Here is a 57,671-nt window from a genome sequence, read left to right on the forward strand (position 1 = left end):
CTCACGGCGCTCAAACAGAAACTCGCCCGCAATCGTCTGACTCACCCGTTATTCGATACGCCGTTGTTCACGCGCCACCTTGAGACGGCTTACCTCGCCATGTGGCAACGGCAGCAACAGGGGGCGGCGGCGGAGCATATTGCGGTTGCAGACTTATATCGGGAGGGTGAAAATCAATCGTAGGGGCGATTCATGAATCGCCCCTACATGAATGAGTATTTGCTGCGATGCGCATCGCAGCGCAGTGTGTTTTCATAGTGACCAAAAAATCCAGGGAGGGCATATGGCGAAGCCAAGTACAGTAAGAGGTCAATCGAGCCGATCACGCGTTATTGCAACGTTAAGTGAAGGTGCACAGGGCGCGGATGTCATCAAACTACAAAAACAGTTGAAGGTATTGGGGTTTAACCCTGGTGCTGCCGATGGCGATTTTGGTCCGGCGACGACGGCGGCGTTGATTGCATTCCAGAAGAGTGAAGGTTTACTGGCCGATGGTATTGCTGGTCCCAGGACGTTAGCGGCGCTTGGATTAAGCAAGGACGATGCCTTGCCGTCGGCCATTCCGAATGTGACGCCGCTGATTGTTTCGAAAATGTTTCCGGCAACACCCGTCGATAACATCAAGGCCAATTTGCCGTTTGTGCTGGATGCGCTCGTGGATCAGGATTTGGCTGATAAACCGATGGTGCTGATGGCGCTGGCGAGTATTCGTGCCGAGACCGAGAGTTTTGAACCGATCAGTGAGGGCCGATCCAAATTCAATACGTCACCCGGTGGACATCCGTTTGACCTTTACGACAACCGCCGCGATCTGGGCAATCAGGGGCAGGGCGATGGCGACCGTTACAAGGGGCGCGGTTTCATTCAATTAACCGGGCGTGCCAACTATCAGAAGTATGGCAAGGCGATTGGTCTTGGTAATCAGCTTATCAACAAGCCGGAGCTTGCCAATGAGCCTGAAATCGCAGCGGCGCTGCTGGTGAGTTTTTTGAAGGACAAGGAGCGGGCGATCAAGGAAGCGCTGCTGGAACATGATCTGCGGTTGGCCCGGCGCCTGGTTAACGGCGGCAGTCATGGCCTGGATCGGTTTAGCGATACCTATGAAAAAGGGGATCGACTAATCGCGTAGTGCGAGGTTGGGGTAGGGTATAATTGCCGTTTTCAACGGCAGTCTCCTCACCTTATGTCAATTCTTACTTTTCGGGATATTACGCTCGGTTTCGGTCACGTGCCATTGTTGGATCACGTCAGCTTTCAAATTGAACGTGGCGAGCGGCTGTGTCTGGTCGGCCGTAACGGTGCCGGTAAATCCACGCTCTTGAAACTGGTGTCGGGAGAAATTCTACCGGATACCGGTGAGATTGTGCGTGCACAAAATTTGCGCGTGGCACAGCTGGCACAGGAAGTGCCGCAAGGCGTTGACGGGACGATTTATCACGTCGTTGCTGAAGGTTTGGGCAACGTGGGTACGCTGGTCGAACGCTATCATCGCCTGACGCTGGATCTGGCGGCCGGTGATTACTCCAAGCTTGATGATCTGGAGCGTTGCCAGCATGAGTTGGAAGCAGCAAATGGCTGGGTGTTGCAGCAGCGTGTTGAAGCGACGTTATCACGGCTAAATCTGAATCCTGATTTGGAACTGGCGAGCCTCTCCGGTGGTATGAAACGGCGCGTGATGTTGGCGCGTGCACTGGTGGTCGAGCCGGACCTGTTGTTGCTCGACGAGCCCACCAATCATCTTGATATCGATGCCATTCAATGGTTGGAAGAATTTTTACTCGGCTGGAATGGTAGTTTGCTGTTTATTACCCATGACCGTGCGTTTTTACAACGGTTAGCGACACGCATCATCGAGCTGGATCGCGGTCATCTCACCGATTTTCCCGGCGATTATCAGACCTATCTGGCGCGTAAAGAAGCATTGCTGGCCGCAGAAGAAACTCAAAATGCGCTGTTCGATAAAAAACTGGCGCAGGAAGAAGTCTGGATTCGGCAAGGCATCAAGGCTCGCCGCACGCGCAATGAAGGCCGCGTTCGTGCCTTGGAACGCCTGCGCGTGGAGCGCTCAGATCGGCGTGAGCGTACCGGACAGGCGCGTATCACCACGCAGGAAGCGCAACGCTCGGGCAAGATTGTGGTTGAGGCTGAGCACGTGAGTTTTAATTACGATGGCAAGACCGTTATCCGTGATTTGACGACGACGATACTGCGTGGTGACAAAGTCGGCATCATCGGCCCCAATGGCGCGGGCAAGACTACCTTGTTGCGATTGTTGCTGGGCCAGCTTGTGCCCACCAGCGGCCAGATCAAACATGGCACTAATCTCGAAATTGCTTACTTCGATCAATATCGCGCCGTGCTTGATGAGGAAAAAACGGTACAGGAAAATCTCGATCATGGTCGTGACATGATCACCATCGGTGATGGTCAGCGTCATGTATTGAGTTATTTGCAGGATTTTCTTTTTGCACCGGAACGGGCGCGGCAGCCGGTGAAGGCCCTTTCCGGTGGCGAACGCAACCGCCTGTTACTGGCGCGCCTGTTTATCAAGCCCGCCAATGTGCTGGTGCTGGATGAACCGACCAATGATCTTGATGCCGATACCTTGGAATTGCTCGAACAACGGGTCATTGAATACAACGGTACCGTATTGCTGGTCAGCCATGATCGTGCCTTTCTCGATAATGTAGCGACCAGCACCCTGGTCTTTGAGGGGGATGGTGTGGTGAACGAATATGTGGGTGGGTATGAGGATTGGCTGCGCCAACGGCGGCAATCGACAGTAACGCCTGTGGTAGAAACAAAATCGCCGGTTGTTGATACATCTGTTAAAGAAAAATCGAAGAAACTTTCCTACAAAGAACAGCGCGAGCTTGAAACCTTGCCGGTAACGATTGAGACGCTGGAGCAGGAACGGGAACATTTGCAGGCGAGTATGGCTAGCGTCGATTTTTATCAACAGGACAAAACTAAAATTGCGCAGGTACAAACGCGTCTTGAGCAACTCGACCAGTTACTTGCCGGCGCCTATGCCAAGTGGGAAGCATTGGAATCCAAGCGCGGATAGTTGACGGATTCGTTCAGCAGACATTCATTTCCAGGGGTAGAGACTGTACTTAAGGGTGAATAACACCCATTTATGGAAAGAAGGGGAGAATGTCATGAACAAGCACGTTATCTCTTTGGCTTTATTGGGGGGGATGCTAACGACGCCCGCCTTTGCCGCCAGCGATGCCGAGCGCGCCATGATGGGCGCAATTATCGGTGGTGCCTTTGGGGCAGTGATTGGTGATGCCGCCGGTGGGCGAGATGGCGCCATTATGGGGAGTGCCATCGGTGCCGCGACGGGTACCGCCATTATTACCCGTGACAGTCGTGCTTCGGCGCCAGCACCAGTCTATGTGGCGCGCAATGAGCCGGTCATTGTGTATCAAGAGTATAGATACCGTCATGAACATGTGTATTCTTATTACGAAGACTACGAAGAGCATCATGATCACGGCTGGCATCATGGGCATCGAAAACATCGCCATCACCACGATGATGATTGAACGTTAGTTTAAGGCGCCTCTGGTTAATTCGCTAAAGCAACGTCTGCGGCATGCGCTTCGTATAATCCCATGGGGGCGGAGCAGTTCTTGAAAGCGGTCTCCAAAAGCATCGCTGCTTGAGATGATTTTATAACACATTGATAAACAATAATAATATTTATGTTATTGGTGTCAAGCATAGAAAATAAACGCTATTCCGCGGGTCAAAATATTTCGTTTTTTACTGGAATTAGGCTATAGTGCCAGCGTTGGCTGAAGTTGGCTGGCGGCGGTGGTTACTGGATATCCTCCGGTAATACTCCCCATGATGACTTCCTGTTGACGCTACGTTCAATTTTTTGAGGAATACTTTTGTGAGCATCGGTACTGTTAAATGGTTTAATGAATCCAAGGGCTTTGGTTTTATCTCTCCTAAAGATGGCGGTGACGACCTGTTCGTCCACTTCAGCGCCATCACCGGCGACGGTTTCAAAAAGTTGGCCGAAGGCCAAGTGGTGAGCTATGAAGTCGAGCGTGGCCCTAAGGGGCTGCAAGCTACCCGCGTAACTCCGCAAAGCTAAGGGTTCAGTAGAACCATTTAGACAAAAACCCCGCCTATATGGCGGGGTTTTTTGTTTTTGGTGCTTAGTTTGTTAAAACCATGCACCACAGAGTACACAGAGAAATATTAGCGCCTAATCCAGGTCTTCGTATTCTCTGTGCCTCTGTAGTGATTACTTTAGTCCTGCTTCGAACGCCGTTTTTCTTTACCTTTATCACTGGCGCTGTGTTTATCCTTGCCGCCAAACTTCGGTTTACCAACAAACTTCGGTTTGCCACCAAACTTGGGTTTGTCGCCAAATTTAGGTTTATCGCCGGATTTTGGCTTGTCACCGAGTTTGAGTTTGGCACGTGGCGCAGCTTCGTTCTGATCAAGGCGAGTAAGGTTGAGTGGACGGCCAACGACCCGGGCGTTTTTCAAGGTTTGGAAAACATCACGCGGCATGTCTTGTGGCAGATCGACAGTGCTGTAATCATCATGAATCTCGATGCGACCGATAAATTCAGAGTCGATACCGGCTTCATTGGCAATCGCGCCGACGATGTTGCCAGGCGTGACCTTGTGGCGCAGGCCAACATCAAGGCGGTAACGCTCCATGCCTTCGTCAGACGGGCGCTGGCTGCGCTTGGCGCCTGGTTTTTTGTTGTCCTTGCCAGGGCGATCACCACGTTCGAAGCGTCCTTGACGCTCGCGTTCCTGTCCTTGGCGCGGCGGCGGTGCTTTATCAATACGCGGCCTTGCAGCTTCTGCGGTCAGCAATAATGGTTCATCACCTTGCAGTAACTTGGCCAGCGCGGCGCCGATTTCCAGCGCCGGGATGTTATGTTCCTGCTGATATTGTTCCAGCAACTGAGAATACAGTCCCAAACCATCTTCTTGTGCCAGCGTATCGGTAATGCGTTGCTTGAAGCGGGCGATGCGGATGTCGTTGATCATTTCCGTCGACGGCATTTCCATCAAGGCAATGGTTTGCTTTGTTGCACGTTCGATGGTGCGCAGCATGTTGCGCTCGCGCGGTTCGACCAGCAGGATCGCTTCACCGCTGCGGCCAGCACGGCCGGTGCGGCCGATACGATGGACGTAAGGTTCGGTGTCGGAGGGAATGTCGTAATTAATGACGTGACTAATGCGTTCCACATCCAGACCACGCGCCGCAACGTCGGTGGCGACCAGTATGTCGAACTTGCCGGCTTTAAGATCTTCTACCGTGCGTTCACGCTGTTTCTGTGGGATGTCGCCATTGAGCGCAGTGGCGGAGTAACCGCGTGCCTCCAGTTTTTCCGCGAGCTCGATCGTCGCCGTCTTGGTGCGAACGAAGATGATCATGCCGTCAAAGGTTTCGGCTTCGAGGATGCGGGTCAGGGCATCGAGTTTGTGCTGTGCACTGACGAGCCAGTAACGCTGGCGGATGGTCTCGGCAGTCGTGGTGCGGACCTTGATGGTGATTTCCTGCGGATCGCGCAAATGTTTCTGGGCGATGCGGCGCACCACCGAAGGCATGGTGGCTGAGAATAAAGCGATCTGCCGTTCTGACGGAGTTTGTTCCAGGATCCACTCCACGTCATCGATAAAGCCCATGCGCAACATCTCGTCGGCCTCGTCCAGCACCAGGCAACGCAGGTCCTTGAGGTCCAGCGTGCCGCGGCGCATGTGGTCCATGACCCGGCCGGGGGTGCCGACCACGACATGGACGCCGCGCTTGAGGGCGCGAATCTGGCTGCTGTATTCCTGGCCGCCGTAAATCGGCAGCACATGGAAGCCCGGCAGATGGGTTGCGTAGCGCTGCATGGCCTCGGCCACTTGCAGGGCCAGCTCACGGGTTGGCGCTAGCACCAGTGCCTGGGGCCGGGTCAGTTTCAGGTCAATACGGGCCAGCACGGGCAAGGCGAAGGCCGCCGTCTTGCCGGTGCCGGTCTGGGCCTGGCCGAGTACGTCACGGCCATTCAGCAGCGGCGGGATGGTCAGGGCTTGGATGGGGGACGGAGTTTCATAGCCAACGTCGTTCAGTGCCTTAAGTAACGGCGCGGGCAGGCCAAGGTCGCCAAACGTGGCGGTGGCGGTGGTATCAGTGGATGGCATTAAAGATGTACCTTTGGTAGATCTGACCGGCGGGGGGCGGGTCAGGGGAATTAAAACGCAAGTAATCTTATCAGATTTAAGGCTTTTTGGCGAGGTGGCCGTCCGAGGCGTGGAGCAGGGCCCCCGCGTCAGCGGGGATGCGACCCTCGGTGGGGCAGCAAACGTGAAGAAATGACGGAACAACGGAAGTCAGCTCAGCGTTGGTGCTCAGACAGCTGCTTAATTCGTTGCAGGTAGATGGCCTCGTCCGGCGCCTTGCCGTCACGTTGGGCTTGCCACAGGGTTTCGCCCAGGCAGTCCATGATCAGGTGCTCGGTTTGATGGGCGTCCTGGGTGCGGTGCAGGAGCTTTTGGTAGGCCTGACGAATGCCTGTGGGCCGGTCGGCGCCGAGCTGTTCATGGATGGCGATGTGCAGCCCCATGTGGAGGAAAGGATTGGTCTGTCCCATCTCCGGCGTGTAGTCCTTGTCCAGACCCTGTGCTTCATCTGCCAGCAGGGCGTGATATTCAGGATGCAGCGCCACGACGTCGGCGATCATGCGCTCCAAAGGCTCCATCGGTTGTTGTTGCAACTGTTTTTGCCAGCTCTGGAAATAGAAGCGGCGCAGTTGCTGGCGGTCTTGTCCGAAAAACATATTGGGTCTCAATCTTCTGTCTTGTGCTTATATTCGCACAAATCTTCAATCACGCAGGCACTGCATTTTGGTTTCCGTGCCTGGCAGATGTAGCGCCCGTGGAGGATTAGCCAATGATGGGCATCGTGCTTGAACTCATCCGGTACTACTTTGAGCAAGGCCTGCTCGACGGCGAGCGGTGTTTTGCCGGGTGCGAGGCCAATGCGGTTGGCGACGCGGAAGATATGGGTATCGACAGCAATGGTCGGTTCGCCGAAGGCGGTGTTGAGCACGACGTTCGCAGTCTTGCGGCCCACCCCGGGCAGGGCTTCGAGTTCAGCCCGAGTGCGTGGCACTTCGCCGTGATGTTGATCGAGTAATAACTTGCAAGTCTTGATGATGTTGGTGGCCTTGCTGTTAAAGAGGCCGATGGTCTGGATGTATTTCTTTAATGTTGCTTCACCCAAATCGTAAATGGCCTGCGCGGTATTGGCGACGGGAAACAATTTGTCAGTGGCTTTGTTGACGCTTTTGTCCGTCGCTTGCGCCGAGAGCATGACCGCAATCAATAATTCAAACGGTGTGTTGTAGTTTAGTTCGGTGGTCGGCTTTGGATTTTCGGCACGCAGGCGAGCAAAGATTTCACGTCGCTTTTTCGCGTTCATAGCCGAATTAGTTAATGCGCGCCTTGAGCGCTGCCGGGCAGCTCCGCAGTTTTTGTCACAACGCCAGCTTTGCGTTGCACAGAAGCATCAATGATGTTTTTAACCGCGATCAACAGGCCAAGACCGATGAAGGCGCCTGGCGGCAAAATGGCCAGCAAAAATCCACGGTAGTCTTCAATCACGGTCACCGTTAACCAACTGGCGGCATCACCAAACATGGTGCTGGCGTGGGCGAATAAGGTGCCGTGGCCAATCAGTTCGCGCAACGTGGCGAGGAAGATAAGTGCCGCGCCAAAACCTGCGCTCATGGTGAGGCCGTCGAGCATGGCGCGGCCAACGCTGGTTTTGGAGGCAAACGCCTCGGCGCGGCCGAGGACGATGCAGTTGGTGACGATCAGAGCGACAAAGATTCCCAGGATGGTGTAAAGCTCATGGAAGAAGGCATTCATCGCCATTTCGATGGCAGTGACGATGGAGGCGATGACCATGACGAACACAGGTATCCGGGTTTCGGGTTTGACGAAGTCGCGAATCAGTGAGATCGCGCCGTTGGTGAGGATCAGCGCCAGCATAGTGGCGGCGGCCATGCCGATGGCATTGACCATGGTGGTGCTGACGGCCAACACCGGACACATGCCCAGAATTTGTACCAGGGCGGGGTTGTTGCTCCACAGCCCGTCACGAGTGATTTCAGCGTAAGTTTTATCCGCCATTTTGGATCTCCTGGCTGATGGCAGGCGCAAACAAGGCCTGCTTATTTGTCTCAAAATATCTTAACGTGTTATTAACCGCTTTGACTACCGCACGCGGAGTAATGGTGGCACCGGTAAATTGATCGAAGATACCGCCATCTTTGCGCACATGCCAGCCGTGAGCGTCAGGATTGGACGGGCTTTTTCCGCGAAAGTTATTTATCCAATCCGATTTTCCGACTTCAATAAGGTCGCCGAGACCGGGAGTTTCTTTATGTTCCGTGACGCGAACGCCAGCGATGCGGCCATCGTAATAAATGGCAACCAGTAGGTTAATCGAACCGCTGTAACCATCGGGCGCAACGCTGGCGAGGATGGCGGCGACCGGCATGCCATGTTTGCGGGCGCGATAGACAGTGACCGGTTTGGCGGTGCCGAGCAGTTCTTTGGATTGCACCGTGATGGTGTCACTGTAGAGATCGTTGTCGTGTTGTTCTGGCGCAATCAGTTCGTGGAGTGATGCAATCAGTGCCGCCCGGTGATTGGCAGCGATTTGTTGCTTGGTGTTGTCATAGGTGACTGCGACCAATCCGGCGCTGGTGATGGCGAAGACACCCAGGATAGCGGCAGCGAGCATCATATTTTTAGTCGCCATCGTGCTTACTCCTGATGCCCGAAGACGCGCGGTTGGGTGTAGTGATCAATGGTGGGGGCGGCCATATTCATCAACAACACCGCAAAGGCAACGGCATCGGGATAGCCGCCCCAGGTGCGAATGATATAGGTCAGCAGCCCAACACCGGTACCAAATATCAGTCGGCCCTTGAGTGTGGCGGCACCGCTGACGGGGTCGGTGGCAATAAAAAAGGCGCCGAGGATGGCGGCACCGCTGGCGACATGAAATAGCGGCGAGGCATAGAGTTTTGGATCGATGATAAAAAATACCAGCGCAATCAGCGCCAGGCTGCCGAGCGTGGCGACGGGGACATGCCAGGAGATAATTTTTTTATACATCAACCACAGGCCACCGCCGAGAAAAGCAAGATTGACCCATTCCCAGCCTTTGCCGCCGATTGCGCCGAAGATGGGGCTGGCGCTCATGATTTGATCTACCGAGTGGTTGAGGTGGAGTTGGGTTTTGAGGGTGTCGAGCGGCGTTGCTGCGGTAAGGGCGTCAATGTGCAATCCATGCGGTAATGCGCCACTGAAAACCAGGGCCAGAGTTTGCGTGAAATTGAGTGTTTGATGATCGGCAGTGAGCGGTGCCGCCCAGGACGTCATTTCACGCGGAAACGAGACCAGCACCACAACATAGCCAATCATTGCCGGGTTGAAGGGATTAAATCCCAACCCGCCATAAATATGTTTGGCAAATACCATCGCGAAAGCGGTGCCCAACACTGGCAACCACCACGGCGCCAACGGTGGTAATGCCAGCCCGATCAATAAAGCGGTGACCAGGGCACTGTTGTCGCTGAGGAATATGGCAATCGGGCGTTGGCGTAATGCCAACATCAAGGCTTCACTGATGTAAGCAGTGGCGATACAAAGTCCAATGTTGAAAATAACGCCCCAGCCGAATAGCCAGCTATAGAGCGCGGCACCAGGAATCAGTGCCAGTACCACGCGCAGCATCACGATGCTGACGGGCGTCATGCCATGGTAATGGGGTGAACTAGGTGCAAAAAGGCTCATTATTATTGATTATTCATTGTTGGTTGGCGGTGGTGTGGCCTGTGCAAGTCTGCGGCGTCGAGCTTCCGCTTCTTCAATTTGTTGTAACTGGGCCGGTGTCAGGTTCTCGATATTTTTTGGTGCTGTAAACTGCAGTTCTTTTTTCTCTTTTGCACGATTGAGCGCCGCCTGAATTTCAGCCTGCTTCTCTTTCTCGTTATTGTAGCGGCCGCCTTGTTGCCACATTTGTTCGGCTTTTCCTCGTTGCTGGTCGCGTCTGGATTTTGCACGTTCAATCGCAGCTTGCACTTCTGCCTGCCGCTCGGCGGCGATGGCCGAGGCTTTGCCTTCGGCTGCGGCGGCCTTTTTCTGTGCTGCGCGCGCTTCGCGCTCCTGCTTTTCGCGTTCGATGCGAGCGAGGCGGGCTTCATGGCGCTGACGGGCAAGATTGGCCTTTTCTTTTTCCCGTTCCTGCGCCCAGATTTCAGTCTTGGCGAAACGATAATAATGCACCAGCGGGATGTTGCTGGGGCAAACATAGGCGCAGCAGCCGCATTCAATGCAATCGAATAGTTTGTAATCCTGAATTTTGTCGAATTCCTTGGCGCGTGCGTGCCAGTACATCTGTTGGGGCAAAAGGCTCACTGGACAGGCTGCTGCGCACTCGCCGCAGCGGATGCAAGGCATCACCGGACTGGGGGGTGACACATCTTTTTGCGCGGCAGCAATGACACAGTTGGTGGTTTTGACCACTGGGACGCTCGGTGTGTGCAGCGCAAATCCCATCATCGGGCCGCCGACGATGATGCGATCCGGATTGTCTTTCCATCCGCACTGTTCAATCAGTTCATTGACCGGTGTGCCGAGCAAAACTTCGAGATTGGCAGGCTGCTGGGTCGCCGAGCCGGTGACTGTCACAATGCGTGAGATTAATGGTTCGCCCAGATTAATGGCGCGATGGACCGCAGCCGCTGTAGCCACATTGTGGACGACGATACCGATCTGGAACGGCAGGCCATCACTAGGACATTCCTTACCGGTGAGTACCCAGATCAACTGTTTTTCACCGCCCTGCGGGTACTTGGTAGGCACGGCAATCACTTCAATATCTGTGCCACGGGTCGCAATCTTCATCGCTTCCAGGGCTTGCGGTTTGTTGTCTTCAATCGCGATGATGACGTGATCGGCGTGCAGGGCATGACGCATGATTTGCGCGCCGGAAATAATCTCGTCGGCGCGTTCCCGCATCAGCATGTCATCGCAGGTGATGTAGGGCTCACACTCCACACCGTTGATGATCAGTGTGTCGATCACTTTGCCGGGGGTGGGGTTGAGCTTGATAAACGTCGGAAAACCCGCGCCACCTAAACCGACAATCCCCGCGTTACGTATCAGATTGCGCAAGTGACTAGGAGGTGTGTATTGATATTCTGCTTGCGGAACACGTTGACACCATTCATCTAAACCATCGCTATCGATCACAATGCAAGGCGCGCTCAATCCTGAGGGATGAGGGATGGGGAAGATGTCAATGGCATGGATGATGCCGGAAGTGGGTGCGTGCACGGGCGCGCTGACATAGCCATCTGCCTTGGCGATCATTTGACCTTTGAGAACACGTTCACCGATGGTGACAATGGGTTTCGCTGCTTCGCCGATATGTTGATGCAACGGTAATACCAAGCGTTTAGGCAGAATCGCCGCTCGCAAGGATTGCTTGGTTGATTCTTCCTTGTGTTGCGGTGGGTGCAGTCCGCCGGGGAATTTAAAAAGCTTGCGCATCATGGTGTGCCCTGTTCAGCCTCGGGTTGCGGATAAGGCCAGCGCCAATGATGAATATCCTGTTTGATCGGAATCATGGTGATGCAATCCACCGGGCAGGGGGCGATGCAGAGTTCGCAGCCGGTGCATTCCGATTCAATGATGGTATGCATTTGCTTGGCGGCACCCAAAATGGCATCGACCGGGCAGGCCTGAATGCAGAGCGTGCAGCCGATGCAGGTGTTTTCATCGATCACGGCCACCATTTTCGGTTTTTCCACACCGCGTTCCGCGTCCAGGGGCTTGGGATCGCGGCCGAGCAGATCGGCGAGTGAAATAATCGTGGTTTGACCACCGGGAGGGCAACGATTGATATCGGCCTCACCCTTGGCAATCGCTTCGGCATAGGGATGACAGCCAGGGAAACCGCATTGGCCACATTGCGTCTGTGGCAGCAAGGCATCAATCTTTTCGACGAGCGGATCTTCCTCGACCTTGAAGCGGGTTGCGGCATACCCCAGGATCAGACCGAAGACGACCGCCATTGCAGTGATGACCAACACCGCCGTGATCATGGATTATCCCTTCACTAGACCGGAGAAGCCCATGAAGGCGATCGACATCAGGCCCGCAGTGATCAGGGCAATGGCCGGACCGCGAAAGGCGACGGGAACATCGGCAACCAGAATGCGTTCACGCATCGCAGCGAATAACACCAAAACCATTGAAAAGCCCGCTGCGGCACCGAAACCATAAACTGCGGATTCGATGAAGCCGAACTCCTGCTTGACATTCAACAAAGCCACGCCGAGCACGGCGCAATTGGTGGTGATCAGGGGGAGAAAGATGCCGAGCAGGTTGTACAGCACGGGGCTGGTTTTGCGGATCACCATTTCAGTGAATTGCACGACAACGGCAATGACGAGGATGAAGGAAATGGTGCGCAGGTATGTGAGTTCAAACGGCGCCAATAAATAGTGATCGACGAGATAGGCGCAGACAGAGGACAGCGTAAGCACGAAGGCCGTGGCCAATCCCATCCCGGTCGCAGTCTCCAATTTCTTGGAGACACCCAAAAATGGACACAGCCCCAGGAATTTGACCAGGACAAAATTATTGACCAGCACGGTGCTGATCAGGATGAGGACTAATTCGGTCATCACTATCAAGCCTAGCTTACTTCAGGCCTGGAGCCTCCATATTTAACTGCGCTAAACAAATAGACAACGTGAACACCCCAATGTTAGAGATGCCTTATTATTAAATCAACATTGGAAACGTATATCTTATACGGATTTGTTATAAGGGGCTACTTTACCTTCATCCCCGGCTGCGCTCCGGCATGGGGTTCCAGGATCCATAATTCCTGACCACCGGACCCTGCGGCCAGTACCATACCTTCGGAGACGCCAAAGCGCATTTTGCGCGGTGTCAGGTTGGCGACCATTACCGTCAGTTTGCCTTCCAGTTGCTCGGGGGTGTAGGCAGAACGGATACCTGCAAAGACATTACGGGTATTGGCCTCGCCGATATCCAGGGTCAGCCGCAGGAGCTTGTCGGCGCCTTCCACCGTTTCGGCCTTGACGATGCGGGCGATACGCAAATCGACCTTGGCGAAGTCGTCATAACTAATGTGTTCCACTGCTTCCTCCGTGATTTTGGTTTGCTGCGACTCGCCGTGACGTACTGGCGAGTACTGCTGCGGTTTGAGCGTGGCAGCGCTCTCCGCCAGCAGGGCTTCAATCTGTGCTGGCTCAATCCGCTTGAGCAGATGTTGATAGGGATTGATGCGATGGTTGGTCAGTATGTGAGTGCTGTCAGACCATTGCAGTGCCTCGATATTCAAGAATGCTTCCACCTGTTGCGCCAGTTGCGGTAACACCGGCTTGAGATAAAGCGTCAGCAGGCGGAAGACATTGAGGATCGCGCTACAGATTTGTTGCAACTGTTGTTCAGTACCCGCATGTTTGGCAAGTTCCCAAATTTTGGTGGCATCGACATATTCATTGGCGATGTCTGCCAGTGCCATGATCTCGCGCATCGCCTCGCTGAATTGGCGATTCTCATAATAAGCGGCAATTTCATTGGCCTGGCCCTGAATCTGTTTCACCAAGGCATGTCCTGCATGATCAAACTCGGCGCTCAACATACCGTCAAAACGCTTGCTGAGGAATCCCGCCGAGCGTGAAGCTATGTTGATGTATTTGCCGACCAGATTGCTGTTCACGCGCTGTGTGAAATCTTCAAGGTTAAGATCAATGTCTTCGATACGTTCATTGAGCTTGGCGGCGAAATAATAGCGCAGATATTCCGGATTCAAATGATTCAGATAAGTACGCGCCATAATGAAAGTGCCGCGTGATTTCGACATCTTCTGACCATTGACCGTCAAAAAGCCATGAACGCAGATCTTGTTCGGTGTGCGATAACCGGCGAACTTCAGTGTTGCCGGCCAGAACAAGGCATGGAAATAGAGAATGTCTTTGCCGATGAAATGGTAGACCTCGGCCTTGCTGTCAGGTTTCCAGTAGGCATCGAAATCGAGACCTTTGCGATCGCAAAGATGCTTGAAACTGGCCATGTAACCGATCGGCGCGTCGAGCCAAACATAGAGATATTTTCCGGGTGCGCCGGGAATTTCAAAACCAAAATAAGGCGCATCGCGCGAGATGTCCCAATCCTTCAGCCCTGATTCAAACCATTCGCCGATCTTGTTGGCGGCCTCGGTTTGCAGCGGGCCGCCCTCGGCGCCGCCCTTCAACCAGCCGCGCAGGAACTCTTCGCAGGCGCCAAGTTTGAAGAAATGATGTTCCGAGCTGCGCAATTCAGGTTTGGCGCCAGAGACGGCGGAATAGGGATCGATCAATTCCGTAGGGCTGTAAGTTGCGCCGCAGGATTCGCAGGAATCGCCGTATTGATCTGCGGTTTTGCAACGCGGGCACGTGCCTTTGATAAAACGATCCGGCAGGAACATTTGTTTCTGCGGGTCATACAGTTGTTCGATGGTGCGACGTTCGATCAGACCGGCAGCATCGAGTTTGCGGTAGATGTCTTCTGAGAGTGTCTTGTTTTCGGCCGAATTGGTCGAGTGATAGTTGTCGAAGTTAATCAGAAAAGCGGCAAAGTCCCGTGAATGTTCAGCATGAACGCGTTCGATCAGGGTTTCCGGGGTGATGCCTTCCTGCTGGGCCCGCAACATGACCGGAGTGCCGTGGGTGTCGTCAGCGCAGACATAGTGGCATTCATGCCCCCGCATTTTCTGGAAGCGGACCCAGATATCGGTCTGAATATATTCCACCAAGTGGCCGAGGTGGATCGAGCCGTTGGCGTAGGGCAGGGCGCTGGTGACAAGGATCTGGCGTGATGCGTGGCTCATGGGATAAATCAATAGGTTGCGATCGTTGGCATGGGGCCGAAATTATAACCCATGACGATTGCGAGTAACGAACTTTAGTCGAGAGCGGCTGAAAATGACGCCTGACTATTTATTGGGGATGTTGGTGGTATTGGAGTATGGGAACCAGTCGGTCAGGTACGGATCGAATCCGCCCTCGAGATACTGGAATGTGCCGAAGCTATCGCCTACGCCCAACCCCGGCGCAAAGGTAAAACGCCCCCCCGTCAGCTTGGAAGATCGAAGGTTGCTGACGACATCGAAGTCGAGGAAGGGAGAGGGTTGCCCGACATTGAATAGAACAATGCGGTTAGTCATGACACCGGTGGTATTCGGATCGCGGTAAGTCGAATTGCTCATATCAAAACTAAACAAGGACTGTATCTCGGGGGTGATCAATGTTTGGGTGATTGCAGGTTTGTTGAGGAAGCTCAGTTTACGGGTTTCCTGGTTAAAATCCTTGTCTTGAACGACTTGGCGGAAAATGACCCGCTCGGGGTTGCCGGTGCCACTGCCGGATAACGTGGCAGCGGAGAGTGGATCGGCCCAGCCTTTAAATGCCGGAGCCAGATCCGCGCCACCATTAAAAACACCGCTGCTGGAAGAGAAGGGGGCGCCGTTGGGCCAGCAGCAGTTTATGCCGCCGCCAGGGAGCGTGGCAACGGCGATGTAGTATTCCTGCGCAAATGCGCTGCTCGGGTCGCCGATCATGACATGGTAATAACTTAAGCCTTGGTCGGTGACGAGCTCCTGGTAGAACGGGGTTTTGTCAGGATCGGTAAACGAGCTGCCGCGAACACAGCCCCCGGAAGTTGGGGTGGTGCAGTCGATGTTGGTGATATTGGGAACCCGCTGATTGATCGGGACGGGTAAAAAATTCAACGTCAAACCCGCCATCGCCGTGGATGGCATGGCGGCGTAAAAAACGAATACTAATGTGGCCATTGCGAATAGCCATGCCCGTGGTCGCGTATTTGTTATCATGCGGCGCCCCCTTGCAAGCCGGCGTTTATATTCTTACGCGTTGTTTATATTTCTTTAGCATGAAATCTTTAGTGCAGCAATGAGTATTTGCTTAAGCCCTGCAAATCATGTGTATTGTGTTGCACGCGCTATAAAACACTAAAATCTAGAAATATATTTAATATCCGGAACCTACTACAATAAACCGATATTCTAGCGCCCAGAAACCAGAAATAGAATGAGGAGTGGTTTGTTGTATGACAGATGTTATGCGCCGTCGTATTGAAGAGGCATTGAAACAGGTTGTGGATGTCTACCTGGGGATTGACCTTGTTTCCGCCAAGGTGGTGAAGCAGATAACCGTTGAAAATAATGCCGCGCAGGTCAAGCTGGTATTTGGCTATCCGGCGGGGGGGTACGCCTCTATTGTGGCGGAACAGGTCCGGTCGGCGGTGGCACAAATCCCTGGCGTGACTTCCGTAGGCGTGAATGTGACGACGGAAGTCGTGGCGCATTCCGTGCAGCGCGGGGTCAAGCTGTTACAGAATGTGAAAAACATTATTGCTGTTGCTTCCGGCAAGGGCGGTGTGGGCAAGTCGACGACGGCGGTTAATCTGGCGCTGGCGTTGGCCCAGCAGGGGGGGCGGGTTGGGATTCTGGACGCGGATATTTATGGCCCCAGTCAGCCGCGCATGTTGGGCATCGAAGGCAAGCCGGAATCAAAAGACGGCAAGACCATGGAGCCGTTGCTGGCGTATGGTGTGCAGGCGATGTCGATCGGGTTTCTGATCGACGAGGAAACCCCCATGATCTGGCGCGGCCCGATGGTGACTCAGGCCCTGGAGCAGTTGCTGCGCGAGACCAACTGGCAGAATCTGGATTATCTGGTGATCGACCTGCCGCCGGGTACCGGTGACATTCAGCTGACCCTGTCGCAGAAGATACCGGTGTCGGGCGCGGTGATCGTCACCACGCCACAAGACATAGCCCTGCTCGATGCCCGCAAGGGTTTGAAGATGTTCGAGAAGGTGGAAGTGCCGGTATTGGGGATCATCGAGAACATGAGTACCCATATCTGTAGCCAATGTGGCCACGAGGAACACATCTTCGGTGAAGGCGGTGGCCAGCGTATGGCGCAACAATATGGGATCGAACTGCTGGGTTCGTTGCCGCTGGATATCCGCATCCGGGAAGATGCCGATGGCGGCCGGCCGAGCGTGGTGGCGGAACCGGAGGGGACAATTGCCCAGGCATATTCCGAGATCGCGCGTAAAATCGCGGCCAAGTTATCGTTGCGGGCCAAGGATTTTACTTCGAAATTTCCCAATATCGTGATTCAGCAGACCTGAAGGTTTGATTTAACCACGGAGACACAGAGGGCACAGAGCGGAGTGCTTAGCCAATTCTCCATGTTCTCTGTGCCTCTGTGGTGAATAACTATTAAAGCTGTGGTGAGTCTTGGGTATAATCCCGGTTCCTTTCCTGTTGGGTGGTGCCTTAGATTTATGAGTATTAAGTCGGACAAGTGGATCCGCCGGATGGCGGCAGAGGGGATGATCGAGCCGTTTGAGCCAGGGCAGGTGCGTGAAACGAAGAGCCAGGGCCGCATCATTTCCTATGGCACATCGAGTTATGGTTATGATGTGCGTTGCGCCAATGAGTTTAAAGTGTTTACCAATATCAACGCCGTCATCGTTGATCCGAAAAACTTCGATGAGAACAGTTTTGTTTCCATGGAATCTGACGTTTGTATCATCCCGCCAAATTCTTTTGCACTGGCGCGGACGGTGGAATATTTTCGTATCCCGCGTAGTGTGTTGACGGTGTGTCTGGGTAAGTCTACGTATGCCCGCTGCGGCATCATTGTTAACGTCACGCCGTTGGAACCCGAGTGGGAAGGGCATGTGACGCTGGAGTTTTCCAACACCACACCGTTGCCAGCGAAGATTTATGCCAATGAAGGCGTCGCGCAGATGTTGTTCTTTGAATCTGATGAAGTGTGCGAGACCTCATATCGCGATCGCGGCGGCAAGTATCAGGGACAGCGGGGCGTTACGCTTCCCAAGACGTAATTAACTGAGGTAAACCTCCGGCTTTGCCGGAGGACTTATCAAGGTTTGACCGATGCGGCGGTTGATGTTTTGGTTTTTATCCCCTCCTCCTTTAGGAGGAGGGGATAAAGAGTTGTGTTACTGACCATTTTAAGATGGCCCACGGTGTTAACACGCCTTTGAGGCGCTCGCCCAATAAGCCACCGGCTTTGCCGGTGGTCATTTAACTCTGCGTAGGGGCGATTCATGAATCGCCCCTATCTTAGCGTTTCGCTTTTGCAGTTTCGCTTTCAGTATGCTTGGTGGTTTTTGAAGCGGCGGGTTCGGTTGGAATTGCCACCGTGATCTGCGGGATGCGCGACAACGACTTGATGGTCATGGTCAGACCGTCTTGTTCCAGTTTCACCGGTATATATCCCAGTTGCGGCGCGCACCAGAGGATGGTTTGATGGTTGCCGCTGCGTTCCAGCTTCAGCGTCTTGAAAGTACCCAATTCGGTGGTCACGGTTTCATCGCCGGCGACGGTAAATAGGTGATTTTTGATCGCGCCGCTGTCGGCGATCAAGTAAGTCAGTTCCTGGCGGCCCTGTTGCAAGTCATGAATGAGTGCCAGGTGAAAGAGCAATTTGTCCAGAATTCCAGGTTGAACGGCGGTTTCCCACGATTCGGCGCCCGAGCTCGTCGCCGTTAATTTTTGCCAATCGAAATTGATTTTGAACTGGCGAGGATCTTTGTCGCCACGGCGATCATAGAGGTAACTGAGCGGGCGTAATTGGCCTTCGACATAAATCCATTCACTCATTTCAGTGATCGTCGATTTGGTAAACAGTTTAACGATCCCCAGCGGCTTGGCTTCGGAAAGAAAAACATAAGTATCGTTTGCGGTGCGATAAACGCGGCGCGTCAAGTCGGCGAGTTCAAGCGCTCCTTTGCTGAGGACATAGTTGGCGGTGAATTCGGGTGAGGGTGGAGCGGGTGTATCAGCGGCGAGAATGACGGTCTGGTGGACGAAAGCGACAGCGCCGAGCAGGCCGATGATCCAGCGTCGTATCCCCAGTAATGTTGTCATTAATAGTGTTTCTCCAGTTGTGCTACCGGTTGGCCATCGAGCAGTGCCTGATGATCGTCCAGTCGTAATCTTCCTTGCGCAAACCACTTGACCGCTTCCGGGTAGATTCGGTGTTCCTCGATCAACACCCGGGCCGCCAGTGTTTGCGCGTCATCCCCTGAGTGTATCGGCACTTGAGCGCGAATGACCACCGGGCCGCCATCGAGATCAGGAGTGACGAAATGGATGCTGGCGCCATGCACTGCTGCACCGCTGTCCAATGCACGCCGATGGGTATTGAGTCCGGTGAAATTAGGCAACAACGAGGGGTGAATGTTCAGCATTCTGCCCAGATAATGGTTTACAAAATCGGGTGTCAGGATGCGCATGAAGCCGGCAAGGGCAACCAAGCCGGGTTGATAACTGTCGATGCTCTTTTCCAGCGCCAGTTCAAAACTGCGCCGATCCGGGAATTGACGATGATCGATCACGTGGCTGGGGATCCCAGCCCGTTTCGCGCGCACCAATCCCCCCGCCTCAGGCCGATTGCTAATCACCGCGCAGATGCGGGCCGGATAATCCGCCGCGGCGGTGGCATCGATCAGCGCTTGCAAATTGCTGCCGCTGCCGGAGATCAGGACGACCACCGGCAGGCGTTGGGCTGACGCTGTTGTCATGCTCAGGGGAGAATAATGACCTGTTCGGCCGGAGCGGTGGCGGCTTCGATGGTGCCGATCGGCCACGCCTGCTCGCCCGCCTGGCGCAGATGCGTCAGGGTCTTTTCGGCGTCGTGGGCTGAGACGATTACGATCATGCCGATGCCGCAGTTGAAGGTACGGTACATCTCTTTGTCTTCGACCTGGCCCTTGTCCTGCAGCCAGTTAAAGATGGCCGGGCGGGCCCAGCTGTGAGCATCAATGACGGCCTCGCTGTGCTCGGGCATGACGCGCGGAATATTTTCCAGCAGGCCGCCACCGGTGATGTGGGCCAAGGCGTGGACATCCACCTTCTCCAGCAAGCTGAGCAGTGGCTTGATATAAATGCGTGTTGGGGCCAGCAAGGTTTCGCCAAGTGTGCTGCCTGCGAAACTTTGATCGAGGCGGGCGCCGGAAACCTGGAGGATTTTGCGAATCAGCGAATAGCCATTCGAGTGCGGCCCGGAGGAGGCGATGCCGATGATGACGTCTCCCGCCTGTACCTTGCTGCCGTCGATGATCTTGTCTTTTTCCACCACACCGACGCAAAATCCGGCGAGATCATAATCTTCGCCGTGATACATGCCGGGCATTTCGGCAGTTTCGCCACCGACCAGGGCGCAACCGGCTTGCTCGCAACCGATGCCGATGCCGTTGATCACAGCAGCGGCAGTCGCAACATCCAATTTGCCGGTGGCGTAATAATCGAGGAAGAAGAGTGGCTCGGCGCCTTGGACGACCAGGTCGTTGGCGCACATGGCGACCAGATCGATGCCGATAGTGTCATGCTTGCCGATATCCATCGCCAGCCGCAGCTTGGTCCCGACGCCGTCTGTGCCGGAGACCAGCACCGGATTGCGGTAGCGGTCGAGCGGCAGTTCGAACAAGGCGCCGAAGCCGCCGAGTCCGGCCAGCACGCCGGGGCGGCGGGTGCGTTTGGCAATGGGTTTGATGGCTTCGACCAAACGGTTGCCGGCGTCGATATCGACCCCTGCATCACGGTAGCTAAGTCCTTTGTCAGTGGGGTTCTGCGGCGAATTGGCCATGGCGGTTGTACTCTTTAAGTTATCCGACGGGATGAGAGAAGGTGTATCATTTTAAAGGAACTTTTCACAATCAGCGACCGGGATTTTGAGCGGGACGAACAGGATACGGATATGCGTTGGATAAAGATCATTCAAACCGGGATGCTGGGGTTATTGCTGTGGGCCGGGTTGGCGGGGAATCTGTGGGCGGCGCGGGCCGAAGGTGTCTACGAGGCGCAGATCCCGGTGAAGTCGATGGAGCAGTCAGAGCGGCTGGAAGGCTATACCCAGGGCTTACGGCAGGTGGTCGTGAAAGTGACCGGAGATCGCCGTGCCGTCGACAATCCGGTCGTGGCGGAGATGATGAAACGTGCTAGCCAATGGGTGTTGCAATACCGCTACCGCGATTTGCCGGACGTTCAGGCGGCGGCACTCAAGGCTGCGAGCTTTAACCGGATGCTGGTGGTCGAGTTTGATGGTGGTGCAGTGACCAGCGCCCTGGCAAAGGCGAATCTGCCGTTGTGGGGACGCACGCGGCCCCAATTCCTGCTCTGGCTGGCGGTGGATGAACGCACGAATCGTTATTTGGCCGGTGCCAATAGCGGGCTAGAGGTTGAGTATTACGTGAATAATGCGGCCTGGATGCGTGGTCTGCCCGTCATCTTGCCGCTGCAGGACTTGGAGGATCAGTCCAAACTGCGTTTCGCCGACGTGTGGGGTGATTTTCAGCAATCGATTGTTGATGCCTCAGCACGTTATGGCGCCGATGGCATATTGGTCGGGCGTTTGAATCGCCTTGATAGTGGTGCCTGGCAAGGACGTTGGTCGTCGTATCAAAGGGGGGAAACTTTGCGCTGGTCAAACCAGGGGGGGAGCGCGGCGGAAGTCGTGACGGCGGGTATCGATGCCGTCGCCGATAATGTCGGGCGACGTATGGCTCAGGTCTCTGATCCTGGTGCTGGGCGTCAATTGCGAGTCACCGTTAATGATGTGAATAGTCTGGCCGGTTACGCACGGGTAAGGCGCTATCTGGAATCGCTGGATGCTGTTGAGAAGGTGTATGTCGAGCAGGTGACTTATGATTCGCTGGTCATGGCGCTTGACATGCGTGCTGATGGTGCTGTGCTACGGCAAGTGATTGCCTTGGGCAGTACGCTGGCAGCCATTGATGCAGCTGCGGGCGCCGCTAATGATGAAAGGATGATTTTCCGCTTGCTGCCATGATGTTTAAATCTCGCGATATACCCAACATAATCAGTGTTGCGCGCATCCTGCTCAGTTTTCCGCTGGCGTATTTGTTGTTAGAGGAACGCTATGGTGAGGCGATAGGGTTGTATTTTATCGCGGGTGTTTCCGATGCGCTGGATGGTTATCTTGCCAAGAGCCGAGGTTGGTATAGCCGCCTGGGATCGATTCTTGATCCGCTGGCAGATAAGGTGTTGCTACTGACAACATACATCGTGCTGGGTTGGAGTGGCGTATTGCCTTTGTGGCTGGTGTCGATGGTGGTTGGGCGCGATGTGGTCATTGTATCCGGTGCGCTGGCGTATCACGTCTTGATCGGCAGTTACGATATGGCACCCACCTGGATCAGCAAGGCCAATACGACATTGCAGATAATCTTGGGATTGGCGGTGGTCGTGTCACTGGGTTTGATGGCATTGCCCGCAGCGATGCTGACGGGATTGGAATATGCCGTTGGCATTGTTACAGCGCTAAGTGGTCTGGATTATGTCTGGACCTGGAGTAGAAAGGCACGGTTTGCTTACGCTGCTAATAAACGTCACTAAACATAATAATGATGACCGACTCGCAAAAATGGTGGTGGTTAATTTCAGCGGCGGCGCTGATGTTGCTGCTATATCTATTGGCTCCGGTGTTGACGCCGTTTTTTGCTGCGGCGTTGTTAGCCTATTTGGGCGATCCTGTCGTGGATCGGCTGGAAACGCGAGGTATGCAGCGCACCACGGCCGTGGTGTTGGTGTTTTTGAGTTTGCTATTACTGATCGTGGTATTGGTGGCTGTGGTCGTGCCGCTGTTGCAGCAGGAATTGGTGTCATTCGCGCGGCGCCTGCCTGAATACATCGCTTGGTTGCAGGATGTAGTATTACCGTGGATTCAAAAATTATTCCCGCCAGATTGGGTAGTCTTGGATGTTGAGCATTTGAAACTGGTCGTGGACGAACACTGGCGCCAGGCGGGAGGCGCTGCGGCGGAATTTGCCGGTGGTATATTGCAATCGGGCATGACCTTGTTCGGCTGGCTGGCCAATCTGGTCTTGATCCCGGTGCTGACATTTTATTTGCTGCGCGACTGGGATGTGTTGATGGCGCGGTTACTGGAGTTGATTCCACGGCGCCATGAAGCATTGGCGGTGCGCCTGGGGCAGGAGTGCGACCAAGTACTGGGTGCATTTGTGCGCGGACAATTGGCGGTGATGCTGGCGTTGAGTGTGGTGTATGCGCTTGGTTTGTTGCTGGTGGGGATCGAGGGCGCCTTGCTGATTGGCGTGACCGCAGGCTTGTTGAGTTTTGTGCCGTATCTGGGGTTTTCGCTAGGCATAATTATTGCCGGAGTGACAGCGCTGGTGCAATTTCAGGATCTGCTCCACATCTTGCTGGTGCTGGCCGTGTTTGGATTTGGCCAGATGCTGGAATCGGCGGTGTTAACGCCCTATCTGTTGGGTGATCGCATCGGTCTGCATCCAGTGGCAGTGATCTTTGCAGTAATGGCCGGTGGTCAGCTCTTCGGTTTTGTCGGCATCCTGCTGGCATTGCCGACGGCGGCGGTAATGGTGGTATTGCTGCGGTATGCACATACACGTTATCGCGACAGCCAGCTTTATGCGGGTGGGGGTCAAGGTTAGCATGGCAGTAAATTCCCCCGCCGTTCGCCAGCTGGCGCTGCAAATGTGGCTGCGCGATGCGAATACCTTTGATAATTTTGTGAGCGGCGACAATCAGCAGTTGGTAAGCCTTTTGCGAGAAACGGGGAGTGAGGACCGTTTCATCCTGATGTGGGGCGGTGATGGCGTTGGCAAGACGCATCTACTGCAAGCCTTATGTCATCAGTCGGCAGCGCGTGGCGAGGCCAGTGCCTATCTGCCGTTAACGGAACGGGATCAGTTGGCGCCAGAAATGCTGGAAGGTCTTGAGTCGCTATCCTTGGTCACGATTGATGATATCAATGCGATTGCCGGCGATGCAGCGTGGGAACGAGCGCTGTTTAATCTTTATAACGCCGTGCGTGAAGCGCCAGGTTGCCGCTTGGTGTTATCGGCAAATGTACCGTTCGCAAGTCTTGATATGCGGTTACCAGATTTGAAATCCCGCCTCGGTTGGGGCTTGATATTCCAGGTGCAGCCATTAAGCGACGAGCAAAAGATCGCCGCCTTGATGCAGCGCGCACAGCGGCGCGGGTTCGATTTGTCCGAAGAGATTGGACGCTATCTGTTGCGCCACTGCCGGCGCGATATGGCGGGTTTGTTTGAATTGTTAGAACAACTGGATCACGCCTCGCTGGCAGTGCAGCGGCGACTGACTATTCCATTTGTGAAACAAGTCATTGATAGCGGCAAGGTGGGCAGATGACATTACCTTCAAGTATCGTGAATGTCGTGCGTTATGCCTTACAGGAAGATATTGGTAGTGGCGATTTGACCGCAGCGCTGATTCCTGTCGATGCGGTGAGTTCGGCCTGGGTGATTACGCGCGAACCGGCGGTGATCGCAGGGCGGCCTTGGTTTGAAGAGGTATTCCATCAGCTCGATGCACGCGTCAAGATAGAATGGTTGGTGGCAGAGGGTGACCGGGTTGCTGCCAATCAACGTTTGTGTAACCTGCACGGCCCAGCACGAGCCTTGTTGACGGGCGAGCGTACCGCGCTTAATTTTTTGCAAACGCTTTCCGCCACCGCCACCGAAGCGCGTCGCTATGCCGATTGTGTGGCGGATAGTGGCGTGAAAATTCTCGATACCCGCAAGACTTTGCCGGGACTGCGCGATGCGCAGAAGTACGCTGTGCGTTGTGGTGGGTGCCACAATCATCGCCACGGCCTCTATGACGGCGTATTGATCAAGGAAAATCACATCCTGGCCGCAGGTTCGATCACGCGGGCGATCACTCAGGTGCGGCCTTATGGCCAGGGTAAGGCGGTGGAAGTCGAGGTTGAAACCCTGGCCGAGTTACAGGAGGCCCTGGCTGCGGGCGCGGATATCATCATGCTCGATAACTTCACTCTGGAGCAGATTCGCGAGGCAGTGATGATCACCGCCGGGCGCGCCAAGTTGGAGGTTTCCGGTGGTGTGTCTTTTGAGCAATTGCCGGTGCTGGCGGCGACAGGTGTCGATTTCATTTCTATAGGCGGCCTGACCAAGCATGTTCGGGCCATCGATTTATCCATGCGCTTCGATACTGGCCAGGGTTAAGCCTGGCCGGGTAGAATCGCAACTTTTACAATTCAAGAAAGAAGTACACCATGCGCACATCACATTATTTATTGGCCACCCTTCGCGAGACGCCGGCGGATGCCGAGGTCATCAGTCACCAGTTGATGATGCGGGCAGGTATGATCCGCAAGCTTGCCGCCGGATTGTATAGCTGGATGCCTCTGGGTTTGCGCGTGTTGCGCAAGGTTGAGCGCATCGTGCGCGAGGAGATGGACCGTTCCGGCGCGCAAGAAGTGTTAATGCCCGCCGTGCAGCCAGCCGAGTTGTGGCAGGAATCCGGCCGCTGGGATCAAATGGGTGAAGAGATGCTGCGCCTGAAGGATCGCCATCAACGTGACTTCTGCATTGGCCCCACTCATGAAGAAGTGATCACCGATATCATCCGCAACGAAATTCGCAGCTATAAACAGCTGCCCGCCAATTTCTATCAGATTCAAACAAAATTCCGTGATGAGCGTCGTCCACGTTTCGGTGTGATGCGTGCCCGTGAATTTTTGATGAAGGATGCCTATTCCTTTCATATTGATGATGCCTCGTTGCAACAGACCTATCAGGTGATGTACAACACCTATACACGCATCTTCACGCGGCTTGGTCTGGAGTTTCGTGCCGTGCTGGCGGACACCGGCGCCATTGGTGGCAGCGCCTCTCATGAGTTTCATGTGCTGGCGCAATCCGGCGAAGATGCCATCGCCTTCAGTAGCGAAAGTGATTATGCCGCCAATGTTGAATTGGCCGAAGCGGTAGCGCCGAAAGGCGCACGGTTAGTGGCTGGTGCCGCGATGCAGGAAGTGGCAACGCCCGGGCAGCACAGCATTGCCGAGATTTGTGATTTTCTTAAAGTAGTACCACAGAAAACCGTCAAGACCTTGCTGGTGCAAGGCGTCAACAAAACAGTTGTTGCGCTGGTGTTACGTGGCGATCACGAGCTCAACACCATCAAGGTAGAAAAATTGCCGCAAGTAGCGAGTCCGCTGACCTTTGCTACCCCCGAACAAGTGCGCGCCGCCGCAGGTTGCGATGCTGGCAGTGTTGGGCCCGTCAGCTTGCAGATTCCTGTGATCGCCGACCGTACTGCGGCACAACTAACCGATTTTGTCTGCGGCGCCAATCAAAACGGTGTCCATCTTACTGGCGTCAATTGGGGGCGAGATTTGCCGGAGCCGCAAGTTGCTGATCTACGGAATGTGGTCGAAGGTGATCCGAGCCCGGATGGTAAGGGCGTATTGTCGATCAAACGCGGGATTGAAGTCGGTCATATTTTCCAGTTGGGCCGCAAATACAGTGAAGCGATGAAGGCCGCCGTTTTGGACGAAGGCGGCAAGTCAGTTGTGATGACCATGGGTTGTTACGGGATTGGCGTGTCGCGTGTTGTTGCAGCGGCCATTGAACAAAATTACGATGATCGCGGGATTATCTGGCCACACGCGATTGCACCGTTCGAGGTGGTGTTGTTGCCGATGAATGCGCACAAATCCCAGCGGCTGCGTGAGGCGGCGGATAAACTCTATCAAGAGTTATTAGTGGTAGGTATTGATGTGCTGCTGGATGACCGCCGCGAACGTCCGGGCGTGATGTTTGCCGATATGGAACTGATCGGTATTCCGCATCGTCTGGTGTTCAGTGAACGCGGTCTTGATAGCGGCATGATCGAATACAAGGGGCGTCGTGATGCCGAGAGTCGGGAAATTCCGCTGGATCAGGTGATTGCATTTATCAAATCACAATTACGGTAGGTGTGGATTTTTCAAATGTAGGGGCGATTCATGAATCGCCCCTACGGCCCTTCTTTGCAGATTGCTAACCTGTGCGAAAGTCAGGTAAGTCGCGAAATTTCACTTCATTGCGCGTTACTTCAGAAACTGTCGCCTTGGCTGGACCTTGCCATAGCCAGGCCTCCAATTTGGTCAACGGGTCATCGTCGCCACAGGCCAGGATTTCAACTTGTCCTGTCGGCAGGTTGCGTGCATAACCGGTGATGCCGAATGCCAGCGCTTGCTCTTGGGCGCCAGCACGGTACCAAACGCCTTGTACCTTGCCGGAAACAAGAAACCTGACACAGCGCTTCATAGCGAGCCTCCAGGACGAGTGAAGTGCTTTATACTGGTATACCTTGTTGCCGGCAGAAAGGCAAAGGACACCGTTGGCATTTTGTTTTATCCTAGCGCATATATAACGATTATATTCGGGGGTGTTTGTGGGTAACAAAATACAGTTTCGGACCGAAAAAGACAGCCTGGGTGAAGTGCAGGTACCGGCCGAGGCCTGGTACGGCGGCCAGACCGCACGCGCTATCCATAATTTCCCCATCAGTGGCCGTGGCCCGGACGTCGATTTTATTTATGCCCATGTCCAGATTAAACGTGCCGCCGCTGTTGCCAATCATCAGCCGAAGTGGCTGGATGAAAAACGGATGAAGGCCATTGTCGAAGCCTGCGACAAAATTCTCGCTTGTCAATATCTTGATCAATTCGTTGTCGACCGGTTTCAGGCGGGGGCCGGTACCAGTCACAACATGAACAGCAATGAAGTGATCGCCAATCTCGCCAACGTTGCCTTGGGTGGCAAAAAGGGCGTTTACGATCCCATCAACCCCAATGATCACGTCAACATGGGGCAAAGTACCAACGACACCATCCCCACCGCGATTCGTCTCGCGGCATTGGCCAAGTTGCCACGCCTGGTACAGGCCGTACAACAAATGGCGGATGAATACGACCGTATTGCCGTTGCCGAGGCCGATACCGTCAAGAGTGGCCGTACCCATTTACAAGACGCGGTGCCGACCACGATTGGTCGCGAATTCGGCGCCTATGCCTGGACACTACGCCGCGCCGCCAACAACATAGAAAACTGCCGTGATCCGTTGTGTGAGATTGGTCTTGGTGGCAGCGCCGCAGGCACAGGCTTGAATACCTCGCCGGATTATCCGGCACGTGTTGCCGCAGAATTGGCCAGACTTACGGGTGAAAAGATTCGTCCCGCGAACATGGCGGCACAGATGCAATCGATGCACGACGTACAGCGTTTGTCATCTGCCATTCGCGATTTAGCACTGGAGCTGATACGCATCAGTAATGATATGCGCCTGCTGTGTTCGGGGCCGCGCACTGGTATTGGTGAAATCATGTTGCCGCCGGTACAGCCCGGATCCAGCATCATGCCCGGCAAGGTCAATCCCGTAATGTTTGAAATGCTCAATCAAGTCTGCTTCCAGATTCTCGGGCAGGATGCTGCTATTTCTACGATGACACAGGCAGGGCAGTTGGAACTCAATGTCATGATGCCAGCGTTGGGTTCGGCGCTGTTTGACAGCATGGGCTGGCTCACCAATGCCATCAAGGCGACGACTGAATTTAATCTCAAGGGATTGAAGGTTGACCGAGAGCGCTGCCGCGAATTTCTTCATGCCAGTGTTGGGCTAGCAACACTGCTCAACACACGCATCGGCTATGCCAAGGCCGCAGAAGTGGCGAAGGCCTCGGAGAAAAGCGGTCGCCCGGTGCGCGATATCGTCGCCGAGCAAGGCTTGATGAGCGCGGATGAGTTCGATGCTATCGTTTTAAAGGCGGCGCGTGATGGGAAAGAAGATTAATAAATCAGGGAAAAGGGGAAAGGGAAAAGATAAAAGAGAGAATGAGCCGGCCAAAGGCCGGCAATATTTATAACGTGTACCTGCGGTACACACATTCCCTTTCCCCTTTTATCTTTCCTCTTTTGCCTAGGGTTAATATGAGTGAAATTTTAGTTTTGTATTACAGCCGTGATGGATCACTTAGCAAGATGGCGCAACTTGTGGCGCGTGGTGTGGAAGAGGCGGGCTTGCAAGCGCGGTTGCGCACTGTGCCAAGAGTCTCAACAGTGTGTGAGGCCGTTGAAGACAGCATTCCCGATAGCGGTGCACCTTATGTCACGCAGGATGACTTGCGCGAGTGTGTCGGCTTGGCATTGGGAAGTCCCGGTTATTTCGGCAACATGGCGGCGCCGGTCAAATATTTCCTCGATAACACGACACCGCTGTGGTTGAGTGGTGCATTAGTTGGCAAACCAGCGGCCGTGTTTACCTCCACCGGCACATTGCATGGGGGCCAGGAAAGTGTACTGCTCAGCATGCTGCCGCCTTTATTGCATCACGGCATGATTGTGGTGGGATTGTCTTATAGCGAAACTGATTTATCCACGACTACCAGCGGCGGTACGCCTTATGGCGCAACGCATGTCGCAGGTGTGGATGGGAAACGATCTATTACTGAAGAAGAAATGCGCCTGTGCCGGGCGTTGGGGAAGCGGTTGGCTCAAGTAGCAATAAAATTGTCTTAATTGATCCAGTCAGATGCTGTAGGGGCGATTTATGAATCGCCCCTACTTTAAGTCCTCAACCCGATTGCTGTATCAATGCTGTTGGGTGGAAAACGGCGCCAAGACCAGCCCGCCACTGCTAGCCACAGCAACGCACCTATAGTACCGCCGCCGCCCGTGCCGCCAAAATTCGTGCTGCCATCTCCGGCGCCTTTGATTTCAGTGGTCTGGCTGGCGGTGTTGTTGGCGACGAACGCGTCTATCTGGCCACTAGAGACAGGGATGTCAACTATTGCCGTGACCGTAATTGTCCCGGCTACAGTAGGGGTTACGTCTATAAAGACCTGTTTTTTATCCTGGGCAGCAATGAGGCCGAGTGAACAGGTGAGAGTATAGTTTGCAAAACTGCAAGAATTCGCGGGTTTTACAGTATTCAGCCGTAGTTGTGCCGGTACATTGATGGTGAGTATTGCGTTGTTGACGTCTATGGCGTCATACAAATTTGTGACCGTTATGGTGTAGGTATTTTGTTGATTTACGGTAGCCGGATCATATCTGTCAGTCACTGTAGTCTTGAGATCGACATAAGTATTTCCAGCGGCTGTGCCGGCGTTGTATTCGTAGGCGCCGATATCGCATAGATTACGCAAGAGGTTACGTTGGTCGATCAGCGGGCATGGGTTTGCAACATTACTGGGAATTGCATCGATCGCGGGACTGCCTGCCAGGAGTTGATGGGTCTTGGTGGTCGTCCCTGGGGCGTTGACTTGGAGTGTCTCGTCTATCTGCAGCGATGGATTCGTGTTGTTATTGAGGTTGGTGCGATCAGAACCCGCGGTTAAGTCGCAGCTAGCGTCACCGCTAATGTTGTAACCATTGGAAGCGATGTAGGCGGCATAACCGGCCGAGCCGGCACAAACGCCAACAGCGGCGCCGTTGACCTGGTTATTGTTGCTATAGGTGCCATCGGCGAGGATGCTGTTGGTGATGACCACATCCGGATTATTGGGGGCAACGCCAGGATTGGTATTGTATACCGAGAGTTCGTTACCGCCCGTGGCGCCACGCGCATCACAATTGCCGACACCCAGAGTACAGGGCATGGCTTTATTGTTGAAGATCGTCACGTTGGTCAGCGTGACATTACGGGTAGTAAAGATACCGCCGCCGCCACGGCTAACATTCTTGCTGATGGTGACATTGGCGATATCAATGTTGCCCAGACCAGAGTTGTAAATTCCCCCCGCATCATAACCGACTGCAGTACCGTTCACATCTTTCGTCTGATTTTCATTGACGGCGCTGCGCTGTAACGTCATCGGGCCGAGGTTGAAAACACCGCCGCCAATACCACCGATGGCAATTTGAGCGCCACCAGGATTGTTGGGATCTTGTCCCAGGATCTGCTGGGCAGTATTAAACTCGATGGCGGCGCCGATGGTATTGGTGGTGCCGTTATTGCCGTTTTGAGGTTCGTTATAAATCCCCCCACCTAAATTGGCGATGTTGTGGTCGATGGTGGCTTGGCCAACATTAAGATACCCCCCCAGATTGGCGATACCGCCACCACCGCCCTTGGCAGCGCTGTTGCTAGTGATAAAGGTATTAGACCGGATATTGGTCGTGCCTTGATTGCTGAGACCGCCACCGGCAAGTGCCGTGTTGGAGCTAACAGTGCTGTTCGAAAGCGTCAATGTTCCATTCGGACCGACATGGATGCCACCACCAAGAGTGGTGAAAAAATCAGCAGTGGTCCCGGTGACGGTATTGTTTTGAATTCGACAGTCGTTGATGGTGACGGTGCCGGAGTCTATTAATACCCCTGCACCATTGAAAATCGTAGCATTACTATTTTCTTCGGTAAGACCGTTCGTGATAATTAACCCGGTGAGTGTGACAGTTGGGTTGCCGGATGCGAGATGGAATACGCGGTCGCGCGTGGCAAGCACACCGGCGCTGATGGTGGTGTAGTTGACGCCGCCGGTGCTGTTGCCACCGTTACCGAGGATATCGACGCTATCGGTGATATCAAGGTCGCCGGTCGCGGCGGCATCTTCGTTTCGGCCTACAATGCTAAGACTGATCGTTCCCAAGGGAAGAGTAATGGTATCTTTGCCGGGGGTGGCGTTCGCCTGCTGAATAGCGGCGCGTAACGAGCAATTTCCGTTGTTATCAGCGCAGGCTGCGTTGTTTAAATCTGCGTCTATCGAGTCGCTAAAGATGTTGACGGTAAACGATGCAGCATATGCTGCCTGGGGGGCAAGGATGTTTACGCCAATTGCAGCCGACAAGAAAACCAAGTACCGCGCCCAGCGGGCGGGAGTGTGAATCGATGCTGTCATCTCTATACCCGTCGCCTCTTAATGGTAAGACACATAAGACCACTGCCTTACCAATTAGACAAGACCTAACCCCTCCGTTTCCCTCTAGGGAGTAAAGCAAAGGGTGTTAAGCGCACACATCAATTTGTATAACAAACTGTTGTTAATGTTATACAAATACCCCTGTATTGTCAAGAGAGTCCTATAAAATTACTGGTTTTATAATGAGTTACCCAATTTATAAGTATTCAGAGTTTACCTCAGGGCCTCAAGTTTGTGAAGGAACGGTATTGAAATCAGAGTTTTTTAAGGGCCAGCCCTTAGATTAATGGTTAGTTAGACCGATAACCCCCTAGTTGCCCTAGATTCGAATCTTTTCGAGGGGGCGTTATTTACCATTTGTTTATGGCTCGGGGTTAATCAAGATGAATAAGCAATGGCCATTAAAGATGGTGGCTGTGACCATGGTTCTGGCGGGGTGTGGCGGGGGTAATAGCAGCTCGACGGGTTCGTCGGCGACCGGTTCGTTGAATAGTTCAGGTGAGGTGTTGTCGTCGCTGACGCGCGGTTTCACCTTGCCATCCGAGATATCAGCCGTTCCCGCCGATGCGACGGCAACTGCTGCTTCGCTAAGGAGTAGCCGTAATCTGTTTTCTCAGTTGCGCGCGTTGACTGTAGGAACTACTGATTCTGACTACAATAAGGCGACGACCGCGCAATCCATCGAAGAGCGAACGCTCGAGCAGTTCAGCATCATCGAAACCATCATGAAGTCTTTGGCCCAGACCAATTATTCTGATCCCGCCAATATCAATCAAGGCCCGTACAAGGCGATGGTGGCATGGGAGGAGCAGGGACAAGGCGGGCGCGACATCAAGAAACTGGAGCCCTGGGTTACCGACTCACGGTTGATCGTTGGGACAAGCCCGAATGGTAATCTGATCGATATCAACCGTATTCTGGTGTGGATTACCGAAGAAGATCCGAGAAACCCTGGCAAGACACGTTTGACTAAAGTGGAGTTCAAGATTTACAGCGCGGCTACTTTTAATGCGGCGGGTGAGGTGGTGGACTATGGCGAGTGGGATATCAATGCCAAGTTTAATGACGCGGGTACGGATTATTTCGCCGCTTCATCACGTAAACAAGGTGGTATCAGCCTGCTGAAGATGCATATGACAGGTGAGTGGCCGATGAGGGCTATTTTGTATCGAGCTGGCGCGGCGGGATTCGGCCAAGTCGAATATCCGGTGTGTAATGGTCCCTGCGGGTCGACGCCAACGACAAGGATTGCCAAATATTCCTATAACAAGGATTATCTCGCGGTAAAGGATGGACTCAATGCAGTGGTCTATAAAGACCGTGCCAGCAAGGTCAAAATGACGCGCCGTTATGGATTGTTTTATAAAGCTGCGGATGCTGCTAACAACATTGCCGCAGGGGATAGTGTGGAACGCCACAAACAGTTTGGATTCCCCGTGACCTATATAGATGCCAATGGAACGCAATTTGGTTATTACGGTGCTTGGCAGGGGCGTCATCAGTTGTGGGGTGGTCAAAGTGGTATCCAGGCTGGCACTACGGTCACCCGGCAAGATTTCGGTGCCAATGCCACGCCTATGACTTATACAGTTTCGCCGACGTTTACGGGTACCTTGACCAGACGTGCTTACGTCACGGGCACGTTGGCGGATATTCAAAATATTCCGTTTGAGATCTGGATGAACAAACATCTGGAGCTGAAGTACAACGGAGCGGCATGGGAGACATGTCCCGGCTGGTGGGATTACAGTGGTGGCGGTGCTCCAGTGTGCAAGGATTTTAACGGGGGCACACCCGCGCTCGTTGCGTTTAGTGATTTTGCGTTATTGCAGGTGGGTGCCAATGACCGCAAGATGGTGAATATCATGCGGAATAATGCGGGTACGATGCAACCGTATGTTTATCTTGCCGCCGATCCCGGGGGTATTGGTTACACCGTTGCTGGTTTTTATCCTGCGCTGGCATCACTGAATGGCGGCTGGCAGGCAACCACCGGCGGTATTTATACACCGGCCAACGGTGATCAATTGATGATAGATATCGGTGGTTCGATTTATATTGAATTTAACAGTGTCGCCCAGGCATGGAAGCAAAAGAAATTGCTTAGCTTCGATCAGCAGACGTGGACGCCAACTTTCGACCCTGCGGGGAATACCAATTTTACGCCTGATCTGGGTCGCGAGTATTACATCAACGCCAATGGTGTGAATTACGTGGTGAAGAAAATTGCCGCAGGATTGCCGGAGACTAATGCAAACAATGAGGTGAAGCTCGAGTTACAGACGACAGCCAATCCCCGGAATATAAAGTCGGCAGATCCAAAGTACATTTTTCCCCCGAATTTTCATCATTTCGCGTCACATTGGGAGCCAAAGGTTCATTTTTCTTTCGATAGCGACCCGTTGAGCAGCAAGTTCATGAATCTAGTGTATCTGACAGATGATCCCAATACTGCGGCTAATGATGTTGGTAGTGTTCTGGCGGAAGGGCAATGGGGGCTGTGGGCGTACAATGTGTCCGGCCAGCCGATTGATGTCAGCGGCAATGCGCTAACCTTGAATGCCGCTGGTTTTCCTAGCGGGGCGCCCGTAGAGTTTAACTGGGAATATTCAGCTGCTGGTGGTTGGGGCGCGCAGCAATATCTGATCGATGCCAATGGCAACTATGTGTTGTTGAGTGACCCGGTGCCAATTACTGTTCCGATTAATGCAGCAGTCGATAACGCCGGGACTCCGGTTGCCAAGCCGCTATCATTGCAATTCGATGGCTGGATGCACGGCTTGCCGGATTTGTATCGTGATCTGGAAGTGAATAACTGGACCATGAGCACAGCTATTTCCGACAAGATTATTAGTATTCCAGCGGATACCGAGGTGAGCGATGGTTCGGTAAGTTATTACGTCAAGCCATTGGAAGTCAGTGTGTTCCTGAATGTGGTGACGTTGGTAGATATTGCTAATGCCGGAAAGATCGCACCTGATATTGATCTGGCGAGTCTGGCAATCTTGAGTACCGTGCCGATGTTCACCGAACACAAGATGGGTGATATGCCTGCCAATGTGGTGACCAGGTACTCGGAAGGCAATCCAGTTCAATAAGTTAGGCCTGGAGCTGAGAAACAACAAAGGGCGCCTAGGCACCCTTTGTGTTATCTCACTTCAGACTATCATCTTAGGAAATCATCATCCGCAGCGGTGACCTGCGTGGTTTCGTTTTCAATCCTCCAGGCGACATCGCGGCCAACATCACGGATGCTGCCGATCCACGCCTGCCGCAGCAGGGAGTGGAACCATGCTGCGGCTTCAGTGTGATGAAAGTTGACATAGGCCTGGAGGTCCTCATCGCTGGCATCACGGTAAACATATAGCGCATTGTTGATCACAAATTGCGATGCAGTTGCCAAGGATTGTTGTTTCCGGATGGCCGTTTGCTCGTCAATGTCTTGCAGGCGCAGACGATTAGCGGGTTGATAGCCATAATTTAAAGTTTCAGCAATAACGCGATAAATACTGGCCTGCGTGGTGGCAACAAAATTGCTGCTATCGCTGGATTGATCCAGCGCGCGAATGAGGGCGATGCGTTTTTTGCTGGCCGGCGTCTGTTCCAGTTGACTCAGGTAAAGAGACATCTTGCGACTAGACTCAGGGTCGGTCGCGGCTGCGATTTCCATTTGGGTCAATCTGCGAATGACGGGAGCATCGAGTCCGGTCAGGTAGCTGCGGTAGCGGTCTTTATCGTAGTGGAGAATAAATTGGCGACTAAGCGCGGCCTGAATGTTCTGCGGATCAAAGGCGCTATTAAGATGATTGATCAGCTTGAGGAGGGTTTTCTGATCCAGGGTACTGGGTAATTTTTGCTGTTCCAGCTGTGCCTTCACCAACCACGGCATGGCGTTTAATTGAGCACTGACGCCGGATCGATCCAGGAGTTCGGCGATCAGTTGTTGGTCGTCAACGGTCGATTGAGTTTTGGCCCAGGCATTTGTCATTGGAAACAGTATGACAAACACGGCGCACACTAATCCCCAGACACAGGAGCGCTTCGTTAGCATAGGATTACCCCACCCTATAAAGAATTATTGTAACCATGTTGGCTACAAGCGCATTCGCTACCAGATCACCGCCGCATTTTATTGTGTTGCTGTGCGGTGTCTGCCCCAATTGCCTATGCACTATTAATAAATTATAGCACCTATATCCTAGTATTGAAAAGGGTATTGTGGAGATAAGGAATCGACATCTACCGGGGAGAATTATTGACCCTATCAGTTATTTATTTACCCATTGTTCTTGACGATAAGCCATATAAATAAAACCTCTCACAACTTTGTTAGACAAACTCCAAACCCGTTATTCCCCCTTAAATAGGTTGGTCGATGAAGAACGGTAAATATTCGGCTATTTTGTATAACAACTAATGGTGCTAAGTAAATAACTTCATTTTGTCGGAATAATCAGCTAAAAATCCATATTTTATAGATAGTTATCTATATTGCCGGGTCGCAAGAGGGTGTCTGAATCCAACGGTTTTGAAAAGAATTTGTGACCTACGTCACAACTTTGATTCATCCCCCCTTTTTCTACCGCTTCGCTTTGCCGATAACCCCATAGTTTCTCTAGGTGCGGGGCTCCTCCCGCGAGTCAGAAGCGCATTAATCTGGTTTACAAGCAGATTTTTTAATTCGGGGGTAACTAATGAATAAGCAATGGGTAATTAAGGCAGTGGCGGCAAGCGTGGCTTTGGCTTTGACAGGTTGCGGTGGTGGCAGCAGTTCGGGTTCCTCTGGCAGCACAACTACGCGTGCGTATACCTTGCCGACGGATATATCTGCGATACCGGCTTCAACCTCATCCGCCGCTTCACTGCGCGCGGCATCATTGATGGGACGGTTGGATCGCGCAGCGTCAGATCTTTCGTCAGCGTCGGATTACAACCAGGCGATGACCTCCAAATATGTGGAAGAGCATGCCCTGGAACAGTTCGCCATTATCGAACAGGTGATGAAGGCGCTGGCGCAGACCCATTATAACGATACTGCTAATCAGAATGGTGTTGCCTATAAGGCGATGGTGGCCTGGGAAGAGGAGGACAATGGCATCTCCATCAAAAAGCTGGAGCCGTGGGTGGTTAAATCCCAGATTGTGAATGACGCACGTCCCGATGGCACTACCGGTAATCTTAACAAAGTACAGGCGTGGATCGAGGAGGATGACAGCGACAATCCCGGCCAGAAGAGAGTTATTCGCGCCGAGTTCAAGATCTATAGCGGCGCGACCTTCGATACCGATGGCACAGTGCTGACTTATGGTGAGTGGGATCTGAATGTCGCTTTTGGCAATAATGCTACCAAGTTCTTTGTTGCTACGTCGAGGAACAACAATGGCACGCCGGAGTTGAAGATCAACGAAAATGAAGGGAACTGGTTCTCGCGGGCAGTGTTGTACCGCTCTGGTACTTCCGGTTACGGTAAGGTGGAGTATCCTGATTTCAGTCAATGCCATGCCTGACCTTGTACACCGCCTGCGGCATCAGCCTCTTATGCCTATAATGCCGATTATCTGGTGGTGGACGATGGTAGCGGTCCGGTCTATAAGGATCGAAAGAGCGAGGTGGAAATGACACACCGCTACGGTCTGTTCTACGCCAATGCTGATGCCGGTGCGGGCATTGTCGCCGGTGACAACGTGCAGAAACATAAATCCTTCGGTTTTCCGGTCTCCTATGTGGACAGCAACGGTGTCACCCAGCGCGCCTATTATGGCGCCTGGCAGGGGCGACATCAGCTGTGGGGTGGGGGTCCGAACGGTGTGCCACCAAATACCGTCGTGACGCGTGAAGATTTCGGTGCCAACACAATTCCAGTTACATATACCGTACAGGCACCGCTGGCAGGTTCGTTCACTAAACGTACACTGGTCGCAGGCAGCCCCGATGACATCAAGGGTATCGTGGTGGAGACCTTCACCAACAAACACTTTGAGCTGTTTAATAATGCAGGCACTTGGGAGTCCTGTGAGGGTGGCTGGATTCAGTTTGGCACGCCAAATTTATGTAAGGATTTCAGCACCGGGAATTCTAAGGCGTTCACCAGTTTCACTAGTTGGAGTTCACTGGTGGGTAATAACCGCAAGCATGTCAACATCGGCCGCTGGGATAATATCAATCAGGTGGCCGTAAACTATGTCTATCTGGCCGCAGCGGATAATATAGCGAACTTCACTACACCCGGTTTCTATCCCGCCATACAGGGGCAGAATGGTCTTACAACGGTACAGGGTGGCAGCCGCTATGCAGGTAACAATGGCGACCAGCTCTGGGTGGATGTCAATGGCTCACTCTACATCCAGTACACCGGTGATTTCACTAACGGAGCGACCGGCTGGGTGCAGAAGAAGCTTACTTCCTTTGATCAGACGACGTGGACACCGACTTTTGATGCCAATGGCGATACGGCTTTCGTGCCCGAGCAGGGGCGCGAGTACTACATCAATAGCAACGGTGTGAACTATGCGGTGCGCCGCATTGCGGCCGCTGATGCAGCGGCCTCTTATGAGGTACAACTGGAGCTGCAATCCACTGTCAATCCGGTGAATGTGCTCACCTTCCTACCCACAGGGACTCACCATTTGGGTACACCGTGGCAGCCGGGACTGGCGCTGAAGCTTGAGACCAACAGCGCGAGCGCTAATTACCTGAAACTGGTCTATGCGGCGGATGATCCAGCCACCAATACGGTGGAAACCACAGCAGATGTCTACACCTCCGGTCAGTGGGGCTTGCAGGCATTCAATGTTGGGGATGCGCCACTGGATGCGAGTGGCAATGTAGTGACCGTCGATGGTTTTGGTGTTCCCACCGGTGGCACCCGTCCCGTGCAGTTCAACTGGGAGTATTCAGCCAATGGCGGCTGGGGTTCGCAGCAGTATCTGAAGAAGAATGATGGCAGTGGCGACTATATGTTGCTTTCCGATCCGATCAGTCTGGTGGCCAAGTCTTACAGCTATAGCTATCAGACTCCGGCGGCAACCAAGAGCCTGGCTTTGCAATTCGATGGCTGGATGCACGGTCTGCCTGATCTCTACCAGGATCTGCAAAAAGGTGGCTGGACGATGACGACTGCGCTGTCGCAGAAGATCATCAACATCCCGGCGGGGACACAGGTGACCGACAGCAATGGTGTGGTCTACTACATCAAGCCGTTGCAAGTAAGCATTTTCCTGGCCGAGGTTAATTCACCTGCGGCAGGCAAGAGCTTCCCCGATGTGACACAGGGCAGCGTTCTGAATGTGGGCGTAGGCAGTCCACTGTTGCCGACCTTTACCGATCATGGCATGAGCACCACCATTCCACCGGCAGATGTGAAATATTCCGAGGGTGATGAGGTGTAATAGTAGTTTCATCTGGTAAAACCCTAGGGGCGCAGCGATGCGCCCCTTTTTTTGTCTAGTGAACCTCTGATACTTCTTTGAACTGCATTGTCGTAGAAAGTCATCGTTCTCGGCAGTTTGTTATGCATATATGCGTGCCAGCTGTTGACACGACTACTCCTGATTTCTAAATAGATATAGTCTGAGACTTGAATTATGTAGGTCTATCCCTATCTAATGGCTTAGATGCGGGTTACCTGGAATTGAGGAACTGATTGATGCGAATGGATAAATTGACCACCAAGTTTCAGACGGCGCTGGCCGATGCCCAGAGCCTGGCCGTGGGCCGCGACCACCAGCTGATCGAGCCGCTACATGTGCTGATGGCCCTGCTGGACCAGGAGGGGGGGACGGCGCGGCGCTTGCTGGTGCTGGCGGACGTCAACGTCAATGCCCTGCGCTCGGCGCTGGGCGAGGCGCTGGATCGTTTGCCGCAGGTGACCGGGACGGCGGGCGATATCCGGCTTGGTAATGACCTGATCCGCATCCTCAATCAGACCGACAAGCTGGCGCAGCAACGCAAGGATCAATACATTTCCAGCGAGTTGTTTGTGCTGGCCTGTGTGACCGAGCAGAATCAAATCGGCGAGATCATCCGCAAGGCGGTGGCGAGCACCGGCGCCATCGAAAAGGCAATCGAAAAAATGCGTGGCGGGCAAAAGGTGGATGATCCGAATGCGGAAGAAAGTCGTCAAGCATTGGAAAAATACACGATTGATCTGACCGCGCGCGCCGAGAAGGGCAAGCTCGACCCGGTGATCGGCCGTGATGATGAGATCCGGCGCACGATTCAGGTATTGCAACGCCGCACCAAGAACAATCCGGTGCTGATCGGTGAACCAGGTGTCGGTAAAACCGCGATTGTCGAATGCTTGGCGCAACGTATTGTGAATGGTGAAGTGCCGGAAGGTATCAAAGGTAAACGCTTGCTGAGTCTGGATATGGGTTCATTGATTGCCGGTGCCAAGTTTCGTGGCGAGTTTGAAGAGCGTTTGAAGGCGGTATTAAAGGATCTGGCGCAGCAGGAGGGCCAGATTATCCTTTTCATTGACGAATTGCATACCATCGTCGGTGCCGGCAAGGCCGAAGGTGCGATGGATGCCGGCAATATGTTGAAACCCGCCCTGGCGCGTGGCGAGCTGCATTGTATCGGTGCGACCACGCTCGATGAATATCGTGGATATCTTGAAAAAGACGCGGCGCTGGAGCGGCGCTTCCAGAAGGTGTTGGTTAATGAACCCAGCGTCGAGGATACGATCGCCATTTTGCGTGGTTTGAAACAAAAATATGAAGTGCATCACGGAGTTGAAATTACCGATCCGGCGATTGTCGCTGCCGCAACGCTGTCTCATCGCTATATTGCCGATCGCCAATTGCCGGACAAGGCGATTGATCTGGTGGACGAAGCCGCAAGCCGTATCCGCATGGAAATCGATTCCAAGCCGGAAGAAATGGACAAGCTCGAACGGCGCTTGATCCAGCTCAAAATCGAGCGCGAGGCGATGAAAAAAGAAACTGATGAGGCCTCGCGTAAACGGTTGGAGCATTTGCAGTCTGAGATCAACCGTCTCGATCGCGAGTTTTCCGATCTAAATGAGGTTTGGAAGTCCGAAAAAGCCGCGCTGCAAGGTACGCAGCATATCAAGGAAAAATTGGACCAGGCACGCATCGAGCTTGAAACGGCACGCCGCGGCGGTGATCTGGCGCGTATGTCGGAATTACAATACGGCAAGATTCCAGAATTACAGAAACAACTTGATCTCGCTGCTCAAGCTGAGATGCATGAAACTAAATTGCTGCGTTCACGAGTGACGGATGAAGAGATCGCCGAAGTCGTCTCGAAGTGGACCGGGATTCCGGTAAGCAAGATGCTCGAAGGCGAGCGTGAAAAATTGTTGCGCATGGAAGATGAATTGCAAAAGCGCGTCATCGGCCAGAGTGAGGCGGTGAAGGCCGTTTCCAATGCGATACGCCGTTCGCGGGCCGGGCTCTCCGATCCTAATCGACCCAATGGTTCGTTTCTGTTCCTTGGGCCGACAGGTGTTGGTAAAACTGAGTTGACCAAGGCATTGGCCGCGTTTTTGTTTGACACGGAAGAAGCGATGGTGCGCATCGATATGTCGGAGTTCATGGAGAAACATTCCGTGGCGCGGCTGATCGGTGCGCCCCCGGGGTATGTTGGTTATGAAGAGGGCGGTTATCTCACCGAGGCCGTGCGACGTAAACCGTATTCGGTGATTCTGCTCGATGAAGTCGAAAAGGCGCATCCGGATGTGTTTAATGTCTTGTTGCAGGTGCTGGACGACGGCCGTTTGACCGATGGCCAGGGCCGGACAGTCGATTTCCGCAATACTGTAATCGTGATGACTTCTAATTTAGGATCGCATGTGATTCAGGAGATGGCAACTGAAGAACAGTATGATCAGATGAAAAAGGCGGTGATGGAGATTGTCGGTCAGCAGTTCCGGCCGGAATTCATCAATCGCATCGATGACGTAGTAGTTTTCCATCCATTACAAAAAGATCAAATCCGCCGCATCGCCAATATCCAGATGAGTTACCTGCGCCGCCGGTTGCAGGATCGAGATATGGATTTGCAGGTGAGCGAGGCTGCGCTCGACAAGCTGGGTGAGGCGGGGTTTGATCCAGTGTATGGCGCGCGACCGCTGAAGCGGGCGATTCAGCAGATGCTGGAAAATCCGCTGGCACAGGAGATACTCGCGGGTAAGTTCCATCCGGGGGATATTGTGATGGTGGCGCTGGAGGGTGAGCGGTTGATGTTTGGGCGGGGGAAATCTCAAAGGCAAGGGTGATGGCGCCGGGTTTTGATGGCTGATTATTATCATGCCCCCACCACCCCGTCCGCTTCGCGTCCACCCCTCCTCATGCTGAGGAGGGGAGAAAGACACTCTCTATGTTTCAGTGGCTGAAAAAAGAAGTTACTATCCCCTCCTTCTACCAGGAGGAGGGGTGCCCGTCAGGGCGGGGTGGTGGTGTTAAAATTCTGCTGTATCACTGCCAACACACCTTCCAGATTTTCCATCACGTTTCGATTTTCGAAACGCAATATGCGTAATCGTTGCGCACCTGATCCTGTACCCATGCCTGCTCATGATCGTGAGCGGCGCCATCGAGTTCAATGATTAATCGTTCGGACGAGCAGTTAAAATCGACGATGTATTTGCCGATGCTGTGTTGACGGTGGAATTTACGTCCGGCGAGTTGGCTATGTTGCAAGGCGCTCCAGAGTTTGGCCTCGGTGGGAGTGAGTTGCTGGCGGAGTTGGCGGCGGGTGGATTTGAGCGATTCGCGGTTGTGTAACCTCATGGTTGTGTTCCTTTTGATTTGATTGCCCACCGCCCCGTCCGCTTCGCGTCCACCCCGCCTCCCTCGGGAGGCGGGGAAGAAACATTTTAACGCAATGAGGCGTCTCGGTTTTATCCCCTCCTCCTGGCAGGAGGAGGGGTGGCGCGTAGCGACGGGGTGGTGGTATGCAAATCAACGCTTCGCCGTTTGTCTTAATACGTACGGCAAAATTCCCCCATGACGAATGTATTCCACTTCGTTGGCGGTATCGACACGTGAACGGACATTAAATTGCTTCACGCTGCCGTCATTGCGCGTGGCGCTGACAGTGAGGGTTTGCGCTGGTTTGAGATCAGACAGACCTTCGATGGTATAGGTTTCTTCCCCAGTGAGGCCCAATGTTTCAGCGGTTTCGCCGGGCATGAATTGCAGTGGCAACACACCCATGCCGACCAGATTCGAGCGATGGATGCGCTCGAAGCTTTCGACGATGACGGCGCGAATGCCAAGCAGTTGCGTGCCTTTCGCTGCCCAGTCACGTGACGACCCAGTGCCGTACTCCTTGCCTGCGATCACGATCAGAGGTATTTTCGCAGCTTGATATTTTACGGATGCATCGTAAATCGACATCTGTTCGCCATCAGGCAAGTGACGAGTGACGCCGCCTTCAGTGCCGGGTGCGAGCTGATTACGCAAGCGTATGTTGCCAAAGGTGCCGCGTATCATCACTTCATGATTACCGCGGCGTGCGCCGTAGGAATTGAAATCCTTGGGTTCGACACCATTGGCGATCAGGTATTGACCGGCAGGGCTGGTCTTGCCGATGGAACCGGCGGGTGAGATGTGGTCGGTAGTGACGGAATCGCCAAGTTTGGCCAGTACACGCGCATCGGTGATGTCGGATAAGCCCGGCGCTGTTTTGGTGATGCCGGTGAAGAATGGTGGTTCCTTGATGTAGGTGGAGTCGCCCACCCATTTGAACAATTCACCTTTGGGCGATTTGAGTTTGTTCCAGGCGCTGTTGTCGTTAAATATATTCTTGTATGTCTGCTGGAACATCTCACGCGTGACATGTTCGCCCACCAGCGCATCGATTTCCTCGCGGCTGGGCCAGATGTCTTTGAGATAAACCGGTTCTCCGGCAGGATCGACGCCAAGCGGATCGTGATTCAAATCGACATTGAGGTTGCCCGCGAGGGCGTAGGCAACGACCAAGGGTGGCGATGCAAGATAGTTGGCGCGCACCTGCGCGTTGACGCGGCCTTCAAAGTTGCGATTGCCAGACAACACTGACGCCACGGCAAGATCGCCATCTTTAACCGCCTTGGAAACATGTGGTGGCAGCGGACCGCTGTTGCCTATGCACGTGGTGCAACCGTAACCGATGACGTGGAAGCGCAATGCTTCGAGGTAAGGCAACAATCCGGCAGAGGTCAGATAATCGGTGACCACGCGCGATCCGGGTGCCAAACTGGTTTTGACCCAGGGCTTCACTTGCAAACCGCGACGCACGGCATTCCGTGCCAGCAAGCCGGCGGCGATCAGCACGGCGGGATTCGAGGTGTTGGTGCAACTGGTGATGGCCGCGATCACTACCGAGCCGTGGCAGAGGTTATAGGACACGCCATCGGGCTGGCGTACGGGTGCGCAACCATTGAAGACATCACGGCCTTCGACTGGCACCGGGGAGAATTCCGGTGCCACTGGCACATTGCCGCCTTCTGTCAGCCAACGTTCCTTTTGGTCCTTATCAAGGTTCTGCCCTTTCTGCTCCCACTGCTTGATCAGCATCTGGCGGAACGATTTGCGCACACCGCTGAGCGTAACGCGATCCTGCGGCCGTGATGGGCCGGCCAGACTCGGTTCAACCTTGCTTAAATCAAAAGCAAGTACTTCACTATATGTGGGTTCAACTGACTTGGCGGTGTACCATAAGCCTTGTGCCTTGTAATAAGCCTCGGCCATATCTGCCTGTTTATCGCGTCCCGTCAGGCGCAGATACGCAGTCGTTTTTTCATCGACCGGGAAGATGCCGCAAGTCGCACCATATTCCGGCGCCATGTTGGCGACCGTGGCGCGATCGGCGAGTGACAGATGTGTCAGGCCGGGACCATAAAATTCGACGAACTTACCGACGACGCCTGCCTTGCGCAACACTTGGGTGATGGAAAGCACGATGTCGGTCGCAGTCACGCCCGCGCCTGGTTTACCGCTGAGTTTGAAACCGACGACTTGCGGAATCAGCATTGAGCTTGGCTGGCCTAACATTGCCGCCTCGGCCTCGATACCGCCCACGCCCCAGCCCAGCACGCCCAGGCCATTGATCATGGTGGTGTGTGAATCGGTGCCGATTACGGTATCGGGATAAAGCCAGTGCTCACCGGCTTTTTTCGCGGTCATAGTGAGTGGCGCCAGAAATTCCAGATTCACTTGATGCACAATGCCGCTGTCCGGGGGTACGACGCGGAAGTTATCAAGCGTGTTCTGTCCCCATTTCAAAAATTGATAACGCTCTTCGTTGCGCTCGAATTCGAGATCGGCATTAGCTTGAAATGCGCCCGCGCTGCCGTATTGATCCACCTGCACCGAGTGGTCGATCACCAGATCGGCAGGCACAAACGGATTGATGCGCTTGGGATTGCCGCCCAGGCGCTTGAGCGCGGCGCGCATCGCCGCCAAGTCTGCGACCGCCGGTACGCCGGTGAAATCCTGCAATACCACCCGCGCCGGCATGAAAAAGATTTCCTGATCCGGTTCGGCCTTGGCCTTCCATTTGATCATGGCTTCGATATCAGTATTTTTGACTGCAATGCCGTCCTCGTTGCGCAACAGGTTTTCGAGCAGGATCTTGATCGAAAACGGCAGCCTGGCAACGGTTTTGTGCTTTTTGGTCAGGCTAGTCAGCGAGTGATAACGGTAGCTTTTGCCTTTGTGGCGGAGGGTGGCTTTGGTCTTGAAGCTGTTATTCGGGGATTTGGGCTTCGCAGGCATCTTGGTCTCTCGTTCGTGCAATCAAATGTAGGGTGGGTTAGCCGCAGGCGCGACGGACTGAAAGTCCTAGTCCTGTGGATAACCCGCCAATCCGTCGCCAAAGGCGACACAGTTTTATTCAGCTGGTTAGGATACTGTACCGGGCGCGGTGAATAAAGCGGTTACATGTGGTGCGTACATGGCGCACGCTACTTATTCTCATTCCGGCTGGCCGCCAACAAAACCTTATCCAGCCAGCGATAAGGTAATAGTCGCCGCAGTATGGCGAATAGATAAGTCGGCACCGTCACGTAATAACGGATTTTCGGTCGCGGGCTCTCCAGGGCATGGATGACCTTTTCCAAAACGGCCTCCGGTGGCAGAGTGAAGGGCTGGGCTGGGCCCTGCTTGGCTAGGCGCCGCTCGACACCTTCGTAATAGGCGCGATGGGCGCTATGTGTTCGGTCGATATTGCGCTTGAACATGGCATAGGCGTTGGCCCGGAATCGACTGGTGATCGGACCCGGTTCGATCAGGCAGACATGGATGCCGGTGCCGGTCAGCTCCAGACGCAGGGTATCGCTCAGTCCCTCGATCGCGAATTTGCTGGCGTTGTAGGCGCCGCGATAGGGCATAACGGCCAGTCCCAGTACCGAGCTGCACTGAATGATCCGGCCATGCCCGTGGAGCCTCATCACTGGAATCACCCGGTTAGTCAGCTCCAGCGGGCCGAAGAGGTTGGTCTCGAATTGCGCCCGGATGACCCCGCGGCTCAGATCTTCCACCGCGCCCGGCTGGCCGTAGGCGGCATTGTTGAACAGGGCGTCCAGCGTACCGCCGGTGGCGGCGAGTGTTTTTTCAACGGCATCTATAATCGAATAGGAATCGTTGAGGTCGAGACGCAGGGCCTCAAGCCCCTCTTGGCGCAGAGATGCCACGTCTGCTTCACGTCGGGCTGTGGCAAACACCCGCCAGCCGCGCTGCTGCAGGCCCAGGGCGACGCAGCGGCCGATGCCGCTGGAGCAGCCGGTGATCAGGATGGATTTGGTTGAGGCCATGGATGATTAGTTGACCAAATTACTTTAGTTTGAAATAAGTATATTGTGGTATTTAGAAATCCACTTTAGGTGCCGATTATATTTGAGTGCGAGCTAATTATTAGCACAACTGTTTGATTTAAGTCTAAAGAATGATTTAGGCGTGTCGATAGATGGTAACGAAATACCATTACCCCAAAGTTGTAATGGAGGAAGAAGTTCCAAGAGATCTGACTAGGGCAGGGCACGGAGACCGGTAATGGAGTCAAATGGGTCATGAAGGATAAATCGATAGTCCCCAATAGCCGGGAGAAGGTCATGCGCGAGAACGATTTTATCGTCTCCAAGACCGATCTCACCGGGCGAATTACTTATGGCAATCGAATTTTTATAGAGTTTTCCGGTTACACGGAACAGCAATTGATCGGTGCCCAGCACAACATCATTCGTCATCCGGACATGCCGCGCGGCGTGTTCAAGTTGCTGTGGGATACGCTGGCGCAGGAAAAAGAAATTTGTGCTTTTGTAAAGAATATGGCGGCTGATGGTTCGTTTTATTGGGTGTTTGCCAATGTCACGCCTTCTTATGATCATCACGGCAAGGTGATCGGTTATTTTTCCGTGCGCCGCAAACCCAATCCCGAAGCGGTCAAGACCATCAGCGGGATTTACACACTGATGCTGGACGCGGAAAAGAAGGCGGGGCCGAAACAGGCGATGGATGCCTCGCTCAAGCTGGTGACCGATTTTCTCAACGAGAAGAAGACGACTTATGAAGAACTTGTGTTCGCTCTCCAGGGTTAATGCGATACTCGCTGTTGGTGGCCTGGGGCTCCTGGCCATCATTTATGGCAGCATCCGGCATGGAATCGATTGGGGATTGATTGGATTCGGAATGGTGCTGCTAGGCGTTATCACTTGTTTGCTGCTGAATGCTCAGGAGAAAAAGACCGATGACCTGAGGGCTAAGCTTGATGCGGCGAGCAAAGCCATTTCCAAAGGCGAGTTCGATCAGCGTATTGTCGGTATCGATACGGATCATGAGCTGGCGGAGCTGGCGTGGAACATCAACGACATGCTCGACCAGATCGAGACCTTCTTTCGCGAGGTGAATACCTCGTTCAATTATGTCAGCCAGAATAAATATTTCCGCAAACCGTTGTCGAGCGGGTTGCATGGTACGTTTGTCACCACGATACGCAAATTAACGGCTTCCCTGGATTTGATTATCGCTGAACACCGCATGAGTGGACGCAATTCGATCATGGGTAGTCTGGTGCAGGTGAATACAACAAACCTGCTGAATAATCTGCGGAAAAATCAGGCCAGCCTGTCGTCCGTCAATGAACAAATGGCAGAAGTGCAAGCCATGGTCATGGATACGGCAGAGCGTGCCAATTTGTCGAATCAGGAAATCGCAGTATTGATCGCCAAGCTGAAAAACATGGTGGAGATGATCAATGGTGCGGATGATTCGATCAAGAGTTTGACGGGGCGTTCGGCCGAGATCTCCAATGTCATCAAGGTGATTACCACGATTGCAGAACAAACCAATCTTCTGGCATTGAATGCCGCGATTGAGGCAGCGCGCGCCGGGGAGCAGGGGCGTGGTTTTGCAGTGGTTGCCGATGAAGTAAGAACACTGGCGGAAAACACCAAAAAGGCGACACGCGAGATTGCGCCGGTAATCGAGGCGTTTACCCAGGAATCGGAAGTAATGCTGAAGAATACTGCTGCCATGAAGGCAATTGCCGATGAATCCTCGGCGACAATCACCAATTTCGGTGGTCACATGGCGCAATTTGCGACTTCAGCACAAGAGTCGGCTGCCAAGTTGACGCAGGCGCGTGATCGGGTGTTTACCAATCTGATCAAACTGGACCACGTGATTTTCAAACAAAACACCTATCGCTCGCTGGATGCGGGTGTGGATTCGCCGGAAGGGCAGGCGGTGGCTGTGAATCATCATAATTGCCGCCTAGGTAAATGGTATGACGAAGGCGAGGGTCGCGAGCTGTTTGGCAGCACACCGTCATTCCCCAAGATCATCGATCCGCACTCGGAAGTACATGGCAATGCGCATCGGGTGTTGGACGCGATTAAGGATAAGAGTTGGGCGGATGATGAGGATGTTCGTTCCGGGATTCTGCGCCACATTAACGCCATGGAGCAGGCCAGTAGCAAGTTGATGGATCTGTTGGATAATCTGGTGGTTGAAAAGGCGCAGCGCAAGGCCAGGGCCTAAGCGCCGTTCTCATCCTGGAAGCGGTGTTGAATCTCCAGCACCTTATCTAGATTTTTCACTAAGGCGTCCACGCAATCGCGGTCGAGTTTATTGCCCGCCAGTCGTTGCAATATGGCGATTGATTCTGCATTGCCCCATGCAGTTTTGTAAGGACGTTTGCTGGTCAACGCGTCGAAGACATCGGCCACTGAACTGATCCGTGCCTCGATCGGTATCCCATCGCCGTGCAATCCGCTCGGATAACCTGAGCCGTCGACGGCCTCATGATGATATTCGGCGATATTGCCGAGTATTTTTACGTGTTGGATGTTGTCGAGGCCAAAATCTTTCACCAGTTCATTGATGATTTCACGACCTTTGACCGTGTGAGTCTTCATCACCTCATATTCTTCATCGTTGAGCTTTCCGGGCTTGTGAAGAATTTTATCCGGCACGCCAATTTTGCCGATATCGTGCAGCGGCGAGAACATGAAGATGTGTTCAATAAACTCATCGCTGAAGCCGTATTGCGGCGCAAGCGCCTTAGCGATCAGGCGCGCGTAGTGCGCTGTGCGGTCAACGTGGGCGCCAGTTTCAACATCACGATGATGGGTGATGCCGCGTGCTGCCTGCACAGTTGCCAGCAGGGTGCGTATGGCGGTGAGTTCATTGGTGATTACAGAAGTTATCAAATGGCCAAAGATATCGAGTCCCGCCAGCGTTTCAGTATCAAAAGGAGTGGGTTGAAATGAGTTGAAAAAGAGAAAGCCCAGCAAATTGCCGTTATGAAAGAATGGCATGGTGTAGCTGGAGCGATAGCCCTTGGCGGCTATGCGGCGTGCGTGTTCGTGAGGGCTATCCGCGAAAATCGCCAAATCTTGTACGACGCGCGATTTTCCTTGGTCGATGATCTGCCGGAGTGAAGGGGCATCGCTAAGTTTCGCCTCATACATCGGTAGTGGATTATCGCCATCGCTACTGTGTGTGTAGGTCTTGAGGGTCTCAGTTTTGGCGTCGTAGAGTGCGATGGAGATGCGGTCAATAAACTCATAACTGCCGCGTAGTATTTCGTGCAAAAATTCCAGCTTCTCTGCCAGAGGCAAATTTTGGTTCAATTTCCCCAGCGTGTCGACGTGCTCGAATAACTGCTTACCTGACACTGTGCCTCCCGCAGCTTAGGCCAGAATCGCGGCAACGATCCCGGTAATAAAAACGCCATCGAAGGTGCCGGCGCCGCCGATGGATGCGACTGGCGCCCCCATACGGCGTATATCTTTCAATTTAAGTATATCGGCACCAATCAACACTCCAATAGTACCGCAAATGTAGGCTAAAGGTGCGCTGTGCGCCGGATTGATCAATAAAGCAATGACCGCTGCGCTTAGCGGTGCAATCAGGATTGGCATACCAATACCAATGCCCGGCAGGGGACGGCTGATAATGTTGCAGGCAATGGCAACGAGCATTGTGGCAACAACGACATCAAATGCCGGTAAGGCATGTTCAGACAAAAGATAGATACTGAAACAAATCGGGATCAGGCCGCCGCCGACGTTGATGGCAACCAAGGTCGTTCTGGTAAAAGTAGGGAGTGGCCGACCAAAGAGATCGCGTAAGACGGGTGGTGCCAATGCTGATGGTGGCATTTCAGCCTTGATCTTGAATAACGGCAGATTGATGGCGCTGCCGATGAGTGATGTAAATAACAGCAGGAGTGCTGAGCCCGGGGATAGCCCTAATTTGTCAAAGGCGATAGTCAGGATGCCGATTTGAATAAATGTCACTAGCAGCCCCACTAACAGGATGAGGGCTAATAACATCAGAGGTGAAACCGGCATGGGTTAGCCTTTAAGTGCTCCGGCCAGTAATTCAGTCAAGTTCAAAGTATTGGAGCTATGACTAATGCTATCCGAACTCCAGATATGAGTAATACCGGCATTGGCGATCATTTTTTCGGCATCCGGTGACAGCAACGCATGGGTGATCATGCAATTGATTGAGCTGACACCTTCTTGCTTGAGTTGCTGGGCCGCAGTACTCAAGGTACGGCCGGTGCTGATCATGTCATCAACGATGACGACATGGCGATTGCGCCATTCACGTACGGGCAAGGCAACATGTACTTGCCAGTCGCTGTGGCGGATTTTATTGGCTACGGCCCATTCCAGCTCGGACATTTCAGCAATATTTTTCACCCATTGCTCGGATTCGGCATCGGGGCCCAGCAAAAGCGGTGGAACGGGGCGTTTTTTCAGAAATTCAGCCATCAAGGGCATCGCAGATAAGGTGGTGGTTTCGATGCCAGGAAACACTTCGTTCAGATTGCGGGTTCGGTGTAGATGGGGGTCTACCGTAACAATACGATTGACGAGCCCGCTCAGCCACTCGCCAAATATTTTTTGGCTAATAACCTCGCCCGGATTGAATTCGGCATCCTGGCGCATGTAACACAGATAAGGCGCAACCAGCGTGATCTTCTTGACACCGTGTTGGCGCGCCGCCTGGCAGATAAATAACAACTCAATTAGCTTGTCGTTGGGGCGATCCAGGCTGCGGTAGAGAATGATTTCTGCAGGTAGATTTTGGGGAAGGGTGATGCGGCTCTCGCCATCCGGGAAGTGATGCACGCCAATTTCTTCATAGCCTATGCCCAGCGCCGTGGCGAGACGCTTGGCTTGGTGGCGGTAGCCATTAAATCCAAGTACGACCATAAACGACCCTAGGGGACCTCCGACTAATTCACTGAAGCAGCGTCCGCTGCGTTGTAAATGAGCTCAAAATGCTCATTTACTCCTTGGTAAACTCGGCAACTGCTCCCTGCGTTGCCCTACCTCGCCCATTCATGCGCTCGTCCGTTTTTTCACCTGTTTGCGCCTCGCGTCCATCTGCTTGATCGAATTAATCAGAGGTTCCCTATATCTCCAGAAAACTCTGCGATGCATGGCCGCCACGGCCGATCTGGTAACCACTGCCTGCATGTGCAACCATGTGCTGGGCAAATGAAAAGTCACCACGAAATTCGGCATATACCCGATAGAGCGGTTCGCCTTTTTTGACAGTGTCGCCCACTTTTTTCAGCAAATCCACTCCCGCTCCTTTATCCATCGGGGCTCCGGCAAAGCGGGCAAGTTTGGCGAGATGGAAATTATCAATCTCCAACACCATGCCTGCACTGGGGGCGGTCACTTCAAAGTTAAGGGAGCCGAGTTTAAACTCAGTGGTTTGGCGCCCCTGGGCCTCAATAATGGCGTTCATCTTTGCTAACGCACGGCCTGATTCAAGAATGTCACGGGCGATGGCATAGCCCTGGCCACCGCGCACGTCGGGATCGAATTCCAATACCCGTCCCGCCAAGCGTAGTGATTTTTGGCGCAAATCAGCCGGTCCTTCCGGGTCATTGTTGAGTACCTGCATGACGTCGCGCGCCTCAAGTACGGGGCCGATGCCGCGACCAATGGGTTGGCGGCCATCGGTGATGACTACTTCAAGATGAATATTGAGCTGATCGCCGACAAACTCAAAAAGTTTGCGTAAAGCCAGTGCCTCGCGCATGTGACGCATTTTTGCGGTCGGCCCCACGGGAATGTCGATCAATAAATGGGTAGAACCGGCGGCCAGTTTTTTTGACAGAATGGAGGCCACCATTTGACCGATAGAATCAATCCCCAATGGCCGCTCCACCGAAATCAACACATCGTCGGCGGGCGCGAGGTTGGCCGTCCCTCCCCAGCTCAAACAGCCGCGTTGATGGCGAATGATGTGATGCAAACGATCAGGCGAAAGTTCAACCTGGGCCAATACTTCCATCGTGTCCGCAGTGCCGGAAGGTGAAGTGATGGCGCGGCTTGATGTTTTGGGGATCAACATGCCATGCGCCGCCACTATCGGCACTACTAGCATCGAGGTGCGATTGCCGGGAATACCACCAATGCAATGTTTATCGACGACACGCGGTTCCTTCCAATCGAGCCGGGCGCCGGTTTCAGTCATGGCATTGGTGAGAAACAAAACTTCATCACGATCCAAACCGGTTTGACCGGAAGCGACCAGGAATGCTGCCAGCTCCATTTTGGAATAACGATTCTGCACAATATCGCGAGCAATATTGTGAAAATCTTCCTGGCTTAGTCGTTGTCCGGTAACTTTACGGCGAATAGCATCCATGGACGCAGGGGGTTCGGCGTGATTGACATGGACATGGGTGCCTTCCCTGAGATGGATTTGGGCAAAGGCCTGCTGCGATAAGCCAAGTTCGCCGGGGGCAACGATGTTGGGATCGTCAACGACATTGAGTACGGCAAGTATAACGTTGCCGTCCTGACTGATCTGGATTTTTGATAGCGCCTGAAAACCTTCGGCACGATAAACTTCACAATCGCGATGCAGGAACGCGACGTTTTCGCGGTAGGTGTCGATTGCGACCCGCCGCAATTTAAGATGTCCCGCAGGTGTGTGCTTGGCGCGTGGCATAAGGTTACGGTAGCAAAAAAATGGGCAAAAGGGTAAAGGGCGAGGCTAAAAACGATAAATCTACAGCAGACAGGTAATATACCGATCCCATATTGAATATTTTATACCTCTTCCACCTGTTCCTGTTGCTGCAACGCCCACATTCGTGCATAGACACCTTCTGCGGCCAGTAACTCGCGGTGGGTGCCCGATTCCACGATCCGGCCATGATCCATTACAAGAATCCGGTCGGCATCGATGATAGTCGAGAGGCGGTGGGCTACCACCAGGGTTGTATGATCGGCGGCCACGGCACGCAGTTCATTGAGAATCGACTGCTCTGATTTAGAGTCCAGTGCCGACGTCGCTTCATCAAAGATCAGAATCGGCGGATTTTTGAGTATCGTGCGGGCGATCGCAATGCGTTGTTTCTCGCCACCCGATAGTTTCAAACCGCGTTCGCCGACGGTGGCGTTGTAACCGTCGGGCAGTGATTCGATAAAGTCATGGATGTGTGCCATTTTTGCGGCGCTGATAATTTCTTCGCGCGAGGCATCAGGGTTACCGTAAGCGATGTTGTAATAGATGGTGTCGTTGAATAAGACGGTGTCTTGCGGCACGATGCCAATGGCCCGCCGCAAGCTGCTTTGTGTCACATCTCGAACATCCTGGCCATCGATCAATATCCGGCCGCTGTTGACGTCATAAAAACGGAACAGTAAACGCGACAAGGTGGATTTGCCGGCGCCACTGTGGCCAACCACGGCCACTTTGTGTCCGGCGGGTACTTCAAAATCCAGGTCATGCAGAATGGGGCGTTCCGGGTTGTAACTGAATGCCACGTGTTCGAAGCGAATATTGCCCTCGGTCACACGTAAGTCTTTCGCGCCCGGTTTGTCGCGGATTTCAGGGAAACGCTCGAGCAAGCCAAACATCTTTTCCATATCTGCCAAAGAATGTTTGACTTCGCGATAGACGAATCCCAGAAAATTAAGCGGCATGTAGAGTTGAATCAGGTAGGCATTGATCAGTACCAGATCGCCCATCGTCAGCGTCCCGTTGACAACACCTTTGCTGGCGAGAATCATTAATAACGTAATCCCAGCCGCGATAATCGTGCCTTGACCAAAGTTGAGCACGCCGAGCGAGGTTTGATTTTTGACAGCAGCCTTTTCCCAGTTCATCAGGTTGTCATCGTAACGGCCTGCTTCGAACTGCTCATTGCAAAAATACTTCACCGTCTCGTAATTGATCAGGCTATCGATGGCGCGGGTATTGGCCTTCGAATCCAGATCGTTCATCTTGCGCCGAAAGCCCATGCGCCACTCGGTGATCACGAGTGAGAACACAATATAAATCAGTAATGTGATAAAGGTGATGATGCCAAACCAAATGTTATAAGTGACCAGCAAAATGCCGGTGACGAGAATAATCTCGAACAAGGTTGGCAGGATATTGAATAACATGAAACTGAGCATGAAGCCGATGCCACGCGTACCGCGCTCGATATCGCGCGACATGCCGCCGGTTTGTCGTTCCAGATGAAAACGCAACGGCAACGCATGTAGATGTTGAAACACTTGCAGCGCAATGCGGCGAATGGAGCTTTGGGTGACCTTGGCGAAGACCACGTCCCGCAGTTCGCTGAACAGGGCGCCCGCCAGCCGCAACAGGCCATAGGCGATGAGTAGCGACAGGGGCAGGATCAGGACCGGGTTGTGGGTCTTGTCGAGGCTATCGATGATGTCCTTCAAGACCCATGGCAAGGCCACCGTGGCCAGTTTGGCCAGGACCAAGCACCCCAAGGCCAGTAGTACGCGCTGCTTGAAGGTCCAGAGATAGGGTAACAGGGTGCGAACGGTCTTCCAGTCGTTGCGGGGGCCGACCGTGGCCGGTGATTCTCCTAAACTACGCATGGGCACCTCTATAAAATCGCTGAAGCCGCGCTGGCGGCGTTACAAATGGACTCAAAATGCTCATTTACTCCGTGTAAACTCCGCTTTTTCGCCCATTTGCGCCTCGCCTGGAGGCGCCTACTTTTGGTGCCATCATCGGCTTGATCGATTTTATACAGATGCCCATAATTCTTCCTAACTCCTTGGTTCTTTAAAACTATCAGACACTTGCCCACAGGGGAAGGTTCGATTATAGGCCTTTGTCATGGTATAATTTGCGGGTATTGAAACTACTGGCTCTGACCTTATATCGGTTAAGGAGTGGTAGTGGGTGAATATTATTTTTGGAGACAGGCAATGCCGATTTACGAATATCGTTGTGGTGGTTGTGGTCACGAACTCGAGGCGATGCAGAAAATGAGCGATCCGGCGCTGACCGATTGCCCGCAATGCAGCCAGCCAAAATTGGATAAGCTGATCTCTGCAGCGGGTTTCCAGCTCAAGGGTGGCGGTTGGTATGAAACTGATTTTAAAGGAAAAACTAAAAAATCAGAGGCCGCCAAGAAAGATGAAGCCCCGGCCTGTGGCACAGGAGCATGTCCGGCCTGCGTTGAATAATGGACGGGCGGCTTTTTCCACTGAATTGAAGTATCACTATTTACTATCTTAGATAGAGTGGCATCGGCCTGGTCGGTGCCACTTTTTTATTGGCAGGCCGGTAATGTTGCGTCTTTATGGCGCAGACCTTAACATTGCCGCCTTCAGCGATAAGCGCTTGTAGCACTTCAAAAAGAGCAAGGAATTAATCAGATTATGCGTAGCCATTATTGCGGTCATGTCAATGAATCCCTCGTGGATCAGGAAGTCGAGATTTGCGGTTGGGTGCATCGCCGCCGTGACCACGGTGGAGTGATTTTCATAGACTTGCGTGACCGTGAGGGCCTGGTGCAGGTGGTGTTCGATCCTGACAATCGCGAAGCCTTTGTCACCGCAGAACGCGTGCGCAGTGAGTATGTGTTGCATGTGAAAGGGCGCGTGCGTCGCCGCCCGGCGGGTACCGAGAATGCCAATCTGCCGACGGGCCAAATCGAAATCCTGGCCAAGGAAATCGAGTTGCTTAACCGTTCTGAAGTGCCGCCGTTCCAGATTGACGACGAAACCGACGCCAGCGAAGAAATCCGTTTGCGTTATCGTTATCTTGATCTGCGCCGGCCGGAGATGCAAAAGCGTCTGCGTCTGCGTACCAAAACGACGCGCATCTTGCGCCATTTCCTCGAAGATCGCGGCTTCATGGAAATTGAAACGCCATTTCTGACCAAGGCCACGCCAGAAGGCGCGCGCGATTATGTGGTGCCGAGCCGTACTCATCAAGGCAAATTCTTTGCATTGCCGCAATCGCCGCAGCTGTTCAAACAGTTGCTGATGATCAGCGGCTTTGATCGTTATTATCAGGTTGCACGTTGTTTCCGCGATGAAGATTTGCGTGCCGATCGGCAGCCTGAGTTTACCCAGCTCGACATCGAAATGTCGTTCATCAATGAAGAACAGATCACCAACTTGATGGAAGATCTGTTCCGGCATGTGTTTGCCGAGGCGTTGGAAGTGGCGCTGCCGGTAAAATTCCCGCGCATGACCTATGCCGAGGCCATGCACCGTTATGGCAGCGACAAACCCGATCTGCGCATCTCGCTGGAGTTGGTCGATGTCACCGATTTGATGAAAGCGGTGGACTTCAAAGTCTTCTCCGGCCCAGCCAATGATCCTAAGGGCCGTATCGCTGCCTTGCGTCTGCCCAAGGGCGGTGAACTGTCGCGAAAAGAAATCGACGACTACACCCAATACGTAGGTATTTTTGGTGCCAAAGGCTTGGCCTATATCAAGGTCAACAACAAGGCCCAGGGCCGCGACGGCTTGCAATCACCGATTCTGAAATTCCTGCCGGATGCCGTTGTCGATGGCATCATGACGCGCACTGGCGCTGAAGACGGCGACCTGGTGTTCTTCGGTGCTGACAAGGCCAAGATCGTTAACGATTCACTCGGCGCGCTGCGTATCAAGCTCGGCCATGATCGTGGTTTGGTGCAACATGGTTGGCGTCCGTTGTGGGTCGTCGATTTCCCGATGTTTGAATGGGATGACAAAGATCGCCGTTGGGTGGCCTTGCATCATCCCTTCACCTCGCCGCGTGTGGCATCGCCGGAAGATCTGGCCGCGAATCCCGAAGGTGTGTCGTCACGTGCCTATGACTTGGTGCTGAACGGTACCGAAGTCGGCGGCGGTTCGATTCGTATTCATAATTCCGATCTGCAAGCGGCAGTATTCAATTTGCTCGGTATCGGTCCGGAAGAGGCGCGCGAGAAATTCGGCTTCCTGTTGGATGCGCTGAGCTTCGGTTGCCCACCGCATGGTGGTATTGCCTTTGGTCTCGATCGCTTGGTGATGTTGATGACCGGTGCGCAATCGATTCGTGACGTGATGGCCTTCCCCAAGACCCAGACCGC

47 protein-coding genes and 1 pseudogene (1 of these 48 running past the window's edge) are annotated in these 57,671 nt (G+C 53.5%); 23 read left to right on the top strand and 25 right to left on the bottom strand.

Annotated features, from left to right (window positions below):
• The 5 genes from HY272_12900 to HY272_12920 all read left to right on the top strand — a co-directional run.
• Nucleotides 1-183 (top strand): hypothetical protein (locus HY272_12900; GenBank protein MBI3773582.1); only part of this gene is annotated, 183 nt, incomplete at its 5' end.
• 100 nt (nt 184-283) lie between these two features.
• Nucleotides 284-1,129 carry a peptidoglycan-binding protein gene (locus HY272_12905; GenBank protein ID MBI3773583.1) on the top strand — a complete coding sequence of 282 codons (846 nt, stop codon included), beginning with the start codon at nt 284-286 and terminating at the stop codon, nt 1,127-1,129.
• A 54-nt stretch (nt 1,130-1,183) separates the two neighbouring features.
• A complete protein-coding gene (locus tag HY272_12910; protein ID MBI3773584.1) occupies nt 1,184-3,067 on the top strand; it encodes an ATP-binding cassette domain-containing protein in 1,884 nt (627 codons plus the stop codon).
• Between the two features lie 94 nt (nt 3,068-3,161).
• The gene (locus HY272_12915; protein ID MBI3773585.1) at nt 3,162-3,551 is read left to right on the top strand and encodes a hypothetical protein; all 390 of its coding nucleotides are present in this window, start codon (nt 3,162-3,164) and stop codon (nt 3,549-3,551) included.
• A gap of 353 nt (nt 3,552-3,904) precedes the next feature.
• Nucleotides 3,905-4,111, top strand: a complete 207-nt coding sequence (locus HY272_12920) for a cold-shock protein (protein ID MBI3773586.1) — start codon at nt 3,905-3,907, stop codon at nt 4,109-4,111.
• Nucleotides 4,112-4,269: 158 nt separating this feature from the next.
• Here the strand turns inward: HY272_12920 and HY272_12925 are convergent, their stop codons facing one another.
• The 11 genes from HY272_12925 to HY272_12975 all read right to left on the bottom strand — a co-directional run bounded on the left by HY272_12925 (nt 4,270) and on the right by HY272_12975 (nt 15,955).
• Nucleotides 4,270-6,171 carry a DEAD/DEAH box helicase gene (locus HY272_12925; GenBank protein MBI3773587.1) on the bottom strand — a complete coding sequence of 634 codons (1,902 nt, stop codon included), beginning with the start codon at nt 6,169-6,171 and terminating at the stop codon, nt 4,270-4,272.
• A 194-nt stretch (nt 6,172-6,365) separates the two neighbouring features.
• Nucleotides 6,366-6,806, bottom strand: a complete 441-nt coding sequence (locus tag HY272_12930) for a DUF1841 family protein (GenBank protein ID MBI3773588.1) — start codon at nt 6,804-6,806, stop codon at nt 6,366-6,368.
• 8 nt (nt 6,807-6,814) lie between these two features.
• Complete coding sequence (gene nth, locus HY272_12935) at nt 6,815-7,450, bottom strand: endonuclease III (protein MBI3773589.1); 636 nt, start codon at nt 7,448-7,450, stop codon at nt 6,815-6,817.
• A gap of 11 nt (nt 7,451-7,461) precedes the next feature.
• Nucleotides 7,462-8,163 (bottom strand): electron transport complex subunit E, encoded by a 702-nt coding sequence (locus HY272_12940; GenBank protein MBI3773590.1) that lies wholly within the window; start codon nt 8,161-8,163, stop codon nt 7,462-7,464.
• Complete coding sequence (gene rsxG / locus HY272_12945) at nt 8,153-8,782, bottom strand: electron transport complex subunit RsxG (GenBank protein ID MBI3773591.1); 630 nt, start codon at nt 8,780-8,782, stop codon at nt 8,153-8,155. The genes HY272_12940 and rsxG overlap by 11 nt, the downstream gene beginning before the upstream one ends.
• A gap of 20 nt (nt 8,783-8,802) precedes the next feature.
• Nucleotides 8,803-9,837 (bottom strand): electron transport complex subunit RsxD, encoded by a 1,035-nt coding sequence (gene rsxD, locus HY272_12950; GenBank protein MBI3773592.1) that lies wholly within the window; start codon nt 9,835-9,837, stop codon nt 8,803-8,805.
• Nucleotides 9,838-9,846: 9 nt separating this feature from the next.
• Entirely contained in the window at nt 9,847-11,601 is a 1,755-nt protein-coding gene (gene rsxC, locus HY272_12955) for an electron transport complex subunit RsxC (GenBank protein MBI3773593.1), read from the bottom strand.
• Nucleotides 11,598-12,152, bottom strand: coding sequence for an electron transport complex subunit RsxB (gene rsxB / locus HY272_12960; GenBank protein ID MBI3773594.1), 555 nt, complete (start codon nt 12,150-12,152; stop codon nt 11,598-11,600). Before rsxB ends, rsxC begins: the two co-directional genes overlap by 4 nt.
• A gap of 3 nt (nt 12,153-12,155) precedes the next feature.
• Entirely contained in the window at nt 12,156-12,737 is a 582-nt protein-coding gene (rsxA, locus tag HY272_12965; protein ID MBI3773595.1) for an electron transport complex subunit RsxA, read from the bottom strand.
• A 149-nt stretch (nt 12,738-12,886) separates the two neighbouring features.
• Nucleotides 12,887-14,953, bottom strand: coding sequence for a methionine--tRNA ligase (gene metG / locus HY272_12970; protein MBI3773596.1), 2,067 nt, complete (start codon nt 14,951-14,953; stop codon nt 12,887-12,889).
• Nucleotides 14,954-15,058: 105 nt separating this feature from the next.
• On the bottom strand, nt 15,059-15,955 hold the full coding sequence (locus HY272_12975) for a hypothetical protein (GenBank protein ID MBI3773597.1): 897 nt from the start codon (nt 15,953-15,955) through the stop codon (nt 15,059-15,061).
• Nucleotides 15,956-16,191: 236 nt separating this feature from the next.
• Here HY272_12975 and apbC point away from each other — a divergent pair, with 236 nt between their 5' ends.
• Both apbC and HY272_12985 read left to right on the top strand, forming a co-directional pair.
• Nucleotides 16,192-17,283 (top strand): iron-sulfur cluster carrier protein ApbC, encoded by a 1,092-nt coding sequence (apbC, locus tag HY272_12980; protein MBI3773598.1) that lies wholly within the window; start codon nt 16,192-16,194, stop codon nt 17,281-17,283.
• A 156-nt stretch (nt 17,284-17,439) separates the two neighbouring features.
• Nucleotides 17,440-18,006, top strand: a complete 567-nt coding sequence (locus HY272_12985; protein MBI3773599.1) for a dCTP deaminase — start codon at nt 17,440-17,442, stop codon at nt 18,004-18,006.
• Nucleotides 18,007-18,247: 241 nt separating this feature from the next.
• Here HY272_12985 and HY272_12990 read toward each other — a convergent pair whose 3' ends face one another.
• Genes HY272_12990 through purM form a run of 3 tightly spaced genes read right to left on the bottom strand, consistent with a single transcriptional unit; the run spans nt 18,248 to nt 20,774 of the window.
• Nucleotides 18,248-19,054: a DUF3108 domain-containing protein gene (locus tag HY272_12990; GenBank protein MBI3773600.1), complete on the bottom strand. Its 807-nt coding sequence runs from the start codon at nt 19,052-19,054 to the stop codon at nt 18,248-18,250.
• Complete coding sequence (gene purN, locus HY272_12995) at nt 19,054-19,710, bottom strand: phosphoribosylglycinamide formyltransferase (protein ID MBI3773601.1); 657 nt, start codon at nt 19,708-19,710, stop codon at nt 19,054-19,056. The genes HY272_12990 and purN overlap by 1 nt, the downstream gene beginning before the upstream one ends.
• Before the next feature lie 2 nt (nt 19,711-19,712).
• Complete coding sequence (purM, locus tag HY272_13000; protein MBI3773602.1) at nt 19,713-20,774, bottom strand: phosphoribosylformylglycinamidine cyclo-ligase; 1,062 nt, start codon at nt 20,772-20,774, stop codon at nt 19,713-19,715.
• Between the two features lie 111 nt (nt 20,775-20,885).
• Here purM and HY272_13005 point away from each other — a divergent pair, with 111 nt between their 5' ends.
• From HY272_13005 to HY272_13030, 6 genes are read left to right on the top strand one after another with little or no spacing between them, the layout of a single operon-like run.
• Nucleotides 20,886-21,977 (top strand): DUF2066 domain-containing protein, encoded by a 1,092-nt coding sequence (locus tag HY272_13005; protein ID MBI3773603.1) that lies wholly within the window; start codon nt 20,886-20,888, stop codon nt 21,975-21,977.
• Nucleotides 21,977-22,543, top strand: coding sequence for a CDP-alcohol phosphatidyltransferase family protein (locus tag HY272_13010; protein ID MBI3773604.1), 567 nt, complete (start codon nt 21,977-21,979; stop codon nt 22,541-22,543). The genes HY272_13005 and HY272_13010 overlap by 1 nt, the downstream gene beginning before the upstream one ends.
• A gap of 11 nt (nt 22,544-22,554) precedes the next feature.
• Nucleotides 22,555-23,619 carry an AI-2E family transporter gene (locus tag HY272_13015; GenBank protein ID MBI3773605.1) on the top strand — a complete coding sequence of 355 codons (1,065 nt, stop codon included), beginning with the start codon at nt 22,555-22,557 and terminating at the stop codon, nt 23,617-23,619.
• A gap of 1 nt (nt 23,620) precedes the next feature.
• Complete coding sequence (hda, locus tag HY272_13020) at nt 23,621-24,343, top strand: DnaA regulatory inactivator Hda (protein ID MBI3773606.1); 723 nt, start codon at nt 23,621-23,623, stop codon at nt 24,341-24,343.
• Nucleotides 24,340-25,179, top strand: a complete 840-nt coding sequence (locus HY272_13025) for a carboxylating nicotinate-nucleotide diphosphorylase (protein MBI3773607.1) — start codon at nt 24,340-24,342, stop codon at nt 25,177-25,179. Before hda ends, HY272_13025 begins: the two co-directional genes overlap by 4 nt.
• Before the next feature lie 50 nt (nt 25,180-25,229).
• Complete coding sequence (locus tag HY272_13030) at nt 25,230-26,936, top strand: proline--tRNA ligase (GenBank protein ID MBI3773608.1); 1,707 nt, start codon at nt 25,230-25,232, stop codon at nt 26,934-26,936.
• Nucleotides 26,937-27,000: 64 nt separating this feature from the next.
• Here HY272_13030 and HY272_13035 read toward each other — a convergent pair whose 3' ends face one another.
• Nucleotides 27,001-27,270, bottom strand: coding sequence for an acylphosphatase (locus tag HY272_13035; GenBank protein MBI3773609.1), 270 nt, complete (start codon nt 27,268-27,270; stop codon nt 27,001-27,003).
• 127 nt (nt 27,271-27,397) lie between these two features.
• On the opposite strand from HY272_13035, the gene HY272_13040 reads away from it, so the two are divergent.
• The gene (locus tag HY272_13040; protein MBI3773610.1) at nt 27,398-28,795 is read left to right on the top strand and encodes an aspartate ammonia-lyase; all 1,398 of its coding nucleotides are present in this window, start codon (nt 27,398-27,400) and stop codon (nt 28,793-28,795) included.
• A 137-nt stretch (nt 28,796-28,932) separates the two neighbouring features.
• Complete coding sequence (gene wrbA / locus HY272_13045; GenBank protein MBI3773611.1) at nt 28,933-29,520, top strand: NAD(P)H:quinone oxidoreductase; 588 nt, start codon at nt 28,933-28,935, stop codon at nt 29,518-29,520.
• A 47-nt stretch (nt 29,521-29,567) separates the two neighbouring features.
• Here wrbA and HY272_13050 read toward each other — a convergent pair whose 3' ends face one another.
• Nucleotides 29,568-31,841: a hypothetical protein gene (locus HY272_13050; GenBank protein ID MBI3773612.1), complete on the bottom strand. Its 2,274-nt coding sequence runs from the start codon at nt 31,839-31,841 to the stop codon at nt 29,568-29,570.
• A 404-nt stretch (nt 31,842-32,245) separates the two neighbouring features.
• Here HY272_13050 and HY272_13055 point away from each other — a divergent pair, with 404 nt between their 5' ends.
• A complete protein-coding gene (locus HY272_13055; protein MBI3773613.1) occupies nt 32,246-34,960 on the top strand; it encodes a hypothetical protein in 2,715 nt (904 codons plus the stop codon).
• A gap of 68 nt (nt 34,961-35,028) precedes the next feature.
• Here HY272_13055 and HY272_13060 read toward each other — a convergent pair whose 3' ends face one another.
• Nucleotides 35,029-35,913, bottom strand: coding sequence for a hypothetical protein (locus tag HY272_13060; GenBank protein MBI3773614.1), 885 nt, complete (start codon nt 35,911-35,913; stop codon nt 35,029-35,031).
• 643 nt (nt 35,914-36,556) lie between these two features.
• Here HY272_13060 and HY272_13065 point away from each other — a divergent pair.
• The 3 genes from HY272_13065 (at nt 36,557) to clpB (ending at nt 42,102) form a co-directional block, all read left to right on the top strand.
• Nucleotides 36,557-37,369 carry a hypothetical protein gene (locus HY272_13065; protein ID MBI3773615.1) on the top strand — a complete coding sequence of 271 codons (813 nt, stop codon included), beginning with the start codon at nt 36,557-36,559 and terminating at the stop codon, nt 37,367-37,369.
• Between the two features lie 108 nt (nt 37,370-37,477).
• A complete protein-coding gene (locus HY272_13070; protein MBI3773616.1) occupies nt 37,478-39,250 on the top strand; it encodes a hypothetical protein in 1,773 nt (590 codons plus the stop codon).
• A 257-nt stretch (nt 39,251-39,507) separates the two neighbouring features.
• Nucleotides 39,508-42,102: an ATP-dependent chaperone ClpB gene (gene clpB / locus HY272_13075; GenBank protein ID MBI3773617.1), complete on the top strand. Its 2,595-nt coding sequence runs from the start codon at nt 39,508-39,510 to the stop codon at nt 42,100-42,102.
• Nucleotides 42,103-42,266: 164 nt separating this feature from the next.
• On the opposite strand, the pseudogene HY272_13080 reads toward clpB, so the two are convergent.
• The 3 genes and pseudogenes from HY272_13080 to HY272_13090 all read right to left on the bottom strand — a co-directional run bounded on the left by HY272_13080 (nt 42,267) and on the right by HY272_13090 (nt 46,623).
• Nucleotides 42,267-42,616: pseudogene (locus HY272_13080) on the bottom strand (DUF559 domain-containing protein).
• A gap of 171 nt (nt 42,617-42,787) precedes the next feature.
• A complete protein-coding gene (acnA, locus tag HY272_13085) occupies nt 42,788-45,586 on the bottom strand; it encodes an aconitate hydratase AcnA (protein MBI3773618.1) in 2,799 nt (932 codons plus the stop codon).
• A 188-nt stretch (nt 45,587-45,774) separates the two neighbouring features.
• Entirely contained in the window at nt 45,775-46,623 is an 849-nt protein-coding gene (locus HY272_13090) for an SDR family oxidoreductase (GenBank protein ID MBI3773619.1), read from the bottom strand.
• A gap of 255 nt (nt 46,624-46,878) precedes the next feature.
• Here HY272_13090 and HY272_13095 point away from each other — a divergent pair, with 255 nt between their 5' ends.
• Together HY272_13095 and HY272_13100 are read left to right on the top strand one after the other, a co-directional pair.
• On the top strand, nt 46,879-47,406 hold the full coding sequence (locus HY272_13095; protein ID MBI3773620.1) for a PAS domain S-box protein: 528 nt from the start codon (nt 46,879-46,881) through the stop codon (nt 47,404-47,406).
• Nucleotides 47,375-48,847, top strand: a complete 1,473-nt coding sequence (locus HY272_13100) for a CZB domain-containing protein (protein ID MBI3773621.1) — start codon at nt 47,375-47,377, stop codon at nt 48,845-48,847. The genes HY272_13095 and HY272_13100 overlap by 32 nt, the downstream gene beginning before the upstream one ends.
• Here the strand turns inward: HY272_13100 and HY272_13105 are convergent.
• The 5 genes from HY272_13105 to HY272_13125 form a co-directional block, all read right to left on the bottom strand.
• Nucleotides 48,844-49,986 carry an HD domain-containing protein gene (locus HY272_13105; GenBank protein MBI3773622.1) on the bottom strand — a complete coding sequence of 381 codons (1,143 nt, stop codon included), beginning with the start codon at nt 49,984-49,986 and terminating at the stop codon, nt 48,844-48,846. The two genes, HY272_13100 and HY272_13105, sit on opposite strands and share 4 nt — an antisense overlap.
• A gap of 15 nt (nt 49,987-50,001) precedes the next feature.
• Nucleotides 50,002-50,664, bottom strand: coding sequence for a DUF1614 domain-containing protein (locus HY272_13110; GenBank protein MBI3773623.1), 663 nt, complete (start codon nt 50,662-50,664; stop codon nt 50,002-50,004).
• 3 nt (nt 50,665-50,667) lie between these two features.
• Nucleotides 50,668-51,537 carry a ribose-phosphate diphosphokinase gene (locus tag HY272_13115; protein ID MBI3773624.1) on the bottom strand — a complete coding sequence of 290 codons (870 nt, stop codon included), beginning with the start codon at nt 51,535-51,537 and terminating at the stop codon, nt 50,668-50,670.
• 202 nt (nt 51,538-51,739) lie between these two features.
• Entirely contained in the window at nt 51,740-53,296 is a 1,557-nt protein-coding gene (locus HY272_13120; GenBank protein MBI3773625.1) for a thymidine phosphorylase family protein, read from the bottom strand.
• 101 nt (nt 53,297-53,397) lie between these two features.
• Complete coding sequence (locus HY272_13125) at nt 53,398-55,191, bottom strand: ABC transporter ATP-binding protein/permease (GenBank protein ID MBI3773626.1); 1,794 nt, start codon at nt 55,189-55,191, stop codon at nt 53,398-53,400.
• Nucleotides 55,192-55,527: 336 nt separating this feature from the next.
• Here HY272_13125 and HY272_13130 point away from each other — a divergent pair, with 336 nt between their 5' ends.
• Nucleotides 55,528-55,788, top strand: coding sequence for a zinc ribbon domain-containing protein (locus HY272_13130; GenBank protein MBI3773627.1), 261 nt, complete (start codon nt 55,528-55,530; stop codon nt 55,786-55,788).
• A 195-nt stretch (nt 55,789-55,983) separates the two neighbouring features.
• On the top strand, nt 55,984-57,671 hold the 5' portion of the coding sequence (gene aspS / locus HY272_13135) for an aspartate--tRNA ligase (protein MBI3773628.1). The gene runs 118 nt beyond the window's last position; the window shows 1,688 of its 1,806 coding nt (coding positions 1-1,688); the start codon lies at nt 55,984-55,986; its stop codon lies beyond the right edge, outside the window.

The sequence above is a fragment of the Gammaproteobacteria bacterium genome, from assembly GCA_016200485.1.
In the GTDB taxonomy this organism is placed as follows: Bacteria; Pseudomonadota; Gammaproteobacteria; order Tenderiales; family Tenderiaceae; genus JACQEP01.

What these genes read in the sequence shown, in the direction of transcription:
- rsxA (MBI3773595.1), bottom strand. Translation starts at nt 12,737, where the DNA reads ATGACCGAATTAGTCCTCATCCTGATCAGCACCGTGCTGGTCAATAAT.
- metG (MBI3773596.1), bottom strand. Translation starts at nt 14,953, where the DNA reads ATGAGCCACGCATCACGCCAGATCCTTGTCACCAGCGCCCTGCCCTAC.
- rsxG (MBI3773591.1), bottom strand. Translation starts at nt 8,782, where the DNA reads ATGATGCTCGCTGCCGCTATCCTGGGTGTCTTCGCCATCACCAGCGCC.
- HY272_13065 (MBI3773615.1), top strand. Translation starts at nt 36,557, where the DNA reads ATGAATAAGCAATGGGTAATTAAGGCAGTGGCGGCAAGCGTGGCTTTG.
- HY272_12985 (MBI3773599.1), top strand. Translation starts at nt 17,440, where the DNA reads ATGAGTATTAAGTCGGACAAGTGGATCCGCCGGATGGCGGCAGAGGGG.
- rsxD (MBI3773592.1), bottom strand. Translation starts at nt 9,837, where the DNA reads ATGAGCCTTTTTGCACCTAGTTCACCCCATTACCATGGCATGACGCCC.
- HY272_12905 (MBI3773583.1), top strand. Translation starts at nt 284, where the DNA reads ATGGCGAAGCCAAGTACAGTAAGAGGTCAATCGAGCCGATCACGCGTT.
- HY272_13015 (MBI3773605.1), top strand. Translation starts at nt 22,555, where the DNA reads ATGACCGACTCGCAAAAATGGTGGTGGTTAATTTCAGCGGCGGCGCTG.
- HY272_13070 (MBI3773616.1), top strand. Translation starts at nt 37,478, where the DNA reads ATGACACACCGCTACGGTCTGTTCTACGCCAATGCTGATGCCGGTGCG.
- HY272_13055 (MBI3773613.1), top strand. Translation starts at nt 32,246, where the DNA reads ATGAATAAGCAATGGCCATTAAAGATGGTGGCTGTGACCATGGTTCTG.
- HY272_12930 (MBI3773588.1), bottom strand. Translation starts at nt 6,806, where the DNA reads ATGTTTTTCGGACAAGACCGCCAGCAACTGCGCCGCTTCTATTTCCAG.
- HY272_12915 (MBI3773585.1), top strand. Translation starts at nt 3,162, where the DNA reads ATGAACAAGCACGTTATCTCTTTGGCTTTATTGGGGGGGATGCTAACG.
- HY272_13090 (MBI3773619.1), bottom strand. Translation starts at nt 46,623, where the DNA reads ATGGCCTCAACCAAATCCATCCTGATCACCGGCTGCTCCAGCGGCATC.
- HY272_13125 (MBI3773626.1), bottom strand. Translation starts at nt 55,191, where the DNA reads ATGCGTAGTTTAGGAGAATCACCGGCCACGGTCGGCCCCCGCAACGAC.
- HY272_13025 (MBI3773607.1), top strand. Translation starts at nt 24,340, where the DNA reads ATGACATTACCTTCAAGTATCGTGAATGTCGTGCGTTATGCCTTACAG.
- acnA (MBI3773618.1), bottom strand. Translation starts at nt 45,586, where the DNA reads ATGCCTGCGAAGCCCAAATCCCCGAATAACAGCTTCAAGACCAAAGCC.
- HY272_13035 (MBI3773609.1), bottom strand. Translation starts at nt 27,270, where the DNA reads ATGAAGCGCTGTGTCAGGTTTCTTGTTTCCGGCAAGGTACAAGGCGTT.
- clpB (MBI3773617.1), top strand. Translation starts at nt 39,508, where the DNA reads ATGCGAATGGATAAATTGACCACCAAGTTTCAGACGGCGCTGGCCGAT.
- HY272_12975 (MBI3773597.1), bottom strand. Translation starts at nt 15,955, where the DNA reads ATGATAACAAATACGCGACCACGGGCATGGCTATTCGCAATGGCCACA.
- HY272_13100 (MBI3773621.1), top strand. Translation starts at nt 47,375, where the DNA reads ATGAAGAACTTGTGTTCGCTCTCCAGGGTTAATGCGATACTCGCTGTT.
- HY272_12990 (MBI3773600.1), bottom strand. Translation starts at nt 19,054, where the DNA reads ATGACAACATTACTGGGGATACGACGCTGGATCATCGGCCTGCTCGGC.
- HY272_13115 (MBI3773624.1), bottom strand. Translation starts at nt 51,537, where the DNA reads ATGGTCGTACTTGGATTTAATGGCTACCGCCACCAAGCCAAGCGTCTC.
- HY272_12925 (MBI3773587.1), bottom strand. Translation starts at nt 6,171, where the DNA reads ATGCCATCCACTGATACCACCGCCACCGCCACGTTTGGCGACCTTGGC.
- hda (MBI3773606.1), top strand. Translation starts at nt 23,621, where the DNA reads ATGGCAGTAAATTCCCCCGCCGTTCGCCAGCTGGCGCTGCAAATGTGG.
- HY272_13095 (MBI3773620.1), top strand. Translation starts at nt 46,879, where the DNA reads ATGAAGGATAAATCGATAGTCCCCAATAGCCGGGAGAAGGTCATGCGC.
- nth (MBI3773589.1), bottom strand. Translation starts at nt 7,450, where the DNA reads ATGAACGCGAAAAAGCGACGTGAAATCTTTGCTCGCCTGCGTGCCGAA.
- rsxB (MBI3773594.1), bottom strand. Translation starts at nt 12,152, where the DNA reads ATGATCACGGCGGTGTTGGTCATCACTGCAATGGCGGTCGTCTTCGGT.
- HY272_13005 (MBI3773603.1), top strand. Translation starts at nt 20,886, where the DNA reads ATGCGTTGGATAAAGATCATTCAAACCGGGATGCTGGGGTTATTGCTG.
- HY272_12910 (MBI3773584.1), top strand. Translation starts at nt 1,184, where the DNA reads ATGTCAATTCTTACTTTTCGGGATATTACGCTCGGTTTCGGTCACGTG.
- wrbA (MBI3773611.1), top strand. Translation starts at nt 28,933, where the DNA reads ATGAGTGAAATTTTAGTTTTGTATTACAGCCGTGATGGATCACTTAGC.
- purM (MBI3773602.1), bottom strand. Translation starts at nt 20,774, where the DNA reads ATGGCCAATTCGCCGCAGAACCCCACTGACAAAGGACTTAGCTACCGT.
- HY272_13060 (MBI3773614.1), bottom strand. Translation starts at nt 35,913, where the DNA reads ATGCTAACGAAGCGCTCCTGTGTCTGGGGATTAGTGTGCGCCGTGTTT.
- HY272_13050 (MBI3773612.1), bottom strand. Translation starts at nt 31,841, where the DNA reads ATGACAGCATCGATTCACACTCCCGCCCGCTGGGCGCGGTACTTGGTT.
- HY272_13030 (MBI3773608.1), top strand. Translation starts at nt 25,230, where the DNA reads ATGCGCACATCACATTATTTATTGGCCACCCTTCGCGAGACGCCGGCG.
- HY272_13110 (MBI3773623.1), bottom strand. Translation starts at nt 50,664, where the DNA reads ATGCCGGTTTCACCTCTGATGTTATTAGCCCTCATCCTGTTAGTGGGG.
- HY272_13010 (MBI3773604.1), top strand. Translation starts at nt 21,977, where the DNA reads ATGTTTAAATCTCGCGATATACCCAACATAATCAGTGTTGCGCGCATC.
- HY272_13130 (MBI3773627.1), top strand. Translation starts at nt 55,528, where the DNA reads ATGCCGATTTACGAATATCGTTGTGGTGGTTGTGGTCACGAACTCGAG.
- apbC (MBI3773598.1), top strand. Translation starts at nt 16,192, where the DNA reads ATGACAGATGTTATGCGCCGTCGTATTGAAGAGGCATTGAAACAGGTT.
- rsxC (MBI3773593.1), bottom strand. Translation starts at nt 11,601, where the DNA reads ATGATGCGCAAGCTTTTTAAATTCCCCGGCGGACTGCACCCACCGCAA.
- HY272_13120 (MBI3773625.1), bottom strand. Translation starts at nt 53,296, where the DNA reads ATGCCACGCGCCAAGCACACACCTGCGGGACATCTTAAATTGCGGCGG.
- purN (MBI3773601.1), bottom strand. Translation starts at nt 19,710, where the DNA reads ATGACAACAGCGTCAGCCCAACGCCTGCCGGTGGTCGTCCTGATCTCC.
- HY272_12940 (MBI3773590.1), bottom strand. Translation starts at nt 8,163, where the DNA reads ATGGCGGATAAAACTTACGCTGAAATCACTCGTGACGGGCTGTGGAGC.